The sequence below is a fragment of the Sinosporangium album genome, from assembly GCF_900100605.1.
Lineage (GTDB): Bacteria > Actinomycetota > Actinomycetes > Streptosporangiales > Streptosporangiaceae > Sinosporangium > Sinosporangium album.
The window spans coordinates 57,672-115,342 of record NZ_FNCN01000016.1; the positions used below are offsets into that span (position 1 = coordinate 57,672).

Consider the following 57,671-nt stretch of genomic DNA (forward strand, 5'->3'; position numbering starts at 1 on the left):
GCAGGACGATTCCGGCGTTCCCATCGGCATGATCGCGCTGTGGCTGGTCGTCGCCGTCGGCGCCACCGGGGTGATCGCCTTCATCGCCCGCCGCGCGCACTGAGCCCGGCCGTTCGCCCGGCCGTTCGCCCGGCCGCTCGTTCCGCCGTTCGGCCGGCCGTCCGGCCGTTCGGCCGTTCGTTCCGGCCCGGTCCGTGCCTTGCCGGCCTCTGGGTTCGGCCTCGCCGGACTTGATGGGGCATTGACTGCGAGTGAAGTGTGTCGGTCATGCGCGGTGGGCTCTTCCGGGATGCTGGGAGTGGCGCTAATTTTCGGAGATGCGTCTGTTGATGACCTGTGCGTCCGGTTTGGTGGACTCGCACATGGTCTCGGCGTGGCGCGCCGATCGCTATGTACCAGTACTCCAGGCTGAGGGGGCATCGTCAGCGATTGTCTACCCTGAGGGAGTTGTGGAACCGGGGCAGCCTACGCTCGTTGCACTGAATGAGGGCTTCTGTACCGGTGTCAGCCTGGGCTGGCCTATCGCGAAAGGCGGTGTCGGATTGATGGGCGTGCGCGATCTGGCGACCGTTCCAGGGGAACGTGCGGAATCGGGGCGAGGAGCGCCGGGCTCCCCGCCGCGCGGTAGCCGTTCCCGTCGGACCGTGGGAATCCGCAGGTCGGCGCGGGGGTACGTGCGGTGAGCTCAGAACGCATCGGGGTGGTCGGGGCCGGAATCCTCGGCCTTGCCATCGCGCGTGAACTCGCACGCGAGCGGGGCGCGACGGTGACCGTACTGGACAAGGAAGACCGGATCGCCGCCCACCAGACCGGCCACAACAGCGGCGTCGTCCACGCCGGCATCTACTACACGCCCGGCTCGCTCAAGGCGAAGCTGTGCCGTGAGGGCATGGCGATGATGCGCGCCTACTGCGCGGAGCACTCCCTTCCCTATGACGAGGTGGGCAAGCTCGTCATCGCGACCACACCGGCCGAGCGGGCGGGGCTGCGGCGCATCGCGGAGCGGGCACGTGCCAACGGCGTGGCCGACGTCGCCGTGCTGGACGGCCTGGGGCTGCGCGAGATCGAGCCGAACGCGGTCGGGGTCGGCGCGGTGCATTCGCCGCGTACGGCGATCACCGACTTCGCCGCCGTCGCCCGCCGGTTCGCCGCCGATGTCGAGGAACTCGGCGGTGGCCTGCGGCTGTCGCACCCGGTCCAGGCGATCCGCGAGACGTCGAGCGGGGTGCAGGTGCGGGCCGCCGGACAGGACTTCACCTTCGACAAGCTCGTCGTGTGCGCCGGACTCGGCACGGACGCGGTCGCGAAAATGGTGGGTCGCTCCGGGGAAATGCGCATTGTGCCGTTCCGCGGAGAGTTTCAGAAACTTACCGGATCGGCGAAAGACCTGGTGAAGGGCCTGATCTATCCGGTCCCAGATCCCCGATATCCATTCCTAGGGGTGCATCTCACCCGTAGGGTGGACGGAGACGTGCTGGTCGGGCCGAACGCGGTCATGGCGCTCGCCTACGAAGGCTACTCCTGGGGACGTATCGTGCCCTCGGAGCTGCGAGACATCCTGGCCTGGGAGGGCACCCGGCGCATGGCGCTCAAGCATTGGCGCACAGGACTGTCCGAGGTCTACGGCTCGCTCATCAAGGAAGCGTTCCTCGCGGGGGCGCGAAGATTCGTGCCCGCCCTCTCGGTCTCCGACCTCGCTCCCGCGACCGGGGGCGTGCGGGCGCAGGCCGTGGCGAGGGACGGCGGCCTGCTCGACGACTTCGCCATTGATGTGCACGGCCCCGTCGTGCTCGTGCGCAACGCGCCCTCCCCGGCGGCCACCTCAAGCCTGGCGATCGCCAAGCACGTGGCCGCAGTCGTCCCCCCGGCGGGGCGCGGAGGGCCGCAGGGGGCGCAAGGGGCGCCGGAACCGCGAGAACCGAGGGAACCGCGAGAACCGCGAGAGCACGGTAAGAACCATTGACCACCGGCATTCTCCCACTAGGGGGTGAAGACAGGGACGTGACCGACTCCCCGGAAGCACGACTCCTGATCGTCGAGGACGAACCCAACATCCTCGAACTCTTAGCGGCAAGTCTGAGATTCGCCGGATTTGAGGTTAAAACCGCTGGGACCGGCTTGGAGGCGGTCTCCGCCGTACAACGGCACCGGCCAGATCTCGTCGTACTCGACGTGATGTTGCCGGACATGGATGGTTTCGATGTGGTGCGCAGGTTGAGGGGCGGCGGCACGCACACACCGGTCGTCTTCCTCACGGCGCGAGACGGCACCGAGGACAAGATCCGCGGGCTGACGCTGGGCGGCGACGACTACGTGACCAAGCCGTTCAGCCTGGAAGAGGTGATCGCGCGCATCCGCGCCGTGCTTCGCCGTACGTCGGGAGGCCCGTTCACCCCGCCGCCGCGGCTCACCTTCGCCGACGTCGAGCTGGACGAGGAGAGCCACGAGGCGTGGCGAGGCGGCAAGGCGATCGCCCTGTCGCCGACTGAGTTCAAGCTCCTGCGCTACTTCATGGCGAACGCCGGACGCGTGCTGTCGAAGGCTCAGATCTTGGACCACGTGTGGGACTACGACTTCCGGGGAGACGCCGGAATCGTCGAGTCCTACGTGTCGGTGCTGCGCCGCAAGATAGACAACCGTGACCCCCGGCTCATCCACACCCTGCGGGGCGTGGGCTATGTGCTGCGGCTGCCGCCGGGAACGTGATGATCAACCGCGTCAGGCGGCTGTCGGCCCGCACCCCCCTCCGGGTCAAACTGGTCGCCGCGGTGATCGCGCTGACGGTGACCGGGCTGCTCGCGGTGGGGACGGGCAACGTCTCGCTGCTGCGGAACTATCTGGTCGAACGGGTCGACACCCGCATCGACGAGGTGGCCGACCGGGTCATCTGGCGCGTTATCCGCAAGCCGAAGGAGGACAAGCGGGTCTGGGTGCCCGACGACGCGATGGTGCGCATCACCAACGCGTCGGGCATGGAGGAGTACTTCGAGAGCGGCATCGACGTGCAGGGGCTTCCCGAGCCCCGGCTCACCGGGGTGCCGCTGCACGAACCGCACACCGTGCGGGCCGTGTCGGGGACGCTCCTCTGGCGGGTGAAGATCCAGCCCGCCGAGGGCAACCGTACGCTGGTCGTGGCCATGACCATGTCCGAGGTCAACCAGACGACCAGCACCTTGGCGGGGTTCGAGCTGCTCGGCGGCGTTGTCGTCATAGTCCTGCTCGCCGGCATCGGGGCGGTGATGGTCCGCCGGAGCCTGCGCCCGCTGACCGAGATCGAGCGTACGGCGGGAGCCATCGCTGCCGGGGAGCTCAGCCGACGGGTCCCCGAGGCCGCGGGCGACACCGAGGTGGGCCGGCTCGCCCGCGCGCTCAACGGCATGCTCTCCCAGATCGAGAGCGCCTTCACGGCGCGTTCCCAGTCGGAGCGGGCCGCTCGCCGCTCCGAGGAGCGCATGCGCCAGTTCGTCGCCGACGCCTCGCACGAACTGCGCACCCCGCTCACCTCCATCCGGGGCTTCGCCGAGTACTACCGCCAGAACCCCGACGCCGACACAGACGAGCTGATGCGCCGCGTCGAGTCGCAGGCGGCCCGCATGGGCGTCTTGGTGGACGACCTCCTGCTTCTTGCCCGACTCGACCAGAAGCGGCCCCTGGACACCCACCCGGTGGACCTTCTCGCCGTCGCCGCCGACTCCATGCACGACGCACGCCTGCTCGCGCCGGAACGCGCCATCTCCCTGGAGGTTGTGGGGGACGAGGCGATGATCGTCAACGCGGACGAGACGCGGCTGCGCCAAGTGGTCGGCAACCTCATGTCCAACGCGCTCATGTACACGCCGGAGCCCGGCGCCATCACGATCAGGGTGGGCGTGGAGCAGGAGGAGGCGTTCATCGAGGTCGCCGACGAGGGCCCCGGGCTCTCCCCGCAGCAGGCGGAACGCGTCTTCGAGCGCTTCTACCGGGCAGACTCCTCCCGCGCCAGGCGGGGCGTGGAGGACGGGGGCAGCGGGCTTGGGCTCGCCATCGTCGCGGCGATCGTCGAGGCCCACGGTGGCTCGGTCGCGCTCAAGACCACGCCGGGCTCCGGATCCACCTTCCGCGTCACCCTGCCCCTCGCCCTCGACTAGCCGCACCGGCACCCGGCTTGTACCGGCACCCGGCTTGTACCGGCACCCGGCCGCCGGCCGCCGACACGCTTCTGACGTGCGTCATTATCGCCTCAAATAAAGATCACATCGGGTGAAGCCTCGACAAGGGCGGGTCGGCGGCCGGCGTCGCTCGGAGAGCATCGGCCCCATGAACAGCTCACTTCCGGTGTGCGAGGCCGACGTGCCCGCCACCGGGCGGTGCCGCGAGGGGAACACCTATGACATCGCCCCCGCCGCTCTCCCTGAGCCCGCCCCCGATCCCGTACCCGCTCACGCGGCGACGCGGCTGCTGACGCGGCTGCGGACATCCACCGGACGGCAGAACCCCTACCCCGTCTATGCGGCATTAAGAAACCTCGGCCCGCTGCTCCCCACCACGTGGGGCGGCCTGCTGGCCACCGACTACGACACCTGCGCCCGTGTGCTGCGCGAACCGGGGTGGCTCGTGCCGAGCACCCTGTGGAAAGACCGCAACGTTCCCGGGTGGCGGAGCAGGGTGTCCCTAGCCGAGGCGGCGCGGTCCATGATGCAGTTGGACGGCTCCGCTCACGCCAGGCAGCGGACGGCGCTCGCGGGGCGGCTGTCCGCCCGTGCGGTCGCCGAACTCGGGGGTGTGATCGAGCGGGCCGTCGGCGAGCGCCTCGACGCCCTCGACGACGAGCTGCGGCGCACCGGCTGCGCCGACTACGTCCGCATCGTGTCCGACCCGCTGCCCATGACCGTGCTGTGCCTGGTGCTGGGCCTCCCCACGGCCGACGCCGGATATCTGGTGGAGGCCGCCCGGAACTACTCCTACGCCTTCGAACTGTCGCCGACGGCCGAGGAACTCGACGCCGCCGACACCGCCGCCGTGGCCATCTACGACTATGTGCGGGACGAGGCCGAGCGGCGCCGTGCCGTACCCCGCGGCGACCTGTTGAGCGACCTGGTGGAGATGGAGGACCGGGAGGGGCCGGTGGACCTCTCCTACCTCGTCGGGGGCACGCTGGTCGTCACCGGGTGGGAGACCACGGCCGCGCTGCTGAACGGCATGGTGGTGGGCCTCGGCCGCCATCCGGAGCAGGCGGCGTGGCTGCGGGCCAACCCCGGTGAGCTCGAACGGGCGTGCCGGGAGGTGCTGCGGTGGGACCCGCCCGCGCAACTCGCCAGCAGGGTCGCCGAGCACGACACCGTGCTGGCGGGGCGTCCGGTGGCCGCCGGCCAGATCGTGCACGCCCTGCTGGGATCGGCGCAGCACGACCCGGCCAATGTGGCGCGTCCGGAACAGCTCGACTTCAGCCGCGATCCCGCCCCGTCGCTGGCCTTCGGCCTCGGCCCGCACTACTGCGCCGGCTCCCGGCTCGCGCTGCTGGAAGGCGGACTGGTGCTGTCCGCCCTGCTCGAACGCTTCTCCAGGCTCACGGTCGTCGGTCAACCCGAACGGCCGCGCGGAATCGCCTTCCGGGACATCACCTCACTCATGGTGGCGTACGCATGACCATCATCCGGCCGCCCACGGTCACCCTCCGCAGGCAGGGCCCCGTCGCGTATCTCACCTTGGATCTGCCGCGAACCGGCAACGCCCTCAACATCCTGCTTCTGCGCGAACTCACCGCAGCCGTTCACGAACTGAACCGCGACGACGACATACGCGTGATCGTGCTGGCGGGCGCGGGCGACTGCTTCAGCGTCGGCGGCGACGTACGTGAACTGCTGGACCTGGCGGACTCCGATCCCGGCGGGCGCGCCGTACGGGAGGCCGTGGAGCGCGGGCGTGAGGCATGCCAGGCGCTGTCGGGGGCCCGCCCGATCACGCTGGCCCGGCTCCACGGCAAGGTGTTCGGGGCGGGGCTCGCCCTGGCCGTCCACTGCGACCTGCGCGTCGCGGCGGACGACGCGCTGTTCCGCCTGCCCGAGCTCTCGCTCGGCATGCCTCCCCTGTGGGGAGGCGCGGGCTTTCGCCTGATCTCCGAGATCGGCGCCAGCCGAACTCGGGAACTGGTCTACCTGTGCGACACCATCGACGGACGCACCGCGCTGACCTACGGTCTGGTCCACGGCCTCGCCACCCCGCGCGACCTCGACCAGACGGCCGACCGGTGGGCCCGCAGGCTCAGCCGCCGCCGCGATACCGCCGTGCGCCTCACCAAGACCGCGCTGCGCGCGGCCGAGGCGGCATATCGGCAGGGTGACCTGACACTCGCCGATGGCGACCTATTCCACTATGGACTCAGGTCCATGGTGACTCACGTGAACCTACAGGAAACGCTCAGCAACACCTGAGCTTGGCTCAAGCGCGCTCGGGGATCGTTAACGATCGTGAACCTGATGACCAGTACTGGAGGGACAACCCCCCGTCCTCCATCACAGGTCCGGTGGGCGGCCGACCGCATCAGGGCGCGCTCATGAGGGCCGCCGAGGCGCGCCTGCTCGTTGTGGATGACGAACCCAACATCAGAGAACTCCTCTCCGCGAGCCTGCGCTATTCCGGATTCGACGTGATCACAGCCTGCGACGGCAGGGAGGCGGTGCGGCTGGTCGACCGCATGCAGCCGGACCTGATCGTCCTCGACGTCATGCTGCCGGACCTCGACGGATTCACCGTCGCCACCCGGCTGCGTTCCGCCGGCCACAAGATGCCCGTCCTCTATCTGACCGCGCGGGACGCCACCGAGGACAAGGTGGCGGGCCTGGCGCTGGGCGACGACTACGTGACCAAGCCTTTCAGCCTGGAAGAGGTCCTGGCGCGCATCCGCGCCGTGCTCCGCCGTACGCGCGGCGACCTGGAGATGCCCGCGCGGCTCCAGATCGCCGACCTGGAGATGGACGAGGAATCACACCAGGTGTGGAAGGCGGGCAGGCCGGTACGGCTGTCGCCCACCGAATTCAAACTGCTGCACTATTTCATGGTCAACGCAGGTCGTGTGCTTTCTAAAGCGCAGATACTTGACCACGTGTGGAACTACGACTTCGGCGGTGATGGAGGGGTTGTGGAATCCTATGTCTCCTATCTGCGACGGAAGATCGACAGGACCGAACCGAGGTTGATCCACACGCTGCGCGGCGTCGGCTATGTGCTGAGACCCCCACGCCAGTGACGGCTGACCGGTGGCCGTTGGGCGGAGTGCGACGGTTGTTCCTTCGCACTCCGCTGTGGGTGCGCCTGGTCGTCGGCACCTCCCTGCTGGTCACACTGGCCATCGCCCTCACCGGGGTCTTCGCCGTACAGCTTCTGCGCAGCTACATGCTGGAACGCATCGACGCCCAGCTCTCCGTCGCGGCCAAGCCTTCCCGGGCGCCACCTCCACCTCCCCCGCAGACGTCCCCGCACGACCACGTACCGGCCCCGGCCGATGTGGGGGTGCCCCCCGCGCCGGACGGGCCGAAGGCACTTCTCAGGCCGCTGCGGATGTTTGGAATGTTCTACCTGGTCCTGCTCGGACCGGACGGTCGGCAGATCCGCATGGTCAGCGAGCCGACCGAGCACAGGAGACCCAAACTGCCGTCCCTCACCGCCACCCAGGTCGTGATGCGGGAGAGTATGCCGTTCACCGTGCCGTCGGTGGGCGGGAACGGCCCCCGGTGGAGGGTGCTGGCCGCGCCGCTCAACAACGGGAACAGCCGCGTCGTCGCCGCGAGCCTGCGCGACGTCGACAGTACGGTGGCCAGGCTCGTACGCATCGTGATCGGTGTCGGCGGGGCCATCCTCGTCGTCATGGCGGCGGCCTGCCACTGGCTTGTACGGCGCAGCCTGCGGCCCCTCGCCGAAATCGAACGGACCGCGGGGGCCATCGCCGCGGGAGACCTGTCGCGCCGCGTGCCCGTGGAACACGCCGGCACCGAGACAGGCCGCCTGGGCAAGGCCATCAACGGGATGCTCACGCAGGTCGAGCGGGCCTTCACCGACAGGAAGGCGTCCGAGACCGCCGCACGCCGGGCCGCCAGAGCCGCCGACGAGTCCGCGCGGGCCGCCCAGGAGTCGGCGCTCGCGGCCAGGGACTCCGAGGACCGGATGCGAAGGTTCGTGGCGGACGCCTCCCACGAGCTGCGCACGCCGCTCACCTCGATCCGCGGCTTCGCCGAGCTCTACCGTCATCAGGACAGCGAGGGCGACACGGAGGCCAAGCGGCTGCTGCGGCGCATTGAGGATGAGGCCAAGCGCATGGGCCTCCTGGTGGACGATCTGCTGTTGCTCGCCAGGCTCGACCGGCAGCGGCCCATCGACAGCACTCCCGTCGACCTGCTCAGTCTGGCGGCGGGAGCCGTACTGGACGCGCGGCTGCTGGCACCCGACCGGAAGATCGAGCTCGTGCGGCTCGACGGCGGGGAGGGGGCGCTGACGGTGCCGGGGGACGAGGCCCGGCTCAGACAGGTGGTCGGCAACCTTGTCGACAACGCACTCAGGCACACACCGCCCGGCACGGCGTTCACGGTGAGCGTGGGGGTGGTCGGGGACGGGATGGTCCTGGAGGTCTGCGATCAGGGGCGGGGGTTCGGAACGATGGACCCCGAGTGGGTTTTCGAGCGTTTCTACCGGGCCGATCCCTCGCGGACCCGCGGTATGGGGGGCGGAAGCGGGCTCGGGCTTTCCATTGTGGCGGCCTTGGTCCAGGCCCACAGGGGAACGGTCACGGCGGAGCACGGGCCGCAGGGAGGGGCGCTGTTCCGGGTGGTGCTGCCTCGGAGGCGGATCGCGCCCGAGGCCGGGCGGGAATTGTGGAGCGGCTGAAATCCGCCCCATGTTCGCAGGCCGGCCCATGGGTGTAGTTTTCAGGTGACCTTCAGCTTGGCCGGATCTGGCGTTGAGCTTGGTGAGCTGCAATGGGTCTTGAGATGCTCCCCTTGGGTGAGGATCCCGGCATTCGAGCTCCCGCTGCGGGGGAGCCGCCTGGAGACTTCACCCGTTCCCCGTGGGAGATGCCGCCCGGCCGGGCATGCCCCCGTGGCCCGGCCGGGCGGCCTTTTTTCGGCCTTTCCCGGCCCTCCCGCCTTTCCTTTCTTGGCCTCTGTCCAACGACTTCCCGCTCAGGCGCCTCAGTGCGGTCGCTCGGAGTGCTCGTGGTGCTCCTGCGCGTCCCGCAGGTCGGCCAGCGGGTCCGGGCCGGTGGCGCCGGCGCCGAGCTCGCGCGGGCCGCTCGCCGAGACGTCGGACGCGTCGGCGACGGCTTCGGCGGCGGCCTCGGCGGCCTGCGCCGCCTCCTCGGCCGCGGCACTGGTCACGGTCGCGTCGGACTCACCGGCTTCGCGGGTGGCGGCGGACTTGGGCAGGGCTTCGGTGAAGGCCCGGGAGACGCCCTGGAGCGCGGAGGTCACCTCGCTGGGAATCACCCAGAACGTATTGCCCTGGCCCTGCGCGAGTTGCGGAAGAACCTGCAGGTACTGGTAGGCCAGCAGCTTCGGGTCGGGGTCGTTGCGGTGAACCGCCTGGAAGACCTGGTCGATGGCCCTCGACTGGCCTTCGGCCTTGAGGATCGCGGCCGTGCGCTCACCTTCCGCCCGCAGGATGTTGCTCTGCTTCTCGCCTTCCGCGGTGAGGATCTGCGACTGGCGGTGGCCCTCGGCGGTGAGGATGGCCGCACGCTTGTCCCGTTCGGCCCGCATCTGCTTCTCCATCGCCTCCTTGATGGTCTTGGGCGGGTCGATGGCCTTGATCTCCACGCGGTTGACGCGGATGCCCCACTTGCCGGTCGCGTCGTCCAGGACGCCGCGGAGCTGGCTGTTGATGGTGTCGCGCGAGGTCAGCGTCTTCTCCAGGTCCATGCCGCCGATGACGTTACGCAGCGTGGTCACGGTGAGCTGTTCGATGGCCTGGATGTAGTTCGCGATCTCGTAGGCCGCCGCCCTGGGGTCCGTGACCTGGAAGTAGAGCACGGTATCGATCTCGACGACGAGGTTGTCCTCGGTGATCACGGGCTGGGGGCGGAAGGACACGACCTGCTCACGCAGGTCGATCATGGGGTATACCCGGTCGATATAGGGAATGACGAAGTTCAGTCCCGGTTGGAGTGTGCGGTTGTAGCGGCCTAGCCGCTCCACGTTGCGGGCCCTGGCCTGCGGCACGATGCGAACGGCGCGCAGGACCGTGAACACCGCGAACAGCACGACCAGCAGTCCGGCGATCAGCACTGCTTCCATGCTTTACTCCCTGCTTTTCCGCGTCTCGGGGGTTTTCTAGTCGGATTTCCCCGGGGAGTCCGCTTCACTCACGCATGCTCGCGCGGGTAGACGAGGGCGGTGGCCCCTTCGATCTGGATCACGTCCACCGTGGCCCCCTCCGGGATGACGAGGGTCTCGTCGTAGGCTCGGGCGGTCCACTCCTCGCCGCCGATGCGGATACGGCCGCCACGCCCGGTGACCTCGTGAGTCACATAAGCCGACCTGCCCACCAGGGCTTGGACACCGAAACGTTGGGAGGGCAGGTTCGACTGCTTCATATGGCGGGCGGCGACCGGCCGCACCAGCACGATCCCGGCGGCCGAGGCGATGGCGAAGACCAGCAGTTGAAGGGGCAGGGGGAGCCCGACGGCGGCCACGCCCGCGGTGAGGAGGGCGGAGGCGCCAAGGAGCGCGAGCGCGGTGGTGAGGGTGAAGATCTCCGCGACCCCCAGGGCCACCGCGAGAATGAGCCAGACAACCCACGCTTCCATGTCGGTCCTCCCGACAACGTGAACGGCTAACAGTGCCTGCGCGTTCTAAGCCCTTACCTCTAACTTAGCTCGGACCATGGGGATAAAGACCGTATCAAATGCTTCGGTGACCCACTTGTGCTCAAGTCGCGACCCCCAGCGCTGAAATGCGCTGGGGGTCGGAAGCCGGGGGTCGGAAGCCGGGGGTCGGAAAAGGTGCGTGTCAGCGGGCCGGGTGGATCGTCCCCATGACCTCCCCGAGCGCCACGCCGCCGGCCGTGGCGGAGATCGCGACCGTGTCCCCGTCCTCAAGGAAAGTACGGCTTCCGCCGTCCAGCAGCTTGATCGGCTCGCTGCCGTTCCAGGTCAACTCGATGAACGAGCCCCGCTCGCCGGGCTCGGTGCCCGACACCGTGCCGCTGGCGAACAGATCGCCCGTGCGGAGGCTCGCGCCGTTGACCGTCATGTGGGCGAGCATCTGGTCGGGTGTCCAGTACATCCCCCGGTAGGGCGGCCGGGAGACCACCTCGCCGTTGAGCCGGACCTCCATCGCCAGATCCAGCCCCCAGTCCTCCCGCCGGCGCAGATAGTCGAGCGGCTTCGGATCCTGGACGCGGCCCGGCACCCGCACGTGCTCAAGCGCCTCAAGCGGGGTGATCCACGGAGAGACGGACGTGGCGAAGGACTTCCCGAGGAACGGGCCGAGCGGGACGTACTCCCACGCCTGGATGTCTCTCGCGCTCCAGTCGTTGACCAGCGTCACACCGAACACGTGGTCGGCGAAGTCCCCGGCCCGCTCGCCGAGCCGCGTCGGCGTGCCGATCACGAACCCCAGCTCGGCCTCGATGTCCAGCCTCGCCGACGGTTCGAACACCGTGTTGGGCACCGTGCCCGGCGCCCGCTGCCCCCACGGCCGCACCACCGGCGTGCCCGACACCACGACCGTGCCCGCGCGCCCGTGGTAGCCGACTGGCAGGTGGCGCCAGTTCGGCTTCAACGGCTCCTCATCCGGGCGGAACATCCGCCCGAGGTTCGAGGCGTGCTCCAGCGAACAGTAGAAGTCGACGTAGTCGGCGACCTCGAACGGCATGTGGAGCCGCGCCTCGCCGAGCGGCACCAGGTGCGGCTCGGCCACGGCCCGGTGCCCCTCGCCTGTGAGCACGTCGCGCACGCGGCTGCGCGTCTCGCGCCATGCCGTACGGCCGCGGGCCAGGAAGGCGTTGAGCGACCCCGTGGCGAACACCTCGTCGGACAGGACCGGGGTGAGGTCGAGGACGTGATCGCCGATCCGGACCCCGGCCCTGCGCCACTCGTCCGGCTCGTTCACCCGGGTGAAAACGCCGTACGGCAGGTTGTCCACATCCCACGCAGAGCCGGCGGCACCCGGCACCCAACTCGGCATCAGCCGTTCTCCTCCTCGATCAGGCCCAACGCCCGAAGATCCTCGATCGGCGTGCTCGTGCTGCACGACCCGTAGCTCACCAGCAGCCGCCGCGCCCGCGAGGCCGTCTCCTCCGGTACGGCTCGCGCCAGCCGTACCAGCTCGTCGGCCTCGGCCGACTCCAGCACCGCGACCGGGTCCCCTCCCTCGACCGCGACGCACGTGGCGAGCAGCAGGTTCAGAAAACCATGCCGGTAGACGTCGAGGACGGGGTCGTAGCGGCGTACGGCGTGGTGCAGCCCGGCCGTGGCCTTGAACGGCAGGTCGCCTTCCACGCAGATGGCGATGAACGCCCCAAGCTCCGCCGGGGTCGGGAACAGCTCCGCCGTCACCCCGCCGCACCTGACCTTGGCCGACAGGCCAGGAGTGAGCGGGAGTCGCGCCACCGCCTCCAGCCAGCCGGGCGCCGACCGCGTCGGCTCCACGTAGACCGGCAGGCCCGTCGCCAGGCAGGCGCCCACCACCGGCTCGGTGCCCTCGCCGGGGATGTCGATCGACACGACCCCGAGACCGGCGAGATCCGGGAGGGCGCCCTTGTCGACGATCAGGCCGATGCTCTTCGGCGGAGCACCGCCGAGCTCGCCGATCCTGCTCGCCGGGCACAGGAACACGTGCGTCAGCACCGGGCTGCCCGCGGCGAGGTCCCGCTCGTGCCGCGCGAGGGCCTCGCCCATCGGCAGCGCCGCCGGCGGGAACAGCCCCGCGTCGTCGACCAGGCCGTTGAAGAGCGTCGCCGCGCCTGCCGTCGCCGCGCCCGCCGTCACCGCGCCCACGTCCACGCGTAGGCGGGGTCCTCACAGGCCAGGGCGGCCTCACCGAGGTCCAGCGGGCGGAAGGTGTCGATCATCACGGCGAGTTCGCTGGTGACCGTGTGCCCCTGCCGTACGGCCTCGATCGACGCCTCCACCGCTCCCGGCTGGGGGCCGTGCGTGAAGCCCGCAGGGTGCAGGGAGATCGAGCCGACGTCGATGCCGGAGCCCTTGCGCGCGGTGTAGTCGCCGCCCACGTAGAACATGAACTCGTCGGAGTCCACATTGTGGTGGTTGTAGGGGATCGGGATGGCTTCCGGGTGGAAATCCAGCGGACGGGGGCAGAACGAGCAGATCACGAAGTTCGGCCCCTCGAAGGTCTGGTGGACCGGCGGCGGCGCATGCGTGCGCTTCACGATCGGCTCGAAGTCGGCGATGTTGAACGCGTACGGGTAGAGGTAGCCGTCCCAGCCGACCACGTCGAACGGGTGGTTGCGGTACACCAGCCGCGTCAGCCCGCCCCGCGTCCGGACCAGCACCGGCACCTCCTCCCCTTCCACGATCAGCGGCCCGCCCGGCGCGCGGAGATCGCGCTCGCAGTACGGCGCGTGCTCAAGGAACTGGCCGTATTTCGACAGGTAGCGCTTCGGCGGCCTGATGTGTCCCGCCGCCTCGATCGCCAGCGCCGACACCGTCTCGGTGAGCGGCACCCAGCGGTGGATCGTGCCTGTCGGGACCACCACGTAGTCCCCCTCGCCGACGTCGATCGCGCCGTACGTCGACTCGAAGCGCGCCCGGCCGGCCTGGATGTAGACGCATTCGTCGCCCATCGAATTGCGGTACAGCTCGCTCGCCGTATCCGCCGACGCGTACGAAATGCGGACATCACCGTTCCCCGTGAGCAGCCGCCGCCCCGCGACGAGGTCGCCGCCCCGTGTCAGGTCCTGCGTGCGGAAGTGCCGGGGGGAGAGCGGCAGATTGGGTGCCAGCGAGGCGTTCGCGGGGGGATCGACGGTCTCCGCCTTGATGATCGCGGTCGGCAGGTAGCGGTGGTACAGGAGGGACGAGTCCGAGGAGAAGCCCTCCTCGCCCATCAGCTCCTCCGCGTACAGCCCACCGTCGGGCCGCTTGAACTGCACATGCCGCTTCCTCGGCACCTCACCCACGACCCGGTAGTACGGCATACGCCTTCTCCCGCCTTGTCCGTTTATCGGACGGTTATGTCCTCTATACGAACGACGATGGGACATGCGGGCATGGATGTCAAACCTCCGGCGCGGGTTTCACCGGCGCGCTCCGCACCGGTGCGCCCGTGCGCGGCCTCTCGCGCGGAGCGTCCTTTGAATGATCAGGCGATCCGGCGCATCGCGACGATCGTGTCGGTCACTTCGGCGCTCCGTCCGGACGGGCCCGTCGTGACGCGTGTCGAAGACTCAAGGACTTCCGCGCGCCAGGCCGCCCCGAGGGCGAGCGCGTCGGCGGTCTCCGCGGGCGTCGGGAAACTCTGATACGAGGCGGAGTTCCACGACCACGGGGCGCAGGAACCGTGGTCGACGACGAGGAGGGCTCCTCCCCGCGGCACGGATTCGGCCGTCCGGCGCAGCACCTTCTCCCGATCCGCGACATGCAGGAAACTCGCCGTCACAAGGTCGAAGGGGCCGTCGGGCAACCGCAGCGCGGTGACGTCGCAGCGCCGCGTGCTCAGCCGGTCCGTGAGCCCCAAGACGGCCGCTCTGGCGTCCACCCGGTCCAGCGCGGTCTGCGAGACGTCGACGGCCGTGACCGACCAGCCGCGGAAGGCGAGCCAGGTCGCGTCCCCACCGTGCCCGGCGCCGAGGTCGAGCGCCCGGCCCGGCCTGTCGAACAGCTTGGGCACCAAGACCTCGACGGCCGCATTGGGGCGTGTGCTCCAGGAGTGATCGAGCAGCCGGTAATGCCGCTCCCAGAAGTCGGCGTCGTAGGCGTTCACTTTTTCTCCACCTCGCTGTCGGTATGCCCCCGGGTCGGCGGGACCTCCGGCCGTATTTCCGGCTCGGACCTCCTCGACGATGAGCCCTGACCCGGTCTCGACGCGATTAGAGTTGCCGTCGCCGCAAAAGGTTCATTCGCCGGCGGTGAAGCTCCCGCGACGAAGGGCTGCGGCGAGGTGCCGCGACGAAGGGCCGCGACGAAGGGCTGCGGCGAGGGCTGTGGCGACGCTCCGCGACGGCGACCTAGTGGCGCAGGGCCTCGGCCAGCTCCCCGGCGGCCTCGACGACACGGCGGCCGACGTCCTCGGTGTCCAGGGCCCCGAAGGTGACGACGCCCACCGACGCCTCCAACCCGGGCAGGCCGACAACGGGGGCCGCGACGCCTCGGGCGCCCTCCTGCAGGTGGCCCTCCGTCGCGCGGTAGCCGGTCCGGCCCTCCCGCGCAGCCAAGATCGCGAGCCCGGCGGCGCCCCGGTCGAGCGGATGGCGCGACCCCTCCCGGTAGGCGACGTGCAGGTCTGTCCACGACGGCTCGACCACGGCCACGGCCAAGCCGTCGTCGCCCTCCGCCACCGTCAGATGGGCCGTCGCCCCGACGCGTTCCGCCAGACGCCGCAGCGTCGGCACGGCCGCGGCGCGCAGCAGCGGCTGTACGGCCTGCGCCAGTGCGAGCACGCCGAACCCCAGGTGGACCCGGCCGTCGCGGTCACGCCGTACGAACCCCTCGTTCTGCAGGGTGGTGACGAGGCGGTAGACGGCGGGGCGGCTCAACGAGAGCTCGGCGGCGAGCTCGGTGGGGGTGCTCGGGCCGTGGTCGCCCGCGAGCAGACGCAGCAGGCGCAGTCCCCGCTCCAGGGTCTGGGAGGACTCTGCGGCCATCACGCACACCACCGCGTATTACGCATGTGACCGATTATCCGGCGCTGCTCGTGACGCCTGTACGGCGGGCCTGCCTGAAGATCGTCACGCTCTGTGCTCACATGGGTATTCGTTGAACCGGCGTCGGGTAGAACCGCCACGTTCTCACCTCGCGGTCACTCCGAGCCCGGCATGCCGGGCACGTGAGTCGAGGGTGTCCGCGGTATGGCCACGGCCCTGCCGTGCACCCGGCCAGGGCACACCTTTAGCGAACAACGGGGGATCGATGTTCAACCACCACGGTGGCCTACGACCACGACAGCTCAGGCCCTGGTCAGGGGCCTTGCTCACCGCCACCCTCGCCACCACCGCCGGCCTCACCGCCGGCCTCACCGCGGCGCCGGCCCGCGCCGCGCAGGCGCCCGGCCCGCGTACGGCACCGCCGTACACGGCCTCGGAACCCGCCCGGGGCGGCCCCGGCGAGGAGGGCGGCGTGCGGCTGAACACGATCCTCGCCGGTTCGACCAGCAGGTATGTCGCGTGCGCGCACCCCATCGGCAGAAGCGCTGTGCTGTCGCGCTGGTCGGGCACCGCGGTGGGACCCGGCGGGCGGAGGTATTCGGTCGCGCTGGCCACCACGGTGGCCGACCGCGGGGACGGCAGGCCGATGCCGCCGCCGCTGCGCGACAGGCCCGCGGTCGAGGTGAACATCGGCGAGTTGCGCGACCACGCCCCGGCGCCGCGCCACGCCGCGGTCGGCTCGTGGAAGAGCGTGGAGGCCGCCGCGCCGGCGGTGCGTCACACCGTACGGCAGAGCCCCGAAGACGACGGTTCGAACGACGATGGCGGCCCCCCGCCCGTGCCTGCGCCCCCGCTGGAGCCGGAGGGGAACGTCGACGACCTCAGGCTGAGTGTCCCCGGCCCCGAAGGCGCATCGCACACAGGGGCGAAGAAGGACAAGGGCGCGGCTCAATCGGGGAAGAAAGGCGCCGGGCACGACACCGCGGGCGACTCCGGCAACTCTGGTGATTCGGGCGACTTGGGTGATTCACGTGACTCAGGTGACTCGGGTGACTCAGGTGACTCGGGTGATTCCAAGGTCTCCGGGGCCGGTGACTCCGGGGGTTCCAAGGACGGCGTGAAGGGTGCGGACGGCGGTTCCGGCTCGGAGAAAGCGCCGGAGAAGCCATCGGAGAAGTCAGCGGACAAGCCAACTGAGAAGTCAGCAGGGCAGGAGGCGGGGCAGGAGGCCGGGCAGCCCGCCGTGAAACCCCCGTCCCCCCAGGCGGCCCCACCGGTGACGCCCCCGTCGCCGCCACAGGCGAAGCCCATCTCCGCCCTGCCCCGCGCGGCCGTGAACCCCGCGCCGAGGGGCGCGTCCATCCCCGTGCCGCCGCGGGCGCTGTCCAACCTGGAGCCGCCTTCGCGGGCCGTCTCCGACCCCGAGTCGCAGGCCGGGGACGGCGGCACGGCCGCTGACGCCGTGTCCACCGCGGACGGGCAGTCGGGCAAGGAGCAGTCCCAGGTGGCGGGCGAGACGGAGACGCGCGGCGAGCAGTCGGCCGAGAAGCCGGTCGTCGTCGCCCCCGTGGAGTTCAAGGGGCAGGTCGGATCCCCCTTCATGGGCCTGATCGGCGTCACCGGCGGCACGAAAGGCGTGCTGTCCACCGTGACCGTGAGCGATCTCGACGCCCTGCCCGAGGGCATCGTGGTGGGTCCGGACGGGAGGCTGAGCGGCACCCCGACCCGGGCGGGCACCTTCGAAGTGCCGGTCAAGGCGTGTGTCGCGGGCCAATGCCGCTATGTCATCCTCCTCCTGGAGATCGCGCCGGGCACTCCGCCGACCGCACCGACCACCGTGCCCGAACCCCGCGACATCATCCCGGTCGGCCCCGTCGACCCCGACCAGCCCACGCCGCCCATCGTGGCCGCCGACCCCGACCAGCCCGACGAGCCACCCGCTCCGGCCCAGCCCGCCAAACCGACCGGCTACGTCGGCTCCCTCATGGACCTCGCGCTCGGCCTCGCCTCCACCGGCCCCGCCATCGCACAGGCCCACCTGAAGGGACTTGAGCAGGCCCTCAAGAAGTGGATTGCCGAAGGCAAACCCAAAACGCTCATCCTCGGCCCCGGCCAAATCCTCGTCGCCACGGATCGCGGCGACGGCACCTACAGCATCCGGGTGTCCGATGGGAAGGGTGGCTTCGCCGTACTGAACGTCAGCCTCAACGCCAAACCCGCCACTGAGGGTCAGTTCTTCACCTGGCCGCGCACTAAGCAACCGCAGTAATCCGGCCTCCGAACGCCGGGACAGGCGAGTCCGCCTGTCCCGGCGTTCGCCTTTTCACGGACCGGTCGGCCCGCCGACAATAGTCTTGTCGGCACCGGTTTCACCGCGATGGGCACTCGGAGGTCGAGGCGGCATGGGCAACGATCCGTCGGCGTCGGACAGCGGTAGCCCGGCAGGGCAGTTCAGCGGTATCGACAAGGTCATGATGCAGCGGTTCATCGCAGATATGGAACGTGCTGCGCAAATCATCGCCGAGGAAACCGAGGGGATACGGCGCGAACTGCTCGCGGCCGACCTGCCGACCGCAAGTCTTCACCCTCTCGGGGAAATCGGGGGATGGGTCCAGGAGCAGATCCCGCAACTCCGGCAGCGCCTCCAGGCCATCAGCACCCCGGTCGCATCATGGGATCCACAGTTGCCGCCCCTGTTTCAGGGCGGCAGAATGCAGCCCTACCGTGAAGACGGCGAACAAGCGCCGTTTTTGTCCCCTGCGGAGGCCCAACGCCGCGGCACCGACCTCGGCAAGCGATTCGCCGCCGTAGACCCCGACGACCTGGGGATAATCGGGCCGAGCGCCAAAGAGCAGATGACCGCGCTCATGAACGAGTTGAATCCGCACCGCTTCGACGCCCACTTCACCGCCGCCTTCTTCGCCGCGTTAGGACAGGACGGGGTCCACTCACTCGACGACAAGCTCAGCCGGGCCGCAGCCGACCCGTTGATCGGCGTGGCCGGGGCCGCGTTCGGCACCGCCGTCACCGGCGGCGGCAAAAACCCCACATTCGCCTCGATCCGTGCTCGCATCGACGGCCACAAAGTCGCCCCCCTCCTGGCCTCGGGCAGCTACCCGCCCGACTGGCTGGCAAGGATCGCCGCCCCCATGCTCGCCCCCAAAGGAATGAACCACCGCAAACCATCCTGGGAGCAGGCCGCCCGAGGAAAGGCGCTGCGGTCCATCCTCACCGCCCTCGGAAACAACCCCGCCGCCGCCCGCCTCACCATGGGAGAACTCACCGACCTCGGCGGAAAACAGCGCACACCCTTCAGCCTCATGGCCCCCTTCGGCACCCTTCCCGCCGACGTCAAGGCGTGGAAGGACATGCCCAAACTGGCCGACTACCTGAAGAAACTCAACGGCTGGGCCAACTTCAACGAGCATCCCAACAGCCAGATCCCCCAAGGCGCCCCCGGCACGACCGCCGCCTTCAGCCGCATGCTCGCCGCCGCCTCCGGCGCCCTCGACGAGCAGCAGGGGCAGCACGGGAAAGAGTCATCCTTCTTCGCCTACACCGTCATCACGACGGCCGACGAGTTCCACCTGACGGACGACGCCCGGCCCTACTTCTCCCTGATCGCGGCCTCCTACGCCCCGGAGATCGTCCTCGGCGCCGACATGGGCGACGCCGACGCGGCGCAGCCGTCCACCTACGCCAAAGGCGACGGCAAACCCGTCACCGGCCGCATCCCCGGCCTCCACGGGGCATTCCAGCTCAGCCCCGAAGACACCTTCAGGTTCATGACGACCTACGCCGGCACCCCCGAAGGCCGAGCCCCTTTCGAATCCGGCATGGCGAAACTCATCGGCGACCACTTGCCCAAGGCGGTCGAAGAGGCCAGGAAGAAGGACAGCTCCGATCCGCTGGTCAACCTTTTCGAGGTGCTCGGATATACGCGAGGCTTTGAGATCGGGGCTGTGTCAAGGGTTCTCAACCCCAACCCTGAGGAGGCGAAGGACGCTCACGATGTGGAGAGCCTTGTCATGGGCGGAACTCTTGGCGTGATGGGACTGGCCCTTCCACCCACCTGGGTTGCGGGACTTGCGTGGACAGGCGTTGGAATCGGCGTGAGTTACTGGGACGCGTTTGTGCGTGAGGAGCCCGGCGACGATGAGGAGGAGTTCCTGAAGGGAGAGGTGGATCAGAGTCGGGGCCGTCAATATGGGATGGCTCAGATTCTCGCCACGCAAGGTGTGCTGCCCACGGTGCCGCCCGCGTCGACCTCGAACGGCATGGGGGCGGAGATCGTGGATGGGGACGGTCACCTTCTGCCTTTTGCTGATATCGCCAAGAAGGGACCAAAAGCCATAAACTCCTTGGAGCAGTGGTTTGCGGACAATGGCCAGGGCGGCGGTGATGAGCTATCGGCTGGTGCCCTGTCGGAGAAGCTGGCCACCGCCTATGAGGGCACCAAGGGTGTTGGATTCAACCACGTCCCCATTTACAAATCTCCTCTCACGACCGACTGAGGCATGCTGTTTCGCCCTGCGCCGAATAGACTCCGGCGGTCGATGAGTTGAACGTGAGAAATGTTTTGGTCACCTCGACGGACACGGTGGAAATCGCATTCGGGTTCTGGGCGGCCTTCGGTGGCAGCATTGTGTGCTTTGCGACGCTAGGCATGGTTCCGAGCAGCAAGGCGTTGAGTGATCCCGGTGCAAGAGTCGAGGACTCGTCCCGGCCGGTTGCGGCGTAGGTGCGTTTGAAGCGGTCGTCCCCGCAGGGGATGTCCTTTCCGCCGGGGTCGGTGACCTGGATATCCCGCGCGGAGCGCTTCTCCAGCAGCTTCAGGATCTGTCCCTCCAGGGACTTGGCCGCCTGGGAGACCGTGGGTTCGTCGTTGCTGCAGGCCGTGAGCAGCAGCCCCATGGCCAGGATGGGTGCGGTGAGCCGTACGGAAACCTTGCGGGGCATCGCTAGTCCTTCGGAACGGCAACGCAGACGATCACTATCGTCCCCGAGGGCGTGGCGGGCGTTCAAGTCGGCCGGGGTCGGCAGGGGGCCACTCCGGCGGGGAGTGGCTTGGCAGGTTTACCAATTCACAACGATTGCGGGGTGTGGCACGATTCGGGCAAATGGCTTAAGGGCAGGGTGATCGGCATGAAGTCTGCTGTAGTGGTTGGTGCGGGGATCTGGGGCACTTCGCTGGCGTTGCGGCTGGCAGAGGCGGGATGGCGGGTCACGGTGGTGGAGCAGCACCAGCCGGGACATGTACGGCAGGCCAGCGCGGGCGAGACGCGGCTGATCCGCTCGGCGCACGGGCGGGACGAGTGGTATACCCGCATGGCGTGGCAGGCGAGGGATGCGTGGCGGGCGCTGGAGGAGCGCTCGGGGGAGACGCTGTTCGTCGAGGCGGGGCTGCTGTGGTTCGCCCGGGATCCGGATGGGTGGGAGGCGGACAGCGCGAGGGTGTTGAAGGAGGTGGGGGTGCCGCATGAGATCTGGGAACCGGAGAGGATAGGCCGGGTCTTCCCGGATTTCGTGGGGGACGACCTGGCCTTCGCCCTGTGGGAGCCGAAAGCGGGTGTGCTGCGGGCTCGCCGGTCCGTGCAGGTGATCGCGAAGCTGGCGCGGGCGGCGGGGGTGGAGTTCGTGCGGGGACGGGCTCTGCCGTACGACGGGACGGGGGTCGTGCTGGGCGGCGAGGTGCTGCGTGCCGACCGGGTGGTGTGGGCGTGCGGGGCGTGGCTGCCCGAGCTGTTCCCCGAGGTGGCGGGTCTTGAGGTCACCAAGCAGGACACGTTCCACTTCGGTGTTCCCGCCGAGTGGAGCGCTCCACGGGTGCCCGCGTGGGTGGATTACGGGGTGTCGGTGTACGGCCACGGCGATGTGGATGGGGTGGGCATGAAGGCGACCTCGGACGCCGAAGGCGAGCCGTACGACCCGGAGAACGGCACCCGCATGGTCTCGCCGGCGAGCGAGGAGATGGCCCGGGCCTACCTGCGCAAGCGGTTCCCCGCGCTCGCAGAGCTGCCGGTGGTCTTCAGCCAGGTCTGCCAGTACATCTCCACGCCGGACGGCCACTGGCTGATCGCCGAGGTGGCGGACGGGGTGTGGCTGATGGGCGGGGACTCGGGCCACGGGTTCAAGCACGCGCCGACGCTGGCGGACTACATGGTGGAGCTTCTCGACGGCGATCGGGAGCCGGAGCCGTGGTTCGGCCTGGGTGACCGTACGGCGGCGCGCGGTCTGCGCACCAGCGGCCTCACGGAGTGACGCGGGCGGGTCGAGAGCGCCGTGGGGCTGCCGATAGCGCACGGACAGAAATAGACCCGGGGAGAATGGTGAGGTGTTTGTGCCCCTATTCGTAGCTAGATCGGCTGGATAAGGTCAGACTGATCGTTTTGCTCCGACGATGGGGTTGAGGCTAATGCGGTTGGGTCTGCGGAGGATGGTCACCGTGCTCGCCGGAGTGGCGGTGCTCGGCGTGGGGCTGCCGGGGGCGAGCGCGCTCGCCGAGGAGGACCCGCGGAGCTGCAACGACCTGCTCGGCGCGGACCGGCCGGCCTACGTGGTCTGTCGCTGGATGGCGACGCCCGAGGAAGCGCGTGACACCGCGCTCTTCTGGCTGAGCGGAGACGCGATGGAGAGCGCCCTCCCCTCCGAGGGCGCCTACTGCGATCCGCAGGACGGCGACTGCCTCAAGGAGGTCACGGGCGAACCGATCGAGGGCGGCGAGGGCGATCCCCTGCCGGAGGATTACGTCGACGACGGCGCCAAGCCCGAATGCGACCCGCCGGGGTCGGCGTGTTACGTCGACCCCGACGAGGTGAAGGCCGATGAGGCCGCCGCGGCGGCGGCCAAGGAGAGCGACACGGGCCGGGCCGTGTCCGCCGCGGTCGAGTCGCGGCTGCGGGTGTGGGTGAACACCGAGCTGGCCGACGACTGGAAGGCGGGTGACGAGGCGTACACCGCCGCCTTGAAGCGCGTGGTGGCCGTCGCGGCGCAGCCGGGTGTGGTCGGGGTGCGGTTCACCTCGCAGCTCGGCTACAACGGCACCTTCACCGACCTGGACGAGATCAACAGGTTCGTCACCGCGACCTCGAAGTCGCTGCGCGAGGCCCTGCCCGGCAAGAAACTGGCCCTGCACACCGTCGTGCCGGAGCTGGCGTGCGGCGCGGTGGAGGAGTGCAAGGCCGAGATGCGCGAGAAGTACCCGCTGCTGGTCCCCGAGCAGGTCGAGACGTATGTGCGCGGCGGGGCCGTCGACCAGCTCGCCGTGGACGGCGTACTGCTCGGCCAGGCGTACTCCCGTTGGAAGATCGACGCCGAGCAGGCGCAGCGCAACCAGTGGGTGCAGATCAAGGCCCGTGCGTGGGACGCGTTCGCGCAGGTGGCGGCGGAGGACGCGAGCCTGGCCGCCCCCGGCGGCTCCCGGCTCACCGCGGCGCAGGCGGAGAAGATCGTGGCGGCGCGCGTGGCGATGCCGCTGCTGGACGACGCGGCCGAGACGGTGAACGTGTGGACCCGGTGGACCGACGCGAAGGGCGAGGTGCACCGCGTGTACGGCGAGGGCCTCGCGGCCACCCCCACTTGGGACCGGCTGAAGGCGCTCGACGAGGTACGGCAGCGCCTGGCGACCTTCTATGACCCGGCCGCGCCCGAGGTCGACGTGAAGAGCGACCTGGCCAAGCTCGCCGAGGCGTTCGGCACGGTCTACCTCACCGGCACCTGAACCCCTCCGTGTGGACCCCCGCCTGACCGCCCCGCCTGGACCCCCTGCCTGAACGCTCCTGACTACCCCGACGATCCGAGTCCAGAACGCCCTGAGAAGCGGCGAAAATCCAGAATTTCGCATGCTGATCAGCCTGACCGCCTGCGGTCGTAGCCTGGACTCGGAAGGAGGGGTTTTATGGCACGCGGGCGGTTGCGCGTCTATTTGGGTGCGGCCCCCGGCGTCGGCAAGACGTACGCGATGTTGGGCGAGGGACAGCGTCGTCAGGGGCGGGGCACCGACGTCGTGGTGGGCCTGGTGGAGACGCACGGGCGCAAGGTCACGGCCACGCTGGTCGAGGGCCTTGAAATCGTGCCCAGGAAGTCGATGGAGCACCGCGGGGCGGTCTTCACCGAGATGGACGTGGACGCGGTCATCGCCAGGAAGCCCAAGGTGGCGCTGGTGGACGAGCTGGCGCACACCAACGTGCCGGGCTCGCGCAACGTCAAGCGCTGGCAGGACATCGAGGAGATCCTCGACGCGGGCATCGACGTGATCTCCACGGTCAACATCCAGCATCTGGAGTCGGTGAACGACGTCGTCCAGCAGATCACGGGGGTGCCGCAGCGGGAGACGGTGCCCGACGAGGTGGTGCGCCGGGCCGACCAGGTCGAACTCGTCGACATCGACCCGGAGGCGCTGCGCAGGCGTATGGCGCACGGCAATGTCTATCCGCCCGAGAAGATCGACGCCTCCCTGGCGAACTACTTCCGCGAGGGCAACCTGACCGCCCTGCGTGAGCTGGCGCTGCTCTGGGTGGCGGGCAAGGTGGACGAACAGCTCGACCGCTATCGCGCGGGCCACCACATCGAGGACCTGTGGGAGACGAGAGAGCGGGTCGTGGTGGCCCTGACCGGCGGCCCTGAGGGCGACACGCTCGTACGGCGGGCCGCGCGCATCGCGGCCCGCACGAAGGGCGCCGACCTGCTCGCCGTCCACATCACCAGGTCCGACGGCCTGACGGGTGCGGATCCGGCCAACCTCGCCCGGCAGCGTACGCTCGTCGAAAGCCTCGGCGGGACCTACCACCAGGTGGTGGGGTACGACGTGCCCCGGGCGCTGATCGACTTCGCGGAGGGCGTCAACGCGACCCAGCTCGTGCTCGGCGCGTCGCGCCGGGGCAGGTTCGCCCAGCTCCTCTCGCGCGGGGTGGGGGTGACCGCCACGGCCCTGTCGGGGCCGATCGACGTCCATCTGGTCACCCACGCCGAGGTCGCCTCGGGAAGCAGGCGCCCCCGGGCGCAGCGCGCGGTCCTGTCGCGGTCCCGCCGGGCCACCGGATGGGCGATGGCCCTGCTCGGCATGCCGGCGGTGGCGTGGCTGCTGACGCCGTTCCGCGGGTGGCTGACCCTGTCGAGCGAGATCGTGCTGTTCCTCCTCATGGTCGTCTGCGTGGCCCTGGTCGGCGGGATGAGACCCGGGATCACCGCGGCCTTCGTGGGTTTCGCCCTGCTCGACTGGTTCTTCACGCCGCCCTTCCAGTCGATGACCGTCTCGGGGCTCGACAACATCCTCGCCCTGTCGATCTACGTGCTGGTCGCCGCGATGGTGAGCGCGGTGGTCGATCTGGCGGCCCGCCGTACCCGTGAGGCGGCTCGGGCGCGGGCCGACGCGGAGGTGCTGTCGACCCTCGCCGGCAGTGTGCTGCGCGGTGAGCACGCGCTCAACGCGCTGCTCGCGCGGCTGCGCGAGACGTTCGGCCTGGGGGCGGTGACGCTGCTGGAGCGGCGGGAGGCGCCGAGCCCCGGCGACACCTCCGACCCGGAGGCGTGGCGGATCGTGGCGACCTCCGGGGGAGCGCCCTGCACGACTCCGGCGGCGGCCGACACGGACGTGACCATCGACGACGAATTGGTGCTGACGGCGAGAGGGCGGCTTCTCGACGCCTCCGACCGCCGCGTGCTGGAGGCGTTCGCCGCCGAGGCCGCCGTGGCGCTGCGCCAGGAGCGGCTGCGCCGGGAGGCCGAGCAGGCGCGTCCGCTCGCCGAGGCCGACAAGATGCGTACGGCACTGCTCGCGGCCGTCAGCCACGACCTGCGCACGCCGCTCGCGTCGGCGAAGGCGGCGGTGGAGAGCCTGCGCGCGACCGATGTCGAGTGGAGCGAGCACGACGAGAGGGAGCTGCTGGCCACCGCCGAGGAGTCGCTGGCCAAGCTCGACCGGTTGGTGACCAACTTGCTCGACATGAGCAGGCTCCAGGCGGGGGTGCTGGGGTTGTCGCTGCAGGCCGTGGCCTTGGACGAGGTGTTTCCCCGGGCACTCGACGATCTCGGCGGGCAGGCGGCCCGGCTGAATTGGAGCCTTCCCGAATGTGTCCCCGCAATTTCCGCGGATCCGGCACTTCTGGAACGGGTGCTGGTGAACGTGATGTCCAATGCTGTCCGGTACAGTCCACCGCAGGAACGGGTGCTGGTCACGGCCGGCGTCCACGGGCAGATCATGGAGATCAGAGTGATCGACCGAGGCCCCGGGGTGCCGGCAGCCGACCGCGAACGGATCTTCCTACCGTTCCAACGGCTCGGTGATCGGGACGTTCACACGGGGGTGGGCCTGGGACTGGCGCTCGCGCGCGGTCTGGCCGAGGCCATGGGCGGCTCGCTGCGGCCCGAGGAGACCCCGGGGGGCGGCCTGACGATGGTCCTCACCCTTCCCCTGGTGGAGAGCACATGACCCGCATCCTGGTCGTCGACGACGAACCCCAGTTGCTGCGCGCCCTGAGGGTCAACCTGGCGGCCCGCCACTACGAGGTCGCGGTCGCCTCCGACGGCGGCAGCGCGCTGCGCCAGGCCGCGGACTGGCACCCCGACCTCGTGGTGCTCGACCTCGGACTTCCCGACATGGACGGCGTCGAGGTCATCCACGGGCTGCGCGGCTGGACCGCCATCCCGATCATCGTGCTGTCGGGCCGCGCCGACAGCCACGACAAGGTCGACGCCCTGGACGCCGGCGCGGACGACTACGTGACCAAACCGTTCGGCATCGACGAACTGATGGCCCGCATCCGCGCCATCACCCGCCGCACCGCCGTGACCGACGGCGGCTCACCCCGCGTCCAGGTCGGGACCTTCGAGGTGGACCTCGCCGCCAAGACGATCTCCGGCGGTGTACGGCTGACGCCCACCGAATGGCACCTCCTCGAACTGCTCATCCGCAATCCCGGCAAACTCATCAGCCAGCGTCAGCTCCTGACGGAGGTGTGGGGACCCGCCTACGTCAAGGAGAGCCACTACCTCCGCCAGTACATGGCGCAGCTGCGCCGCAAACTGGAGGCCGACCCCGGCCGGCCGGCGCATCTGCTGACCGAGCCGGGGATGGGCTACCGCTTCCAGCCGTAAGGCCGACGCGGACGCCGTGGTGCAGGCAGTGCGGGCAGCCGCCTACACCACCGCGCCCGAGCCCTCGCGCGGACGCGACACCCGCTTGACCTTCGGGCGCGGCGGCGGGGCCGAGCTGAAACGCTCGAACTTGATCGCCAGCGGTGCGGCGACGAACGCCGAGGAGAGCGTTCCGGTCACGATGCCGATCAGCAGCGCGATCGCGAAGTCGGTGAGCGAGTCCCCGCCGAGCGCGGCGAGGGCGGCCAGGATGAACATCGCGCCCAGACCGGTGCTGATCGTGCGTGGCACGGTCTGGAGGATGGCGGAGTTGGCGATCCCGGCCAGCGACCCCTTCGGCTGCGCGCCCCACAGCTCCCGCACCCGGTCGAAAACCACGACCTTGTCGTTGACCGAGTAGCCGATGACGGTCAGCATCGCCGCCAGGAACACCCCGTCGATCGGCTTGCCGAGCCAGGCGAACACGCCGACGACGGCGGCCACGTCGACGGCCAGCGCGGCCACGGCGGCGGTCCCGAACGACCACCGGAACCGGAAGGCGAGGTACAGGAGCTGAGCGGCGAGCGCCACGCCCAGTGCGATCAGGGCGTTGCGCCGGAGCTCCTCGCCGAGACTCGGGCCGATGAGCTCGTCACGCTGCTTGACGGCGTCCCCGCCGACCCCCGCCAGCGCCTCCTGGATCTTCACGACGTCGTCGTTGCTGATCTGGCCGGTGCGGACGGAGATGTCGTCGCCGCTGCTCTGCACGACGGCGGTGGGGAAACCGGCGTCCGCGACGGCCTGCCGGGCCGTGTCGGCCCCGACCGCCTGGGTGGTGGCGAACTCGACCACGCGCCCGCCGGTGAACTCGACTCCGAAGTTCAGGCCGCGCACGAACAGGCCGGCGAGGGCCAGGACGGTGATGGCGGCAGCCGTACCGAGCCAGAGCGCGCGGCGCTTCATGAGGTCGGGGTTGCGGCGGGTGAGCCAGGCGCGGACACGCCCGGTGTCGGCGATGCCGGAGATCTTCGGCCGTTTGAGGACGAAGCCCCGGTCGACCGCCCAGCGGGCCAGGACTCGGGTGATGACCATGGCCGACACCAGCGAGGCGATGACGCCGATGGACAGGGTCACGCCGAAGCCGCGCACCGGTCCGGACGCCAGCACGAACAGCAGGCCCGCCGCCAGCAGCGTGGTGATGTTGGAGTCGGCGACGGCGCTCCACGCGTTGCGGAAGCCTTTCTCCAGTGCGCCGCGCAGGCCGCCGGACGGCGCCGCGCCGAATTCCTCGCGGGCCCGTTCGAAGACCAGCACGTTCGCGTCGACCGCCATGCCGATGGCGAGGACGAATCCCGCGAGCCCCGGCAGGGTAAGCGTCGCGCCGAAGGCCACGAGCGCGGCATAGGAGATGAGCGCGTAGCAGGCCAGCGCCACCGTGGCGAGCAGGCCCACCAGCCGGTAGATCACGGTGATGAACAGCGCGGTGAGCAGCGCGCCGATGACGGCGGCCTGGGCGCTGGCGGTGATCGCGGCGGCGCCGAGGGTGGGGCCCACCGTGCGCTGCTCGACGATCTCGACGGGGACGGGGAGCGCGCCGCCCTTGATGAGCACCGCGAGGTCCTCGGCCTCCTCGGCGGTGAAGGAGCCGGTGATCTGCCGTGAACCCCCGGTGCCCGCGTTGCAGGCGACGCTCTCGTTGATCTGCGGCGAAGAAATGATCTTGTTGTCGAGGACGATGGCGACGCGCCGCTTCGGGTCGCCGTACGGCGAGCACGCCGCCGTCCCCTCCAGCTTGGCCCAGTCGCGCTCGCCTTCGGAGCGGAAGTCCATGCTGACGAACCAGCCGCCGCCCGACTGCGGGTCGATGCCGGGGGCGGCGTCGGAGATGCCGTCTCCGGTGAGCCCGGCCGCGGCGAGACGGAGCTTCTGCCCGGACTCGTCGGGCAGGACCAGCTCGCCTTGACCGGGCTTGGTGGTGTCGTCGGCGGTGCCGAGCACCTGGTGGAACGTGAGCTGCGCGGTCCGGCCGATCACCTCGGCCGCCTTGCGCGGGTCGAGCACGCCGGGCAGCTCCACAATGATCCGCTGTTCACCGGAGCGGACCATGACGGGGTCGACCACGCCGAGCCCGTCGGCTCGGCGGCGCAGCACCTCGGCCGTGCGGTCGGTCGCCTCCGCGTCGGCCTTGACGGTCGGGGAGTCGCGCGTCTCGAAGACGAGCTGGGTGCCGCCGCGCAGGTCGAGCCCGAGGCGCGGCGACATGGTCAAGGTGACGGCCAGTGCGGCCGCCATCACGGCGAGCGCCGCCAGCGCACGCCAAAGATAGGGACGTGGACGTGACAAAGGAAGCCTCCACAGGCCAAGTGGGGAAAGCGGAAAGATCTACGGAAACTCAGACCTGTGGAGAGGGAGGCGCCCGGCCGGGCGCGACGCCCGCGTCCGCGAGCGGATGCACCCGCGTGTCGCGGGGTGCGGGCCGGGGGCGGGGCGCGACAGCCACGCCGGCGGTGCTGTACGCCGCGGGCCGGACGGCCGACGCGCCGCCCGCGGGGGCCGCGCCCGAGAAGCCGCCCGCGACCGCGAGAACCGGCCACTCCGGTGCGGCCGGCTGGGAGGTCGGGGTGTTGTCGACGGTCCGCACCGGCCCGGCCTGGACCGGGGGCGGGGTGGAGAACGAGTGCCAGGTCGCGGTGGCGAGCCCGCTCTGGCCCGTCGCCAGCAGCACGGTGATGAGCAGCGCGAGCAGAGCGCTCGGCGGCCTGCGCCGGCGCACCAGCCTTGCTTCTCCGACGGCCACCGTGAACCTCGCGGGTTGTGATCTGCCGCCCACCGTACCCGCTGCGCCTACGAAGGTGGGCATTACACGGGGAACGCCGCCGGGCGTGGATACCCGGCGGCGTTCCTTATGGGATTGATGGGCCTTGTGGGCCCTTGGGTGCTATGAGGGAGGAGTTACCTCTTCGCGGCGAACGGGCTCACGCTCAGCGCGCCCGCGCAGTTGCAGACCTCGAACGTGGTCTGCCAGGTCTCGGACGCGCCACCGGGGGTCGCGACCTCGATCTGCACGGCGAACTTGCCGATGGCCTTCGCCGTACCGATGACCCGGCCGTCGCTCGTGATGGAGATGCCCGGCGGCAGGTTGGCCGGGGTCAGCACGGTGAAGATCTGGCCGGGCCGACCGGGCAGCTTCGCCGTACTGGGACGGCCGGCAGTGATCTTGATGGTGGCGGTGACCTTGACGGTCTGCGTGACGGGCCGCTGCGGCAGGATCGTCATCGTCAGTGAGGCGGTGCCGCACGCGGTGCCGACACACATCCGCACCGGGAAGGTGTAGGTGCCCGCCACGGTGGCCGTGCCGACCAGCGTGCCGTCGGTCCGCACGGTCACGCCCGGCGGAAGCTTGGACGGGTCCGTCACGGTGAACGACACACCGCTCTCGACGCCCTCCATGATGAAGCGGCCGGTCACCGGGCCGACCGAGCCGCTGAAGTTCACCAGCGTGATGTTGCGCACCGAGGAGCTGACCGTGCTGATGTTCAGGGTGATGGTGAAGTCGACGCAGGCCGTGCCCATGCACAGGCGCATCGGCACGACATAGCTGCCACCCGTGGTGGCCGTGCCGGTGATCTTGCCGTCGGCGGTGATGGTGATGCCCGGCGGGAGCTTGCCCGGGTCGGTGACCGTGAAGGTCGGCGTGCCGCCCGCCGGCAGGCCCGTCACGGTGAGCGTGCCCGTGGCGGGACGCCCGGCCACACCGTTGAACCCGTCCACGCTGATCGACAGCGTGGACGACACCGCCGTCGTGATCGTCAGAGTGACGACGATGTTCCCGCACACCGTGCCCGCGCACACCTTGATCGGTACGGCATAGCTGCCGCTCGCGGTGGCCGTACCGGTGATCTTGCCGTCGGCGGTGATGGTGATGCCGGGCGGGAGCTTGGAGGGGTCGGTGACGGTGTAGGTCACACCGGCGCCGGGCGGGGTGCCGGTGACCGTGATAGAACCGCTCGCCGGCCGGCCGGCGACGCCGGTGTAGGTGATGGAGATCTTCCAGTTGGAGGTCGCCGGAGCGCCCACTGTGATCGTGACGTTGAGCGTCGTGCAGAGCGCGCCCGCGCACACCTTCACGGGGAAGGTGTAAGTGCCGGGAGTGGTGGCCGTACCGGTGATCTTGCCGTCGGCGGTGATGGTGATGCCGGGCGGGAGCTTGGAGGGGTCGGTGACGGTGTAGGTCACACCGGCGCCGGGCGGGGTGCCGGTGACCGTGATGGAACCGCTGCCCGCCTGGCCGACGACCCCGGTGTAGGTGATGGAGATCTTCCAGTTGACCGTGGTCGGCGCCGGGTTGACGACGATCGTGAGCGACGCGGTCTGGCAGACGCCCCCGGCGCACATGCGCACGGGCACCTCGTAGGTGCCCGCCTTGGTGGGCGTGCCGGTGATCTTGCCGTCGGCGCTGAAGGTCAGACCGGGAGGCAGCGCGGCCGTGTCGGTGACCGTGACGGTGACGGCGGAGCCGATGGAGGAGGTGAAGGTGAACGCGCCCGAGTAGGCGACACCCACGGTGGCGGCGGCGCTACTGGCCGAGACGGTGAACTCGACGGTCTGCTGGGCGGCGATGGTGAAGGTGACCGTGCCGTTGGTGCAGGTGCCGAGGTTCGTGCACACCTTGACGGGCACGCGGTAGGTCCCCGCCTCGCGCGGCGTGCCGCTGATCGCGCCCGAGGCGCTGATGGTGATGCCCGCGGGGAGCTTCGCGGCGTCGACCACCGAATATGTGACGGTCACCCCGTAGAGCTTCTGGACACTGAGCTGTCCGGCGATCGCGGTGCCGACGGTGCCGGTGAGGTTGAGGGACGTGGTGACGAAGACCGGGGCCGGATCCGGGTCCGGGGAGTCTTCGGGGTGCGGCGCGGGGTACGGGTCCTTCTTGACGGGCTGCGCCGCCGCCCGGCTGTCCATGGTTTCCACTGCGGCCTGGAGAGGCGTTGAGGAGGAGGCGTGGGCCGGCATGCCGATGAGGGCCATGCTTCCCACCGCGGTGGCGAGCACCGCTGATATCAGAGTCCGGTGGCCTAGGGGCACGCCGGATCGGACTACGGTCATTCAGTTTCCCCCGAATGTGTGCATGTCTGCGCCACATACGTAACGAAGTAGCTACAGACGGTAACCATCGCTACATACCCGCGCGGTGCTCATTTGGGGCAATGCGGGAGTCAAGGGGAAACATGGTGACGGCCCGGGATGTGTCTCCCGGGCCGTGGGGGAGTCAGCTCGCCGGAACGCCCTCGGGACGCGGTCGCTTTCCCCGGGTGCGCATGGCGTGCTGCACGAGGTTGATGAGCACCTCCTTGCCGGAGTTGCGCTTACGTGCGTCGCATAGCACGACGGGGACGCTCGAATCGAGCCCGAGGGCCAGCCGCACCTCGTCGAGCGCGTAGATACGCGCGCCGTCGAAACAGTTGACCGCGACGACGAACGGCGTGCCGCGCCGTTCGAAGAAGTCGACCGAAGGGAAGCAGTCGGCGAGCTTGCGGGTGTCGGCCAGCACCACGGCGCCGAGCGCGCCGAGCGCCAGCTCGTCCCACACGAACCAGAAGCGCTCCTGACCCGGTGTGCCGAACAGGTAGAGCACGTACTGGTCTTTGATGGTGATCCGGCCGAAGTCCATCGCGACCGTCGTCGTGTGCTTGGCCTCCACGCCGGAGATGTCGTCGACGCCGACACTCCGATCCGTGAGGGTTTCCTCGGTGCGGAGTGGCGCCGTCTCCGAGACCGCGCCGACCATGGTGGTCTTGCCGGCTCCGAATCCTCCGGCGATCAGAATCTTGATCGCGGAAGGTGCCTTCTTGCGCGCCGCGCTCCGGTCAGAGCGACCGAAGTCCATCGATCACCGCCTGGTAGAAGCAGTCGTCGTCCATGTCCGTCTCCGGGTGGGGCTCGGAGACCTCAATGAAGTCTCTGTCGAGCAGGTCGCCGAGCAGCACCCGTATGGTGCCCGCGGGTAGGTCCATGCGGGCGGCGATCTCGGCCACCGACAGGAATTCTTCACATAGCCGCAGAATGGTGAGGTGTTCCGGGCCTAGCCCGACCTCAAGCGCCGCCGTCGGCCGGGTGGCCACCACAAGGGAGATGAGATCGAACTTGCCGCGGGTCGGTTCGGTACGGCCGCGTGTCATCACGTACGGTCTTACGATCGGCCCTGCCTCGTCGTCGAGCCAGCGATCCTCGGTGGGTCCCTCGGCCGGTGTCATCGTGACGCTTCGCTCCCCGCGCGAACCTCAGGCGTGCGTGCCGGAGACGTCAGATACTGACCGACCCGCACGACGAGCATCGCCATCTCGTAGGCCACGAGGCCGATGTCGGCCTCCTCCCGGCACAGCACCGCCAGACAGGCCCCCTCCCCGGCCACCGTCACCACCAGGAACGCCGACCTCATCTCGATGATCGTCTGCCGTACGGCACCGCCGCCGAACCTCTCGCTGACCCCGCGGGCCAGACTCTGCACTCCCGCGGCCACCGCGGACAGGTGTTCGGCGTCCTCGCTGTCGAGCCCGTGCGACGACGCCATCAACAACCCGTCCGTGGAGAGGAGAATCCCGTGCTCCGCCTCCTTCACCCGCCCCACCAGGTCGTCCAGCAACCATGTCAGGTCGGCCGAAGAACCTGTCTTCTGCACCACTTAGTTGTCCTCCTTCTGCCGGCCGAGACCGCCGCTCGCCGACCTACGGCTGTTCAGGCTGTCCGGCACACACGCGATCGTGACCGATGCCGGGTCAGGGCACCGATCCGCCATCTGACGGGGGCGGAGTCGAGCCGCCTTCCCGAGGGGGTTCGGAGGCGTCCGGCCACTGCTGTGGAGGCGGCGTGGACGCCTGATCGGCGTCGCCTCTCAGCAGCATCGCCGCGTCGGATCTCCCGCGTAGCGTGCCGGTCTGGAACGCCCCCATGAGTTTGCGGATCTCGTCGGGCGACCGATCGGCATCGTCGGCGTTGCCGTCGTGGTCGTCTACCAGAGGTCCATCGGTCCGAAGGCGTGGGGCGAGGCTTGCCTGCGGTACCCGGAAGGGCAATCCGGAGGGAGTGAAGTCGGTCGTCTGCGGAGGGGGCTCCTCCTGCCGGGCCGGCTGCGGTGGAAGGGGCGGGGGAGGAGTGCTGTCCTGCAGGGGCCGCTCGACGGGCCGGTCCCGGAGAAGCTCCTCAAGCCTGTCGCGGTCCTGCAGTTCGGGCACCGCCGTCAGCGCCGGCCTGCGTCCCGCGTCGGGCAGCGTGGAGGTGCCGTTGACGGAGGCGATCCTGACCGGCGGGTGCGAGCCGCCGGTGCCGGGAGCGGCCTCAAGGCGGGGCACGGCGACCGGAGAGTCGGAGGCGTCCTCCTCGCCCGCGTCCTCGCCCTCCTCCAGCACGATCTCCCGGGGGAGCAGGATGACGGCCGTGGTGCCGCCGTAGGGCGAATCCTTGAGCGACACCCTGATGTGGTGCCGCTCGGCGAGGCGGCTGACCACGTACAGCCCGAGCCGTGCCGTACTCGACAGGTTGAACTCGGGCGGGTCGGCGATCCGCTCGTTGGTGGCGGCGAGGTCCTCGCTGCTCATGCCGAGGCCGCGGTCCTCGACCTCGATGGCGTAGCCGTTCGAGACCATCTGACCGCTGACCTGCACCATCGTGTAGGGAGGCGAGAAGGCGACCGCGTTCTCCACCAGTTCGGCGAGCAGGTGGATGACGTCGCCCACGGCCCGCCCGACGAGCTTGGTCTCGCCCATCGGCATCACCGTGACGCGCGTATAGTCCTCGACCTCGGCCAGCGCGCCGCGCACCACGTCGACCATCGGCACCGGGCGCCGCCAGGCGCGGCCGGGCGACGAGCCGGAGAGCACGATGAGGTTCTCGGCGTTGCGTCGCATGCGGGTGGCGAGGTGGTCGACGCGGAAGAGGTCTCTGAGCTCGTTCGGGTCGCCCTCCCTGCGCTCCATCGCGTCCAGCAGGGTGAGCTGCCGGTGGACGAGCGACTGGGTACGGCGGGCCAGGCTGAGCAGGATGTCGCGGATGCTGCGCCGCAGCTCGGCCTGCTCGACCGCGACCTCGATGGCGGTGCGCTGTACGGCGTTGAACGCCTCGCCGACCTGGCCGATCTCGTCGGTGCCGAACGCCAGGGGCGGCGCCTCCGCGGCCACGTCGACCTCTTCGCCGTGGCCGAGGCGGCTGACGACGCCCGGCAGGCGCTCGTTGGCGAGTTCCCAGGCGGAGACGCGCAGCTTGGCGAGTTGGGCGACCAGCGCGCGGGCGGTGGTGACGGAGAGGATGACGGAGGCGATGACCGCGATGAGTCCGAGGCCGCCGGCGAGCACCAGGCGCACGATGACTCCGGCCACCACGGGCGTGGTGCGCTCTACCAGACGGTCACCGGCGGACAGGACGACGCGGTCCAATTCGTTGACCGCGGCGGTGGCCGCGGTGGTCCACTGGTCCAGGGTCACCGGGGCGGAGAGGCCCGTCGCCGTGCCCTGGAGGAGGGAATCCTCAAGGGCCCGAAAACGCGAATAAACGCTACCCTGAATAAATTTCGCATACTGCGCGTGGTCGAATTCCGGCAGGTCCGACGCCGCATCAGACACGTGATGGCGCTGGGCTCCCACGATCTGGGCGTAGGTGATCCGCTCCCGATCGCCGAATCGGCCGCTGGACAGAAAACCAGCGACAAGGGCGTCCTGTTGAGAGAGGAGCTCCATGCCGAGGCTCATTTCAATCAGGACGGAGATGTCCTTGGCGACCTCCACGTCGTCCAGGGCGCCGAGCGACTGGTAGATGCGATAGAACGCCCTGATCGTGTCGGTGTAGTCGCGGTGCGCCTGCTCGCCGGCGGTCGCTCCGCGGTCGACGGCCTTGCGTCCCGCGGGCAGGTCGTCCAGGCGTCCCAGCGTCTCCTGGATGCGCGTCCGCAGCGCGGGCGTGGCCGCGAAGTCCACGTCGGAGCCGGTCACGAGCTCGCGGAAGTTCGCCATGGCGGCGTCCGTCTGCCTGCGCTGCGACGCGAGAGCCGTACGGCTCTGCGTCGACGGCGCGCCGAGGCGGACGACCGTGAGCCTGCGCTCACGCTGGAGCTCGGTGACCAGCCGCTCACTGGGCTCGGAGACCCCCTGGTTGAGGGTGCTGACCCACAGGACGTTCATGCCCTCGCGCAGGGTCACCCAGGCGGCGAACGCCCACAGTGCGGCCAGTGACACCAGCATGGCTGTGACCTTGGTTCGCACACGCGAGTTGCGAAATCGCATTAGACCAGTCCCGGCGAATAATTTTCAGAGCGGTTCTGGACACCTAGCAAGCTTCTTTACAGTTATCCGCTGCTGGATGTCACCGGGCGCGATGCGTCGCCTACGACGTTCGGGCGCCTCGGGCACTTTAGCAATCAGCACAATTTCACTCAAGGCGACATTGTCTGTAAGTGCTAATGTGTCCGGGTTGGGGTGATGCGTGGGGCTATGGTTATATTGCCCTCCGTTGTGCGGCAAGAGGGGCGCTGACCTGCGCAAGGTGCATCGCGGTCAGTACGGCGGAGCGCACGATCGCCCCCGGCAGGTAGAGATCCTTGTCCACCCAGAGCGGCGGCTCGCCTGACAGGTCCTCAGCGTTGGCGACGCGCTCCGCCAGGAAGTCCAGCCCGCGTTCCACGGCCAGGTCCACCGCCCCTCGCCAGCGGTGGTCGGACACGGACCGGGTCATCAGCAGCGTGTGCATCGCGTAGGCCGTCTCCTCGGCCGTGCCGTTCCAACGGCCCCACGAGCCGTCCGACTGCTGCGTGTCGAGCGTCCACCGGACCGCCGCCCGCACCGAGGCCCCTGCCCCCGACGTCTCGGTGCCGAAGTGGTCCAGCGCGACCGCGCAACCGGCCGTGGCGTAGTAGGGGGAGGTGTGCCAGCGGTCCGACCAGCTCCCGTCGGGATCCTGACGTTCGCGCAGCCATCGCGACAGCTTGTCCCGGGTGGCGGTGTGATCGGAGCCGGGGTGGGAGGCCCCGTAGTGCCCGAAGACGTCCAGCACGTGCGCGTTCACCGTGACGGACTGCCCGTCCTCCCCCGGCCACGTGCAGAAGTGGTCGTCCAGCTCGAATCCCCGCAGAACCTCTGGGTCGATCTCCAGCCCCAGCAGCTCCAGGGCGTAGAGCACGACCGAGGTCGTGTCGGCGTCCACAGGCAGCCCGCTGCCGGTGGCGGTGCCGTCCGGCCCGAGCGCCCCACGCAATTCCTCTGCCATTCCCGCAGGTAAGGAGTACGGCACGCCCGCCCGCGACAACCCGCTCAGCACCCAGGACCGCTCGAACAGCGTGATCGGATAGGCGCACGGCGCGAGACCGCTGTGAGCGGCGAGGGTGTCCGTCAGGTACGACATGGCGGAACGCTCCATATCGCCCGTGCCCTCCCCGCCCAGCCACGCCGCGGTGGCCGCGGGGGAGGCCCCCACGCTTCCCGTGTCCGAAGGGCGGATCGTCGGGGCCCGGCGGGCGCTGTCGCCGGCGACCTCCAGCATGTGCAGGAACTTCTTCGGCACCCCGGTCCCCGACGCCACCCGCGCTCGCACGGCCGGCAGCATCCCGGGATCCACCCCGGGCGGTGGGGGGATCCGCGCCTCGCCCCGCCACTGGTCGAGCCCGGAGACTCCGCTGTCGGGAAGGGCGGCGAGGTATTCGTTCACCTGCTCGATCAGCGACAGCAGGATCAGCTCGACCCCGGGGGTGTCGGGCAGCGGGGCCGGACGGTCGCTCAGGCGGCGGTAGGCCGCGGCCAGCCCCTGGTCGACGGCGTCGGCCAGGGCGGCCGTGCTGCCCGCCGTGCTGCCCGCCGTGCCGCCCGCCGTGCCCCCGCCTCCCGAGGTCAGAAGCCGGAGCAGCGCCTCGGTGGCGCTGAGGGTGGGCACCAGCCCGAACTCTGCGGGTGCCCACCAGCTCCCATCCGCGCGTTGGGAACGAACCAGATACTCGACCCGTTGATCGTGTCCCGTCAACCAGGGCGCCAGCGACACCAGCCGCCCCGTCTCATAGACCGACGGTGTGACCTCCCCTAACGGTCGGGCGGTCAAGTCGGCCATCAGATCGTCGGCTCTCAAAGCTCTCCCCAGAAGTCTGTGACTCTGTAGAAACCCGCACAGAAGTCCATTTGCCGTTCCATGAAGTCCGCGAGATCGGGCTGATCCACCCGCAGCGCCGCGAGCAGCTCGCGTGCCCGCCGGGTGTGGCGGGCCAGTGCCTCGTTCACCGCTTCGTGCGTGTCGAGCATCAGCGCGTTGAGGTCGCCCCAGACGGTGTCCCGTCGGTAGGTCCCCTGGTCGTTCAGCAGCCGGATGACGCGCTGCACTTCACTCGCCGCGGCGAGGACGCCGTGGATGCCGTGGACGCCGTGGACGTCATCCGGCGCCGGCGATTCGCAGATCGTGACCCAGTGGGAGACCAGGACGAACGTGAAGCCGAGGTTGTCGGCGTTGGCGAGGTATCGGCGGAGGTCGGGGACGTCCGTCCGCCCCTCCGCACGGGCCGCCTTCCACTCCCACTCGGTCCGCATGCCCGCGAGCATCCTGCCCAGCTCGTCGCGCCACACCCCGCGCAGCGCGGGAAAGGCGGGCGCGGCGGATAACTCGTCGCGGAGGTCGGCCAGGAAACGCGCCAGGTCGTCGTCGTCGGCCGGTCGGCCGCCGTCGGCCACGGCCAGGCAGCGCCGTACGACATCGTCCACGTCGTCCTGCGAGTCGGCCGCGTAGTCCACGAGCCAGTCGAGGCCGAAAGCCCAGAAGGAGGCCTTGCCTGCCATCATCAGGCGGTCGGCGTCGAGCCAGGGCGCGCTGTGCGCCAAGGCGTCGGCGAGGGTGCTCTGCAGGGCCGGGTCGAACGCCTCGGCGCGGTAGAGGCCGGGGTAGGTGGCCGCGCACCTGCCCAGGGCCCGTTGGATCTTTCCCGCGGCGGCGGAGATCCGGCCCGCCTCGGCGGCAGGCCATAGCGTGCGGATGCTGTTGTTCATGAAAAGCGTTTCCTCCGGAGCGCTACCTGGGGATCAGCGCGAGGTTCACGCGTTCGCGCATGCGAAGCGCCGCGCCCGGTGCGGGCGTGAAGGTCGTCGCACCCACCAGCACGGGGCGGTACCTGCTCAAAATGGTCGCGGCGACGAGCGTCGCGGAGACCAGGAACATGTGGTTGCCGACACAGGTGTGGGGACCGCCGCCGAAAGGGAAGTAGGCGTAGCGGTGGTGCCTGGTCGAGCCCTTGGTGAGGAAGCGCTCGGGTTTGAAGGCGAGAGGGTCATCCCAGACCCCCTCCATCCGCTGGGTCACATAGGGGCTGATCAGCACATTTCCCCCGGGAGCGATACGCACCCCGCCGATCGTGTCCTCCCGCAGGGCCATACGGGGGAACAACCACCCCGACGGGTATACCCGGAGCACCTCCTGCAGGACCGCCTTCACGTACTGCAACTGGGGCAGATGCTCGGGGGTGACCGGCCCGGCCCCGACGACCCGGTCGATCTCCTCCTGTACGGCGGACGCCACCTCGGGGTTCTGATGCAGCACCGGCCACAGCCAGACCATCGCCTGCGCCGAGGTCTCCAGGGACGCACCGATCATGTTGACCGCGTCGTCGCGGACCCCCCGCCTGGCCGCCTCGTCCCACGAGTCGCCCTGCGCCCGGCACAGGACCGAGATCACGTCATCGCCGTCCGGCTGCCGCCTAGTGCGCTCCACAAGCGAGTACACGACGTCGTCGATGTCGCGGGTCGCGCGCCGGAAGGCGCGGTCGCCGGGAAGGGGGAACCGGTCGGGCACGAACGGCAGGAGCAGCCGGGCCACGACCGAGGCGGACGCCCGGTCGTAGGCGGGGACCAGCCGTGCGACCTCGGCGGGCGTCAGCCGGTCACCGAAGAAGATCCGGATCGAGGCCGCACTCAGAATTCTATTCATCTCCGTCAGCGCGTCCAGCGTTCTGCCGGATGCCGCCGCCTCATCGAGGCGGTCGACCTGCCGGCCGACGGCCTGAATTATGACGTCGGCGTGGGCATGAATGCTCCTGGAGGTGAAGAAAGGCTGAATAACCTTTCTGCTGTGCTCCCAAGAACGGCCTTCGCCGATAAGAATTCCGTTGCCGAGAAGGCGTCTCAACGGACGCCAGAACATTCCCTCGCGAATGTAGTTCTCGTGGTTGCCCTTCAGCACGTGCTGCACATGGTCGGGGTGGGTCACAAGGTAGCCGGTGAACCATCCGAGTCTGACCTCGGCCACGTCGCCGCCGGCCTGGCGGCCGAGGTCCTCTAATGCTCCAAGCGGGTCGCGGAGCAGTCGTGCGAACAACCGGTGATGGCTGACAAGGCGTTTGGGGCGCGCGTTGCTCACAGCCGCCGACATGGGTTCGATCCTTTCTGATGACCGGAACGATGGTCCCCCGTGTCGAAAGAGTGAGCTTTCAGCACTTTGCTTATCCGGTGCCGCTGAAGTATCACACGAGCAACTCACAGTGATCAACCGTTTACGGCTGTTAGTTTTCCAAGCATATACACGCGTTAATTCGTGCCCGCGTCCGGGTAGAGAGACGTACCCATCCCGTGGCCGCCGACGTAACGCAGTGAATAAAGGACGGGTTTTTGGGCCCTCCCCGTCGACCGGGTTTCGGTCCGGGTTCGTGCGGTGTTTCGGACATGGAGACCGAGCGGGGTGCCGACCGCCACCCCGGGAGCCGCCGCCGGCGTGCGACCTGCGAGTGTGGAGTGATGAGCGTACGTATGTGGGAGCTCACGACGACCGAAGTGGGTGAGCGGATCGCGGCGGGATGCACGACTGCCGTCGTCGTCGTGGGCTCAACCGAGCAGCACGGTCCGCATCTGCCCACATTCACCGACACCTACCAGGCGTACGCCGTCGGCGAGCTGTTCGCCCACCGAATCGGGGCCCTGCTGGCCGCGCCGATCCCGGTCGGCTGCGCCGACCACCACCTCTCCTTCCCCGGCACGATCTCGCTGCCCGAGGCCGTACTGATCGATGTGGTGGAGGCCTATGCGGCGAGCCTGTTCCAGAGCGGGTTCACCAGGATCGTGGTGTGCTCCACGCATGGAGGCAACTACGGGCCGCTCGCGCGCGGCGCCGACCGCCTGCGCGAGAGGCTGGAGACTCCGGGGCGCCGGGTGGTGGTGCTTTCCGATCTCGCGGCCTACGCCCGGGCCTACATCGCGGCGCTGAGAAACGCCGCCCTGCCCATGGTGAAGCTGCCGCACGCCGAGGCCTCCGAGACGTCGGTCATCCTGGCCATCCGGCCAGACCTTGTGAAGATGGAGCTGGCGGAGCCGGGCTTCATGGGTGACGTGCCGCGCGACAGGCTCATCGAGGAGGGGCTCGCCGCCGTGGCGCCGACCGGAGTGCTCGGTGATCCGCGAGGGGCGACCGCCGCCCTGGGCAGGGACTGCATGGCCAATGTCGTTGATGTCCTTGAAGCAATGCTTCGTGAGGCTCAATAGCCTAATTGGGGCGCATTCAACCAGAGAGACGGTTTAGTCCGTAATCCAGCACGGAGAGTGAACTGCCGGATTTCGGTCATTGTGATGTGGATCGTTCCGGCCGTCCGCGTCACGGCCCTTCCCCCGGCCACTGATCAGGAAGGAGCGATCGTTCGAACTCCCTGCGGCGCTGCCGGTCCGCCAGGGCGTGCGCCGCCACCGCGTCGCCCTCCACCGCGGCCTTGCGCAGCACCTCCTCGGCCTCTCTGGACCTGCCCTGAGCGCTCAGCAGGTCGGCGAGGCCGAGGATGGCCAGGCTGTCCCCGGCACTCGCCGCGCGATGCAGCGCCGACTCGGCCCGCAGAATCGAGATGGGCTTGCGCTCCAGCCGGGAGAGGGCCTCCTGGGCGATGTCGACGCCCGCGTCCGCGGCCCGGTGCCAGGTCTCGATGGCCTCGTCGATGAATCCCGCCTGCTCCAGCAGCACCGCGAGCTCACGCAGGGCCGACGCGCCGCCCGCGTCGGCCGCCCGCCGCCAGGTCTCGATGGCCTCCTCGACCCGGCCGTCCTGCTCCAGTAGTACGGCGAGCTCGCGCATGGCGGAGATGTCGCCCGCGTCGGCCGCCCTGCGGAGATGGGCGCATGCCTGCTCGACCTGCCCCGCCCTGGCCAGCCTGCTAGCCAGGGTCTTGAGCGCGGTGCGGTTGCCCCCGGCGGCGGCCTGCCGCCACATGCTCGTCGCCTCCTCCGCCCGGCCCGCCCGATCGAGCACCGCGGCCAGCTCCATGATGGCCTGGATGCCCCCGCCCGCAGCGGCCTGCTGCCACAGCTGCACGGCCTCGTTGATCCTTCCGGTCTTCTCCAGCAGCCGGGTCAGCTCCCGCTTGGCCTCGGTGCCCGGGGTCTGCCGCCACATCTGGATGGCCTCGCCGGCCCGGTCCGTCTTCTCCAGCAGCCGGGTCAGCTCCCGCTTGGCCTCGCCGTCGCCCGCCTCGGCCGCCCGGCGCAGCCACGCCTCGGCCTCGGCGGTGTCGCCGCCGCGTTCGAGGAGGTCGGCCATCACCGACATGGCGTAGGTGTTGCCGAGGGCCGCCGCCGTACGCCACACCCCGGCGGCCTGGTCGGCCTTGCCGGCGCGCTCAAGCTGGTCGGCGAGTTTCCACAGGGCGAAGGTGTCGCCGGTCCGGGCCGCGAGATCGGTGAAACTGTCGGGATCTTCGGGCTCGGGCTGCCGGGCCTCGATCCACAGCTCCCTGGCAGCGTCGGCGCCCCCTCCCAGCGTGCGCACCAGGCGGGCGGTGAAGTCCCAGCTCGGCAGGGGGGCGCGGCCGTCGAGAACGGTGGCGATGTGGGTGTGGCTGTATCCCACCTGCGCGGCGATGTCCCTCAGCGTCGGCATCCCCGCCCGCTCCCGCAGCCGCACCAGATGCTTGAGATATTCCGCGTACTGCGGGCTGATCGGCTCCATCCGCGCCACTCTGAGCCGGTGCCGGGCCCGGCCCAGCCGCCCGTGCACCGCCACCGGGGTCAGCTGGACGAGCTCGGCGATGTCCTTCACCGGGAACCCCGCCGCGCGCAGGTAGACCACCTGTGCCGTCCGCGTGTCGAGCTGCTTCAGCAGATCGCCCACCGCGAACCGCTCCACCACGTCGTCGGCCAGGTCGGGGACGGTGAGGACGGCCGGATTCTCCGGCTCGTCCGCCTCCGGCAGCGGGTCGGCCGGGAGCGCCCGCATGTGCTGGGCGCGCCGCGCCACCTGCTGGGTGACCCAGCGTCTCAGGTCGGGGGTGGTGCTCACCACGTCGTGCCAGCGCTGGTGCGCGGTGAGCATGGTCTCCTGGGCGATGTCCTCGTCGTCGGCCGAGCTCAGGCCGACGCGGGCGAGTGCGTCGAGCGCCCACCGCATGCCGAGGGGGTAGAAGTCGGGGAACCTGACGGGGATGCGCACGCCGTACCGGATGCTCTGCTCGGCGAGGTTGCGGCGCATGGCCCACTCGGAGAGATCCCCGCCGCAGGCCCAGACGATGGCCTCAAGCAGGCGTTCGGACGGCAGGCCGCGGCCGGAGAACGCCTCGGACAGCGCGGCCGGACTGTAGTAGGTGCGTACGGCGAGCTGCCGGAGCGACGGGTTGCCCGCCTGGGCGCGCAGTGCGCGGAGTTCGCCGGTGAACTCCGCGACGACGAGGTCGGAGGAGACCGGTCCGCCGGGTTCGCGGGCGGGGTTCTGAACGGGTGGGGTGGAGGCCGCCGCCGCGGGGCGGTCGCGGTCGCGCTTGCGCAGCGCGATCGTCACATGCTCCTGCCCCTGACTGGTCAGGCGGTAATAGCGACGCCTCGGCCCTTTTCCTCGGTGACCTGCGGATTCCCACGTTCCTTCGAGCCAGCCGACCTTTTCCAGTCTGGTCAGAAGGGGATAGACGGTCCCCGTGGGGCGCTTGGTGAGGGTGGCGATTTGAAGCCCGTAAACGGGTTCTCCGGCGGCGGAGGCGAAGACGTCGAGGACATCGAGGGTTGCATTTGTAAGACGGACGGCACTTGGCATTATCAGAACCATCTACGTATATAGAGATAGAGCCAGGTGTTCAGTCCTCGCGATGTAATGGTCGAGGAGCTGAATGACGGCGAAGGGTTCCGCGCCAGGTCGCACTGCTCACGGAACCCCTGCCTCGTGTGGAACCGCCGGTCTGGCCTGAGCCCCTACAGCTCGGGCCAGACCTCGCGGACAGCCAGATAGAGCTGGATCAGCACGGTGGTTCCCGTGCCGACCCGCACAAGCCACCCGAGCCAGCGGCGATAGCGGTTATCCTCTCCAGGTCTTGAGGAGGAGCACTCGTCGCACTCCTCCTCTCCGCCCTTCGGCTCATCGCCGCCCAGCGGAATTGCCATACGTGTCCTCTCCATTGGTGCTGAGGGAACCTTGACCGGTCCCGCGGGAACCTGCCACATGCGTTCCCAAAGAGCACCTCAAGAGAGGGTGAGGCATAGCGTAGCGGGATATGTCACCTTCGCGGTGGCAGCACCCGAGGTAACCGTTTCTTATCGCCCGCACTGTTCCGCGCATCGCCTATTGTCTGAATTAATGATGTTATTTGGACGATGGATGTGTGTCCGTAGTCGCGTTCCGGCGATTGCGCAGACCGAGCAGAACATCGACCGCCAAGAAGACCAGCAGCGACACCCCGAGCAGCGGCAACGCGTAGCCGACGGCGATCGCCGCCACGGCGAGCACCGCCAGAATCGGCCACGGCACGGCACGCCACCCGCCGCGCGGATACGGACGCCCGAACGACCACGTACGGCCACGCGTCGGACGCCGCAACCACCACATTCGGTAGCCCAGCACGATCAGCCACATGAGCCCCACGGCCAGCAGCCCGAGCACGACCTGATTTACCAGACCAAACATGATCCCCATATGGGTGTCGATGGTCCACTGGACGAGCTTGGCCATCAGCGGGTAATCATCGAACTTCAGCTCGGCCACCACCTGTCCGTGCGCGTCGACCGTTATCTGGTCCAGGCGCGTCGGCCATACCTTGTCGATCTGCTTGACCAGGGAGGGTGTGTCCGCGTCCGGCGGCACAACGATCTCCAGCGGCCCGGACATCCCCCGCGCCGCGGCGACCCCCGCGACCCGCTCGACCGTTCCGGCGTCGTCGGCCGGAGCACTGTGATGATCGTGCCCGCCGTGGGAGTCGCCGTGGCCACCGTGATCGGAGCTCGCCGCCGAGATCGAGGGGGTCTGCCAGCCGAACGCGGCCCGTACGGCATCGACGTTCACACCCGCGTACTTCGACCAGGTCAGCCCGGTCGCCGACAGGAACAGCAGGCCGAGCAGCGCCCACACTCCCACCGAACCGTGCCACGACAGCGTCCGGCGCCTGCCCGTGACCCCGCGCTCGGGCAGCAGCAGCGACCGCGCCCTGCGGTTGGCCCGGCGGTCGGCCCCGCGGCGGGCCCGGCGGCGGCTCAGCCACAGCAGCAGCCCTCCAAGCGCGACCACCCACAGCCAACTGGCCGCCAGCTCGCTGTAGATCCGGCCGGGTTCGCCGAGGTGGAGATGGCGGTGGAGCGAGGAGATCCACGCGCGCAGCGGCAGCGCGCCCGAACTGCCGTAACTTTCCAGGGTGCCGCGCACCTCGCCGTTGTGCGGGTCGACGAAGACGGCGAGGCTGGTGCCGGAGTCCCCGTCCGGCAGCGCGAACAGGACCCGGGTCGTGGTGCCGGGCTCGGGCGCGGGCCGTACGGCGATGACCCGCTCGCCCGGACGGCTCCGCTGAGCCGCCGCCACCTGCTCGGACAGCGGCACCGTGGTCTTCTGGGCCGGCACCGACAACTCGTGGCTGTGGACGATCTTCTCTAGCTGGAACGACGCCGCGTACAGCAGGCCGGTCAGCGCGGCCACCATCAGGAAGGGCGCCACCAGCAGCCCGGCGTAGAAGTGCAGGCGCAGCAGCAGCGGACGCAGGGCCGCCCAGGCCGAGCCCTTCTCGGGCGGCGCGGGGGAGGGGGAGCCGGTCTGCGGCTCTGTGTTGACGGGGTCTGTGTTGACGGGGTCCGCGTTGACGGGGTCTGCGTTGACAGGGTCTGCGTTGACGGGGTCCGCGTTGACAGGGGATGACATGCGAGGTCTCTCCGTTCTCGGAACTTCGAGGCACGGGTCGGCAAGGACGTGTCACCTCGAACCGGGAAAACTTCCGTGGGCCGGTGGGATGGCGGTCGCCACGGATCGGCCGCTCGCCCTCGGCGCGAACGCGCGCGGGCAAGGCGGAAAAGTCGGGTCGCCGTGGTTAGGGGAGGCGCACCCGATCAGAGGACGGAGAAAGACAGCGGAGGTCCGCGCCGCGTCACCGAGGCCGCGAGCAGCGTGGTGACCGGGGGCTCGGACAGGTCCGCGACAGCGGGGGCGGCGGTCCGCTCGTACGGCACGAGCAGGACCAGGAGCCGGGGAAGCAACCTCGCGAGCGAGGTCGAGGCGAGGAACGTCACCAGCTCAAGCAGTGACGCCAAGGACGATTCGCCACGCGAGAGCCACAAGCAGGAGGCCAGAGCCGCCGCAGCGTGTACGAAGAACATCCCAAAGCCCGTGGAATGTTCGGAGTGCATCGCATGGGTGATGGATTCGGCGTTTCCCCAGCTGAAAAGGTGGTGCAGGCCGTACTGCGAGGTAAAACCCGCGCCGAGAATCACGCCGAGGCCCCGCGGGCGCCCGCCGAGCGCATAAGCGCCCGCGGCCAGCAACGCCATGGCGGCGACCAGCAGGGAAAGGCGTACGGCACCGCCACCCGCAAGCATGTGCAGAGCCCCCGACACCGCCACGCATACGACCGCGAAGATCACGGCACGTGCGGCGCGGAAAGGGGGCTGGCCTACATGCACACCGTCATAGTGCCAGAAGATACGTCGATGTCCGGTAGTTCCTCGTTTTCCGAACCTTCCTATTGTTGACCTTGGGCAAGCCGCTCTCCAGTGAACCGGTTGAGGCGGGTCAGGCACCTGAAAGGGTGGTGTGCCGCCTCGCCGGTTTCAGACCGTCCGGCATGCCGTCCCGCTCCTCGTCGCCGTGCAGCGTGACGGGCTCCTGGAGCTCCATCACCCACTGGTCCGGCGCGTCGTCCGGGCAGTGCAGGTAGACCTCCCGGCCGTGGCCGGCCGAGCGGTAGCCGTGCTCGTCCATCCAGCGGGCCAGCCACTGGAACTTCGTGTCGAGCTCGCTGACCGGCCCCCTGTGCACCGTTGTCGCGGCGGTGAAGCCCGGGAGGTCCACGACCTCGAAGGGGTCCTTGGAGCACACCGTGGACTGTACGGGGAGAGCCGCGTGGATGATGACGCCGTCGAGGCAGTTCTCGTAGTAGGCGAAGGCAGGGCCCGCCGGGGACACACCCGCCTCGGCGGTGTGGCGGTAGAGGGACGAGAAAAGGGGCTCGATCGCGGCGTTGATGTGCTCGTGGGCGTAGCTCGGTGCGAGCGCGGTCATCTCGGCGGCCCTGACCGGGGCGATGCGTTTGAGCAGGACGTCTCCCGGTGCGACGCCGTCCTCCCGCTCGATCAGGCGCAGCCGCCCCTCCACCCGGTGCAGCCGCTCGATATCGGCCGTGATCCGCTCGCGCAGCTCGACCCTGCGCGCGAGCAGCATGTCGGAGAGACCCTCGCCGTCCCTCCGTTCGTCGAGGACCGAGTTCACCTGCTCCAGGGTGAAACCGAGGTCTTTCAACGCGATGATCCGGTTGAGCACGGGTAGCTGGGAGGCGGTGTAGTAACGGTATCCGTTCGCCGGATCCACGTAGGCGGGCTGGAGAAGGCCGATGGTGTCGTAGTGGCGCAGCATTCGCACGGATACCCGGCCCAGCCTGGCAAAATCTCCGATTGTGATCATTAGAACGTCCCAACGGGAGGAAACAATGAATTTATGCGATATGTAGGTTATTGTAGGTCGGGAAAGAAAAACAAGAATTTTATGCGCTCTGGGGAGAGGGTCTTGACGTGCCCGCGCATGAAATTCACCTCCGATGTCCCTCCAACGCGTGGGGGGCCTCTTTGGTGCCGCGCTCCCGGGCGGCGGCCGAGGCCGCCCAAGTGCCGCGCGATCCGCGCCGGCGACTTGAGACGCGCGGAGGTGGTGATTGGTCGCATGAACGATCCCGGTGTGCGCTTTTTCGAAAGCCGATGCTATCGAGATCGCCCCTCGGGCCCACAGCCGCGTTCCCGGTCGTGTACGGCAGAGCCCGGCGGCGGCCGGGCCGGCACGGGGAAAACGCTCTCCGGCGCGGGTCGCCGAGGCGGTCGGCAGGCGTCGACTCTCCTTTGTGGCCGAACGCTTCTTTGCGCATCCGGATGACCCGCCATCCAAACGGCGCGTCCTTGTCGAGGCCCTGGCGCTGTTCGCCCCCGCGGGGCTCGGCCACACGACCGTGCGCGACATCGCCAAGGCCCGCGGAAATAGCCGATGGCCATATCCCGGAGTTAACTCAATGCAGCGGACCGGAAGGGTGCGAGTCGCGATCCGGGCAAGCTGCCAAGCCGTTCGTCACGTGCTGATCAACATCCCCGCAGCGCGACTTAAATAAGGCATTCCCGCGCCGAAGAAGCCCGACGGCTTGGACATAATTCATGGCGGCACATAGTCGCTCGGACATGGGGCAGCCGTGTCCGAGAACTCTTTGGGGGAAACACAATGATCCGTCGCATCCTCACCGGTTCGGCCATCGTCGGTCTCGCGCTCTTCGGCCCCGCCGCCGTCGCGACCGCCAACGCCGACACCATCGGTTCGACCTGCAGCAGCAACAACCTGATCGGTATCGCCAACTGCGTGAACCTCGGCATCCTCGGGTCGCCGATCCAGTCCGTGTACGGCGGCCACCACCACCACCTCGGCGGTCACCTCGGGGGCCTGCACGGCCTCTGGTAGATGCCGAACCGGATGACAGACCGGCACACCACGTTGCTTGCCTGCGCTTCCCTGGTCTCGATCGTGGCGGGTCGCGGCTCGTCGATCCACACCTTCTCGGGCAGCGCGGGCGGGACGGGCTCGCGGCGAACCGCTCCGGGTGGGCTTCGTCCTTCTCGGCTGTCGCGGCGGGCCCGGGGGGATTGTCGGTGGCTGGTCGTAGCATCCGCGCCATGGCTGAAGCGGTGCAAGCGTATTCCTACACGCGTTCCTCCGAGCTCGACCTCGGAGCGGGCCACCTGGGGCTTTCGACCTCCGGCGGCATGACGACCAAGGGCCTCGTCGCCCACCCGAAGTTCTTCAGCGGGCTGCTCACCCAGGCGGGCCCCTCGGCCGCCGCGCTGATCGGTGTGGCCGACGTCGCCCGCGCGCGCTACTACGACGCGAGGGCCGCGGCGGCGGGCATCATGCGCGACCCGGTGGTCACGTGCAACGGCGACCGGCTCCGATTCGAGTCGTTCTCGGCGTGCGGCGGCGTCTACGCCCGGCTGGACGTGCTCCAGCAGGCCCTCGACGGCGAGGTGGTGGAGCTCGGCACGACCAACGTCGACGTCAACAACCCGCTGCGCCAGGCCCTCGCGAGGGTCGGCGGCAACGACCCGCTGCACCTCGCCGTCGGCGTCGACGGGCTGGTGGCCACCACGCTCGACGGCGCGGTTGTCGAAAAGAAGGTGCCGCTCCCGGAGCGGTGGGTGCGGGGGTTCGCCGAGGTGCAGGTCATCGCCTCCGGCTTCGACCTGCGGGCGGAGCTGTCCGCGCCGGACACGCTCCGCTTCCTGCGCTCCCTGCCGCGCAAGGGCGTGCACTGGGCCGTCCCGGTGGGCCGCTCCCTGCGGCTGTCCGCCCGGCCCGCTCCCGGAGCGGTCTGCCTGCCGAGCGCCGAACGGCTCGGCACCATGCTGCCCCTGCTCCGCTTCGCCACAGGCCTGCGGGCATACGGCCCCGCCGCCTCCGCGACCTCCCTCCCCACGGCGAGCACCTGGGAGCTTGAGCTGCCCGGCATGCGCTACGTGCTCACCCTGTCCCCGGATTCCCGGCGCGGCTTCTCCGGAGAGGGCGCCGTGCTGGACGACCTGGCGACCGACCACGCGGCGGCCGACGCCGACCTCGTCGGCGTCCTGCTGGCCTTCGAGCCGCGCCTCGACGCCGACCTCCTCGCCGAGCAGTCCGGCCTCACCCGCGACCGCGTCCGCGCCGCCCTCACCCAACTGGGCACCGCGGGTCGCGTCGGCTACGACACGGCCGAAGCCGCCCACTTCCACCGCGAGCTGCCTTACGACGCCGAGCGCGTGCTGAAGATGAACCCCCGCCTCAAAGCCGCGAACGACCTGGTCGCCGGTGGCCTGGTCCGCTTCACCGGCCCCGACACCGCCGTCGTCAACGAGCGCCACGTCCACCTCGCCGCGACCGGGCCCACCTGCTCCTGCCCCTGGTGGGTCGACTACCGCGGCACCCGGGGCCCGTGCAAGCACGTCCTCGCCGCCCAGCGCGTCCGCACCCGTCTCGCCACCGCCCCCGCCACCGTCTGAGCGGCCCTTGGCCTGGGCCGGTCGGCGCGTTCGAACCCGCGCCTCCGGCAGGGGGCGCAGGGTGTCCGGCGGGCGTGTTCGGTGGTCGAGGAATTGTCGGTGGCGGCTGCGATGATGCGAGGGTCCTGATCGCCGGAGAAAGGTTCTCGTCATGGCTGCCTTGGTGCCCCCGATCGCTGATGAGCGTGAAGGTCTGCTGCGGTTTCTCGCCCAGCAGCGTCATGTGGCGCGTGTCGCGGCCCATGGGCTGACCGAGGAGCAGTTGCGTGCCACCCCGACGGCGGGGGCGCTGAGCGTCGGCGGGCTGATCAAGCACCTCGCTCACACCGAGCAGGGGTGGCTGGACAGGGTCGCCGATCGGCAGCGGCCGGCAGAGTCCGACTATCACGACGAGTTCGTGCTCGGTCCCGACGAGAGTTTCGCCGACGTTCTCGACTTCTACGACCGGGTGGCCCAGGAGACAGAGGAGATCATCGCGGGCGTGGCCGACCTCGGGCGGGAGGTCCCCGTCCCGCAAGATGCCCCGTGGTTCCCGGCCGACATCAAGGCGTGGTCCGTGCGCTGGGTCCTGCTGCACCTCATCGAGGAGACCGCGCGCCACGCCGGCCACGCCGACATGGTGCGCGAAGCCATCGACGGCGCCACTGCCTACCCGCTGCTCGCCGCCGTCGAGGGCTGGCCCGCCACCGAGTGGCTCACCCCCTGGCAGCCCGCCGACTCTTAGGACACAGCTCTTAGGACACGGAGACCCGCGCCCGGGGCCGTGGAGGGGTCCCACCGCTCCGGGCGTGTCGGTGGTGTCGGTGGTGTCGGTTGTGCGGGGGGAGATGGGGCCGACCGGGAGGGAAAGGGGCGATACGGGCCGCGGCGGCGGATCGACGGGCTAGAGTGCTCCGCCATGACCGAACCGGATTTCCTGCTCGCCACGCGGGCGGGTTATGACGCCATCGCCGAGGAATACACGGACTTCGTTCGCGGTGATTTGGAGCGCAAGCCGTGGGACCGGGCGATGCTCGCCGTGTTCGCCGAGCTTGTGGGGGCGGGCAGTGCGGGGCCGGTGGCCGATGTGGGGTGTGGCACCGGCCGGGTGACGGCGCACCTGCACGGGCTCGGGGTCGACGCGTTCGGCGTGGACCTGTCGCCCGGCATGATCGACGTGGCCAGGCGGACGTATCCCGGGCTGCGGTTCGACGTGGGGTCGATGCTGGCCTTGGATCTGCCCGACGGCGGGCTCGGTGGTCTCCTGGCCTGGTATTCGACTATTCACGTTCCCGACGACCGGCTGCCGGAGGTGTTCGCGGAGTTCCACCGCGTCCTCGCCCCCGGCGGCCATGTGCTGCTCGCGTTCCAGGTCGGTGACGAGGCGTTGCATCTGACCGAGGGGCTTGGCCAGGTGTTCTCGTTGATCTTCCAGCGCCGACGGCCTGAGGACGTCTCCGCCCTGCTCGTCCGAGCCGGTTTCGCCGTGTGCGCCCAGACGGTGCGTGAATCCGACGGCACCGAGAGGACTCCCCAGGCTTACCTCGTGGCCCGCAAACCGCCCGCAAGTCCTGAGGGCTGATCCAAGGCGCGGGCGCCATCGATAGGCGGGCTCTCGCCGTACGGCATGAGCCCCGGTGGCGTCCGCGCATGCCGTGAGGTGCGCTCCCAGGGTGCGACGATCCCAGATCTACGCCTGTGAACAGCAAAAACGTCCCCGTAACCCCGTAGCTTCTCGACATACTAGGACGTCCTACTATATTTTTGCGAGGCTAGTTCCACCCGTGCTAGCTCCACCTGGACTGGCTCCACCCGCGCTAGTCCACCCGCGCTAGTCCACCCGCGCTAGTTCAACCTGGATGAAAGCAGGTTCACCTATGGCCGCTGAGCTGACACATTTCATCCACGGCAGGCGCGTCCCCGGCGCCTCGGGCGTGTATGGCGATGTCTTCGACCCCAACACCGGCACCGTGCAGGCCAGGGTCCCCCTGGCCGGGAAGGCGGAGGTCGAGGCAGCCATCGCCGACGCCGAGCAGGCCCAGCTCGCGTGGGCTGCCTGGAACCCCCAGCGGCGGGCCAGGGTGCTGCTGCGGTTCCTCGACCTGGTGCAGGGCGAGATGGATTCGCTGGCCAGACTGCTCGCCTCCGAGCACGGCAAGACGATCCCCGACGCCAAGGGCGACATCCAGCGCGGCCTTGAGGTCGTCGAGTTCGCCGCGGGCGTGCCGCACCTGCTGAAAGGCGAGTTCACCGACGCCGCGGGCACCGGCATCGACGTCTACTCGATGCGTCAGCCGCTCGGCGTCGTCGCGGGGATCACGCCGTTCAACTTCCCGGCCATGATTCCGCTGTGGAAGGCCGCGCCCGCGCTGGCCTGCGGCAACGCGTTCATCCTGAAGCCGTCCGAGCGTGACCCCTCGGTGCCGCTGCGCCTGGCCGAGTTGTTCGTGGAGGCGGGCCTGCCCGCGGGCGTGCTGAACGTCGTCAACGGCGGCAAGGAGGCGGTGGACACGCTGCTCACCGACCCGAGGATCGCCGCTGTCGGGTTCGTCGGCTCCACGCCGATCGCGGAGTACATCTACGCCACCGCCGCCGCCCACGGGAAGCGCGCCCAGTGCTTCGGCGGCGCGAAGAACCACATGATCATCATGCCGGACGCCGACCTCGACCAGGTCGCCGACGCCCTCATCGGCGCCGGGTACGGCTCCGCCGGCGAACGCTGCATGGCGATCTCAGTCGCGGTCCCCGTCGGCGAGGACACCGCCGAGGCCCTGGTGGAGAAGCTCATGCCGAGGGTCGCCGCCCTGCGCATCGGCCACTCCCACGACGAGACGGCCGACTTCGGCCCGCTGGTGACACGGGAGGCGGTGGACCGGGTCCGCGACTACATCCAGTCGGGTGTGGACGAGGGCGCCAAGCTGCTCGTCGACGGCCGTGACTTCACCCTGGAAGGCTATGAGAACGGCTTCTTCATCGGCGGCTCCCTGTTCGACCATGTACGGCCGGACATGCGCATCCACCGTGAGGAGATCTTCGGCCCGGTGCTGTCGATCGTGCGCGCCGCGGACTACGAGGAGGCGCTGCGCCTGCCGAGCGAGCACGAGTTCGGCAACGGTGTCGCCATCTTCACCCGCGACGGCGACACCGCGCGTGATTTCTCCCGCCGCGTGAACACCGGCATGGTCGGCGTCAACGTGCCGATCCCGGTGCCCATCGCCTACCACACCTTCGGCGGCTGGAAGCGGTCCGGCTTCGGCGACCTCAACCAGCACGGCCCGGACTCGATCCGCTTCTACACCAAGACCAAGACCGTCACCTCGCGTTGGCCCTCCGGGGTCAAGGAAGGCGCGAGCTTCGTCATTCCGACGATGAGCTGACGCCGATGTTCACCCTGACCGATGACCAGCGGGCCATCGCCGAGGCGGCGCGGGAGTTCGCCGACGAGCACCTCGCCCCGCACGCGGTGACCTGGGACCAGACCAAGCATTTCCCCGTCGACGTGCTGCGCAAGGCGGCCGAGCTCGGCATGGGCGGCATCTACATCCGCGAGGACGTGGGAGGCTCGGAGCTGTCCCGGTTCGAGGCAGCCCTGATTTTCGAGGCGCTCGCCACGGGATGCCCATCGATCGCGGCCTACATCTCCATCCACAACATGACCGCGTGGATGATCGACGTCTTCGGGGACGAGGCCCAGCGGTCCCGCTGGCTGCCCCGGATGTGCACGATGGAGGACCTCGGCAGCTACTGCCTGACCGAACCGGAGGCCGGTTCCGACGCCGCGGCCCTGCGCACGCGCGCCGACCGCGACGGCGACGACTACGTGCTGAACGGCGTCAAGCAGTTCATCTCCGGCGCGGGCGCGTCGCAGATCTACATCGTGATGGCCCGCACCGGCGAGCCGGGGCCGCGGGGCATCAGCGCGTTCGTCGTCGAAGGCGGCACGGACGGCATGTCATTCGGCCCGAACGAAGTGAAAATGGGGTGGAACGCCCAGCCGACGCGGCAGGTCATCCTGGAGAATGTGTGCGTTCCGGCGGCCAACCTGCTCGGCGGCGAGGGCGACGGTTTCCGCATCGCGATGCGCGGACTCAACGGCGGCCGACTCAACATCGGCGCCTGCTCGCTCGGCGGAGCGCAGTTCGCGCTGGACCGCACGGTCACCTACCTGGGCGAGCGCGAAGCCTTCGGGGCCAAACTGCTCAAGTCGCAGGCGCTCCAGTTCAAGCTGGCCGACATGGTCACCGAGCTGGAGGCCGCGCGCACCCTGCTGTGGCGGGCGGCCATGGCGCTGGACGCCGGCGCCGCCGACACGGTCGAGCTCTGCGCGATGGCCAAGCGGTTCGCCACCGACGCTGGGTTCGAGGTGGCCAACAGTGCTTTGCAGCTTCACGGGGGATATGGGTATCTCGCGGAGTACGGCATTGAGAAGGTCGTCCGTGATCTGCGTGTCCATCAGATCCTTGAAGGCACGAACGAGATCATGCGTCTGATCATCTCGCGTGGACTGACGGGAGCCGCTTGATGAGCACGTCCGATGTGCTGCTGGACAAAGAGAACGGCCTCGGCCGTATCACCCTTAACCGCCCCAAAGCCCTCAACGCGCTGACGCATGAGATGGTCCTCGCCATCCAGGACGCGCTCACCGCCTGGGAACACGACGACGACGTGCACGCCGTCGTCATCGCCGGCGCCGGCGAACGCGGCCTGTGCGCGGGCGGCGACATCCGCGCGATCTACGAAGACGCCCGGACGGGTGACGGCCGTGCGTCGGCGGCCTTCTGGCGGGACGAATACCGGCTGAACGCCCACATCAACCGGTACGGCAAGCCGTACGTCGCCCTTATGGACGGCATCGTCATGGGCGGCGGGGTGGGAGTGTCGGCCCACGGCAGCGTACGGGTCGTCACCGAACGCTCCGTGATCGGCATGCCCGAGGTCGGCATCGGGTTCATCCCCGACGTCGGCGGCACCTACCTGCTGTCGCGCACCCCCGGCGAGCTCGGCACCCACGCCGCGCTCACCACGGCCCGGCTCGGCCCTGGCGACGCCATCGCCTGCGGCCTCGCCGACCACTTCGTGCCGTCGGCCGACCTCGCCGCCTTCGTCGAGGCGCTCGCCGCCGAAGGCCCCGCAGCCGCCGTCGCCTCCTTCGCCACTACGCCGCCGCCGTCCGAGCTCGCCGCCCAGCGCGGCTGGATCGACCCGTGCTACTCCGCCGACACGATCGAGGAGATCATCGCGCGCCTGCGCGACAGCGGCGACCAGGCCGCCAAGGAGGCCGCCGAGCAGATCAGTGCCAAATCCCCCACCTCGCTCAAAGTCAGCCTCCGCGCGCTGCGCGAGGCGCGGAACCTCGACACGCTGGAACAGGCGCTGGAGCGCGAACTTCACATCGCCCGGCTCATCCTCGCCGCGCCCGACATGGCCGAAGGAATCCGGGCACAGGTCGTCGACAAGGACCGCAACCCGGCGTGGTCGCCCGCCACGCTGCACGAGGTCACGCCCGAGCGGGTCGAGCACTTCTTCACCGGCATCGACCGGGCCGAGCCCTTCCTGACCGGGGAAGGGGCCGGCGACGGGCACGAAGGCCACAGGGGCGCGAGCCGTACGGCACCGGCCGCGCCGCCGGCACCTGCGGCACCTGACGCACCAGCGGTATCTGACGCATTGGACGTATCGGACGCATCGGACGCGTCGGAGGGGGAGACCAGGTGAGCACCTCGATCGCATTCCTCGGCCTCGGCAACATGGGCGGCCCGATGGCGGCCAACCTCGTCAAGGCCGGACACAAGGTCACCGGGTTCGACCTCATGCCCGACTCGCTGACCCGCGCCGCCGAGCAGGGGGTCACGGTCGCGGGCAGCGCGGTCGAGGCCGTCAAAGGCGCCGACGTCGTCATCACGATGCTGCCGAGCGGGCGGCACGTGCTCGACCTCTACGCCGACCTGCTGCCCGCCGCCACCCAGGGCACGCTGTTCGTCGACTGCTCCACCATCGACGTCGCCGACGCCAAGGCCGCACACCAGGCGGCGGTCGACGCCGGGCACCGGGCGGTCGACGCCCCGGTCTCCGGCGGCGTCATGGGCGCCGCGGCCGGGACACTGACCTTCATGGTCGGCGGCTCGGAGTCCGACTTCGCCCAGATCGAGCCGGTGCTGCAGGCCATGGGCAAGCGGATCGTCCACTGCGGGCAGGACGGCGCCGGCCAGGCCGCCAAGATCTGCAACAACATGATCCTCGGCATCTCGATGATCGCGGTCAGCGAGGCGTTCGTGCTCGGGGAGAAACTCGGCCTCACCAACCAGGCCCTGTTCGACGTGGCGTCCGCCGCGTCCGGGCAGTGCTGGGCACTCACCACCAACTGCCCGGTGCCCGGGCCGGTGCCGACAAGCCCCGCCAACAACGACTACCGCCCCGGGTTCGCCTCCGCGCTCATGTCGAAGGACCTGAACCTCGCGGCGAACGCCGTACGGGACAACGGCGTCGCGGCCGACCTCGGCCTGCGCGCGGCCGAACTCTACACTCGATTCGCCGAAGGTGACGGAGGCGGGCAGGATTTCTCCGCCATCGTGAACGCCATCAGGGCCACATCAGGCGCACCTGTCGAGAGAGACGATCAATGACGGAATACCAGACGATCCTCACCGACCAGAAGAACCGGGTCGGGATCATCACCCTCAACCGGCCGGAGGCGCTCAACGCGCTCAACCTCCAGGTCATGCGGGAGGTGATCGAGGCCGCCCAGGCGTTCGACCGCGACCCGGAGATCGGCTGCATCGTCATCACCGGGTCGGCCAAGGCGTTCGCCGCCGGAGCCGACATCAAGGAGATGCAGCCCAACACCTACATGGACGTCTACCTCCAGGACTGGTTCTCCGCCTGGGACAGGCTCGCCGAGGTGCGCACCCCGACCGTCGCCGCCGTCTCCGGCTACGCGCTCGGCGGCGGCTGCGAACTCGCCATGATCTGCGACGTCCTGCTCGCCGGCGACAACGCCAAGTTCGGGCAGCCTGAGATCAAACTCGGCGTCATCCCCGGCATCGGCGGCTCGCAGCGCCTCACCCGCGCCGTCGGCAAGGCCAAGGCCATGGAGCTATGCCTCACCGGCCGCATGATGGACGCCGAGGAGGCGGAACGCGCCGGGTTGGTGTCCCGCATCGTCCCGGCCGCCGACCTGCTCGACGAGGCCATGTCCGTGGCCGACACCATCGCCGGGATGTCGCTGCCCATCGCCATGATGGCCAAGGAGGCCGTCAACCGGGCGTTCGAGACCACGCTCGCCGAAGGCGTGCGGTTCGAGCGGCGCGTCTTCCACGCCATCTTCGCCACGGCCGACCAGAAGGAGGGCATGGCGGCCTTCGTCGAGAAGCGCAAGCCGTCCTTCCAGCA

Annotated in this window: 47 protein-coding genes (2 of these 47 cut by a window edge); 24 read left to right on the forward strand and 23 right to left on the reverse strand. The window is 69.5% G+C overall.

Going from position 1 to position 57,671, the window contains the following annotated elements:
* The 8 genes from BLQ73_RS17900 to BLQ73_RS17935 form a co-directional block, all read left to right on the forward strand.
* Nucleotides 1-103, forward strand: partial view of a hypothetical protein gene (locus BLQ73_RS17900; RefSeq protein ID WP_176955524.1) — the end only. It extends 1,064 nt beyond the left edge of the window; only the last 103 of its 1,167 coding nucleotides appear in the window; its start codon lies off the left edge, out of view; it ends in the stop codon at nucleotides 101-103.
* A 576-nt stretch (nucleotides 104-679) separates the two neighbouring features.
* Entirely contained in the window at nucleotides 680-1,963 is a 1,284-nt protein-coding gene (gene lhgO, locus BLQ73_RS17905) for an L-2-hydroxyglutarate oxidase (RefSeq protein ID WP_093171613.1), read from the forward strand.
* 38 nt (nucleotides 1,964-2,001) lie between these two features.
* Nucleotides 2,002-2,706 (forward strand): response regulator transcription factor, encoded by a 705-nt coding sequence (locus BLQ73_RS17910; protein WP_093171614.1) that lies wholly within the window; start codon nucleotides 2,002-2,004, stop codon nucleotides 2,704-2,706.
* Complete coding sequence (locus BLQ73_RS17915) at nucleotides 2,706-4,127, forward strand: sensor histidine kinase (protein WP_093171615.1); 1,422 nt, start codon at nucleotides 2,706-2,708, stop codon at nucleotides 4,125-4,127. Before BLQ73_RS17910 ends, BLQ73_RS17915 begins: the two co-directional genes overlap by 1 nt.
* 169 nt (nucleotides 4,128-4,296) lie before the next feature.
* Nucleotides 4,297-5,625: a cytochrome P450 gene (locus tag BLQ73_RS17920; RefSeq protein ID WP_093171616.1), complete on the forward strand. Its 1,329-nt coding sequence runs from the start codon at nucleotides 4,297-4,299 to the stop codon at nucleotides 5,623-5,625.
* Nucleotides 5,622-6,410, forward strand: a complete 789-nt coding sequence (locus BLQ73_RS17925) for an enoyl-CoA hydratase/isomerase family protein (RefSeq protein WP_093171617.1) — start codon at nucleotides 5,622-5,624, stop codon at nucleotides 6,408-6,410. Before BLQ73_RS17920 ends, BLQ73_RS17925 begins: the two co-directional genes overlap by 4 nt.
* A gap of 122 nt (nucleotides 6,411-6,532) precedes the next feature.
* Nucleotides 6,533-7,225, forward strand: a complete 693-nt coding sequence (locus BLQ73_RS17930) for a response regulator transcription factor (RefSeq protein ID WP_093171668.1) — start codon at nucleotides 6,533-6,535, stop codon at nucleotides 7,223-7,225.
* A gap of 26 nt (nucleotides 7,226-7,251) precedes the next feature.
* Nucleotides 7,252-8,856 carry a sensor histidine kinase gene (locus BLQ73_RS17935; RefSeq protein WP_245691167.1) on the forward strand — a complete coding sequence of 535 codons (1,605 nt, stop codon included), beginning with the start codon at nucleotides 7,252-7,254 and terminating at the stop codon, nucleotides 8,854-8,856.
* A 305-nt stretch (nucleotides 8,857-9,161) separates the two neighbouring features.
* Here the strand turns inward: BLQ73_RS17935 and BLQ73_RS17940 are convergent, their stop codons facing one another.
* The 7 genes from BLQ73_RS17940 to BLQ73_RS17970 form a co-directional block, all read right to left on the reverse strand.
* Nucleotides 9,162-10,262, reverse strand: a complete 1,101-nt coding sequence (locus BLQ73_RS17940) for an SPFH domain-containing protein (protein WP_093171618.1) — start codon at nucleotides 10,260-10,262, stop codon at nucleotides 9,162-9,164.
* Nucleotides 10,263-10,330: 68 nt separating this feature from the next.
* On the reverse strand, nucleotides 10,331-10,774 hold the full coding sequence (locus BLQ73_RS17945) for an NfeD family protein (protein ID WP_093171619.1): 444 nt from the start codon (nucleotides 10,772-10,774) through the stop codon (nucleotides 10,331-10,333).
* A 202-nt stretch (nucleotides 10,775-10,976) separates the two neighbouring features.
* A complete protein-coding gene (gene fahA / locus BLQ73_RS17950; RefSeq protein WP_093171620.1) occupies nucleotides 10,977-12,155 on the reverse strand; it encodes a fumarylacetoacetase in 1,179 nt (392 codons plus the stop codon).
* A complete protein-coding gene (locus BLQ73_RS17955) occupies nucleotides 12,155-12,973 on the reverse strand; it encodes a hypothetical protein (protein ID WP_093171621.1) in 819 nt (272 codons plus the stop codon). The genes fahA and BLQ73_RS17955 overlap by 1 nt, the downstream gene beginning before the upstream one ends.
* A complete protein-coding gene (locus BLQ73_RS17960; RefSeq protein ID WP_093171622.1) occupies nucleotides 12,955-14,127 on the reverse strand; it encodes a homogentisate 1,2-dioxygenase in 1,173 nt (390 codons plus the stop codon). The genes BLQ73_RS17955 and BLQ73_RS17960 overlap by 19 nt, the downstream gene beginning before the upstream one ends.
* A 164-nt stretch (nucleotides 14,128-14,291) precedes the next feature.
* On the reverse strand, nucleotides 14,292-14,912 hold the full coding sequence (locus BLQ73_RS17965; RefSeq protein WP_093171623.1) for a class I SAM-dependent methyltransferase: 621 nt from the start codon (nucleotides 14,910-14,912) through the stop codon (nucleotides 14,292-14,294).
* Between the two features lie 244 nt (nucleotides 14,913-15,156).
* A complete protein-coding gene (locus tag BLQ73_RS17970) occupies nucleotides 15,157-15,792 on the reverse strand; it encodes an IclR family transcriptional regulator (RefSeq protein ID WP_093171670.1) in 636 nt (211 codons plus the stop codon).
* A 322-nt stretch (nucleotides 15,793-16,114) separates the two neighbouring features.
* On the opposite strand from BLQ73_RS17970, the gene BLQ73_RS17975 reads away from it, so the two are divergent.
* Together BLQ73_RS17975 and BLQ73_RS17980 are read left to right on the forward strand one after the other, a co-directional pair.
* The gene (locus tag BLQ73_RS17975; protein ID WP_093171624.1) at nucleotides 16,115-18,061 is read left to right on the forward strand and encodes an ICP22 family protein; all 1,947 of its coding nucleotides are present in this window, start codon (nucleotides 16,115-16,117) and stop codon (nucleotides 18,059-18,061) included.
* A gap of 133 nt (nucleotides 18,062-18,194) precedes the next feature.
* Complete coding sequence (locus tag BLQ73_RS17980) at nucleotides 18,195-20,306, forward strand: hypothetical protein (RefSeq protein ID WP_093171625.1); 2,112 nt, start codon at nucleotides 18,195-18,197, stop codon at nucleotides 20,304-20,306.
* Here the strand turns inward: BLQ73_RS17980 and BLQ73_RS17985 are convergent.
* Nucleotides 20,293-20,751: a hypothetical protein gene (locus BLQ73_RS17985; protein WP_093171626.1), complete on the reverse strand. Its 459-nt coding sequence runs from the start codon at nucleotides 20,749-20,751 to the stop codon at nucleotides 20,293-20,295. The genes BLQ73_RS17980 and BLQ73_RS17985 overlap by 14 nt on opposite strands.
* A gap of 186 nt (nucleotides 20,752-20,937) precedes the next feature.
* Between BLQ73_RS17985 and BLQ73_RS17990 the strand changes: the two genes are divergently transcribed.
* The 4 genes from BLQ73_RS17990 to BLQ73_RS18005 all read left to right on the forward strand — a co-directional run bounded on the left by BLQ73_RS17990 (nucleotide 20,938) and on the right by BLQ73_RS18005 (nucleotide 26,886).
* Complete coding sequence (locus tag BLQ73_RS17990) at nucleotides 20,938-22,053, forward strand: NAD(P)/FAD-dependent oxidoreductase (protein WP_143020317.1); 1,116 nt, start codon at nucleotides 20,938-20,940, stop codon at nucleotides 22,051-22,053.
* Nucleotides 22,054-22,213: 160 nt separating this feature from the next.
* The gene (locus BLQ73_RS17995) at nucleotides 22,214-23,512 is read left to right on the forward strand and encodes a hypothetical protein (protein WP_143020318.1); all 1,299 of its coding nucleotides are present in this window, start codon (nucleotides 22,214-22,216) and stop codon (nucleotides 23,510-23,512) included.
* Nucleotides 23,513-23,689: 177 nt separating this feature from the next.
* The gene (locus BLQ73_RS18000; protein WP_093171629.1) at nucleotides 23,690-26,221 is read left to right on the forward strand and encodes a DUF4118 domain-containing protein; all 2,532 of its coding nucleotides are present in this window, start codon (nucleotides 23,690-23,692) and stop codon (nucleotides 26,219-26,221) included.
* Entirely contained in the window at nucleotides 26,218-26,886 is a 669-nt protein-coding gene (locus BLQ73_RS18005; RefSeq protein ID WP_093171630.1) for a response regulator, read from the forward strand. The genes BLQ73_RS18000 and BLQ73_RS18005 overlap by 4 nt, the downstream gene beginning before the upstream one ends.
* Nucleotides 26,887-26,928: 42 nt before the next feature.
* Here the strand turns inward: BLQ73_RS18005 and secD are convergent, their stop codons facing one another.
* The 10 genes from secD to BLQ73_RS18055 form a co-directional block, all read right to left on the reverse strand.
* Nucleotides 26,929-29,208, reverse strand: coding sequence for a protein translocase subunit SecD (gene secD, locus BLQ73_RS18010; RefSeq protein ID WP_275936298.1), 2,280 nt, complete (start codon nucleotides 29,206-29,208; stop codon nucleotides 26,929-26,931).
* Between the two features lie 49 nt (nucleotides 29,209-29,257).
* The gene (locus BLQ73_RS18015) at nucleotides 29,258-29,662 is read right to left on the reverse strand and encodes a hypothetical protein (protein ID WP_143020319.1); all 405 of its coding nucleotides are present in this window, start codon (nucleotides 29,660-29,662) and stop codon (nucleotides 29,258-29,260) included.
* 155 nt (nucleotides 29,663-29,817) lie between these two features.
* Nucleotides 29,818-31,971 (reverse strand): putative Ig domain-containing protein, encoded by a 2,154-nt coding sequence (locus tag BLQ73_RS18020; protein WP_093171632.1) that lies wholly within the window; start codon nucleotides 31,969-31,971, stop codon nucleotides 29,818-29,820.
* Nucleotides 31,972-32,134: 163 nt separating this feature from the next.
* Entirely contained in the window at nucleotides 32,135-32,752 is a 618-nt protein-coding gene (locus tag BLQ73_RS18025; RefSeq protein WP_093171633.1) for a GTP-binding protein, read from the reverse strand.
* Nucleotides 32,733-33,119: a DUF742 domain-containing protein gene (locus BLQ73_RS18030; RefSeq protein WP_093171634.1), complete on the reverse strand. Its 387-nt coding sequence runs from the start codon at nucleotides 33,117-33,119 to the stop codon at nucleotides 32,733-32,735. Before BLQ73_RS18030 ends, BLQ73_RS18025 begins: the two co-directional genes overlap by 20 nt.
* Nucleotides 33,116-33,547 (reverse strand): roadblock/LC7 domain-containing protein, encoded by a 432-nt coding sequence (locus tag BLQ73_RS18035; RefSeq protein ID WP_093171635.1) that lies wholly within the window; start codon nucleotides 33,545-33,547, stop codon nucleotides 33,116-33,118. The genes BLQ73_RS18030 and BLQ73_RS18035 overlap by 4 nt, the downstream gene beginning before the upstream one ends.
* Before the next feature lie 94 nt (nucleotides 33,548-33,641).
* Nucleotides 33,642-36,095: a nitrate- and nitrite sensing domain-containing protein gene (locus BLQ73_RS18040; RefSeq protein ID WP_245691168.1), complete on the reverse strand. Its 2,454-nt coding sequence runs from the start codon at nucleotides 36,093-36,095 to the stop codon at nucleotides 33,642-33,644.
* 253 nt (nucleotides 36,096-36,348) lie between these two features.
* On the reverse strand, nucleotides 36,349-37,965 hold the full coding sequence (locus BLQ73_RS18045; RefSeq protein ID WP_245691169.1) for a prenyltransferase/squalene oxidase repeat-containing protein: 1,617 nt from the start codon (nucleotides 37,963-37,965) through the stop codon (nucleotides 36,349-36,351).
* Nucleotides 37,962-38,870 (reverse strand): terpene synthase family protein, encoded by a 909-nt coding sequence (locus tag BLQ73_RS18050; RefSeq protein ID WP_093171638.1) that lies wholly within the window; start codon nucleotides 38,868-38,870, stop codon nucleotides 37,962-37,964. Before BLQ73_RS18050 ends, BLQ73_RS18045 begins: the two co-directional genes overlap by 4 nt.
* A gap of 22 nt (nucleotides 38,871-38,892) precedes the next feature.
* Nucleotides 38,893-40,245 carry a cytochrome P450 gene (locus BLQ73_RS18055; RefSeq protein WP_093171639.1) on the reverse strand — a complete coding sequence of 451 codons (1,353 nt, stop codon included), beginning with the start codon at nucleotides 40,243-40,245 and terminating at the stop codon, nucleotides 38,893-38,895.
* 362 nt (nucleotides 40,246-40,607) lie between these two features.
* On the opposite strand from BLQ73_RS18055, the gene BLQ73_RS18060 reads away from it, so the two are divergent.
* Nucleotides 40,608-41,348, forward strand: coding sequence for a creatininase family protein (locus tag BLQ73_RS18060; protein ID WP_176955525.1), 741 nt, complete (start codon nucleotides 40,608-40,610; stop codon nucleotides 41,346-41,348).
* Between the two features lie 109 nt (nucleotides 41,349-41,457).
* On the opposite strand, the gene BLQ73_RS18065 is transcribed toward BLQ73_RS18060, so the two are convergent.
* From BLQ73_RS18065 to BLQ73_RS18085, 5 genes are all read right to left on the reverse strand, one after another.
* Entirely contained in the window at nucleotides 41,458-43,869 is a 2,412-nt protein-coding gene (locus tag BLQ73_RS18065) for a helix-turn-helix domain-containing protein (protein ID WP_176955526.1), read from the reverse strand.
* A 155-nt stretch (nucleotides 43,870-44,024) separates the two neighbouring features.
* A complete protein-coding gene (locus BLQ73_RS18070) occupies nucleotides 44,025-44,213 on the reverse strand; it encodes a hypothetical protein (RefSeq protein WP_093171642.1) in 189 nt (62 codons plus the stop codon).
* Between the two features lie 199 nt (nucleotides 44,214-44,412).
* Complete coding sequence (locus BLQ73_RS18075) at nucleotides 44,413-45,951, reverse strand: PepSY-associated TM helix domain-containing protein (RefSeq protein WP_093171643.1); 1,539 nt, start codon at nucleotides 45,949-45,951, stop codon at nucleotides 44,413-44,415.
* Between the two features lie 185 nt (nucleotides 45,952-46,136).
* Entirely contained in the window at nucleotides 46,137-46,706 is a 570-nt protein-coding gene (locus tag BLQ73_RS18080) for a hypothetical protein (protein WP_143020320.1), read from the reverse strand.
* 109 nt (nucleotides 46,707-46,815) lie between these two features.
* The gene (locus BLQ73_RS18085) at nucleotides 46,816-47,703 is read right to left on the reverse strand and encodes a MerR family transcriptional regulator (RefSeq protein ID WP_093171645.1); all 888 of its coding nucleotides are present in this window, start codon (nucleotides 47,701-47,703) and stop codon (nucleotides 46,816-46,818) included.
* Between the two features lie 798 nt (nucleotides 47,704-48,501).
* Between BLQ73_RS18085 and BLQ73_RS18090 the strand changes: the two genes are divergently transcribed.
* From BLQ73_RS18090 to BLQ73_RS18130, 9 genes are all read left to right on the forward strand, one after another.
* Nucleotides 48,502-48,735, forward strand: a complete 234-nt coding sequence (locus BLQ73_RS18090) for a hypothetical protein (RefSeq protein ID WP_093171646.1) — start codon at nucleotides 48,502-48,504, stop codon at nucleotides 48,733-48,735.
* Nucleotides 48,736-48,947: 212 nt separating this feature from the next.
* Entirely contained in the window at nucleotides 48,948-50,303 is a 1,356-nt protein-coding gene (locus BLQ73_RS18095; RefSeq protein ID WP_093171647.1) for an SWIM zinc finger family protein, read from the forward strand.
* Between the two features lie 151 nt (nucleotides 50,304-50,454).
* On the forward strand, nucleotides 50,455-51,027 hold the full coding sequence (locus tag BLQ73_RS18100) for a DinB family protein (RefSeq protein ID WP_093171648.1): 573 nt from the start codon (nucleotides 50,455-50,457) through the stop codon (nucleotides 51,025-51,027).
* A 174-nt stretch (nucleotides 51,028-51,201) separates the two neighbouring features.
* Nucleotides 51,202-51,864, forward strand: a complete 663-nt coding sequence (locus BLQ73_RS18105; RefSeq protein WP_093171649.1) for a class I SAM-dependent DNA methyltransferase — start codon at nucleotides 51,202-51,204, stop codon at nucleotides 51,862-51,864.
* Between the two features lie 295 nt (nucleotides 51,865-52,159).
* Nucleotides 52,160-53,659 carry a CoA-acylating methylmalonate-semialdehyde dehydrogenase gene (locus tag BLQ73_RS18110; RefSeq protein WP_093171650.1) on the forward strand — a complete coding sequence of 500 codons (1,500 nt, stop codon included), beginning with the start codon at nucleotides 52,160-52,162 and terminating at the stop codon, nucleotides 53,657-53,659.
* Nucleotides 53,660-53,664: 5 nt separating this feature from the next.
* The gene (locus BLQ73_RS18115) at nucleotides 53,665-54,804 is read left to right on the forward strand and encodes an acyl-CoA dehydrogenase family protein (protein ID WP_093171651.1); all 1,140 of its coding nucleotides are present in this window, start codon (nucleotides 53,665-53,667) and stop codon (nucleotides 54,802-54,804) included.
* Nucleotides 54,804-55,997, forward strand: a complete 1,194-nt coding sequence (locus tag BLQ73_RS18120; protein ID WP_093171652.1) for an enoyl-CoA hydratase/isomerase family protein — start codon at nucleotides 54,804-54,806, stop codon at nucleotides 55,995-55,997. The genes BLQ73_RS18115 and BLQ73_RS18120 overlap by 1 nt, the downstream gene beginning before the upstream one ends.
* Nucleotides 55,994-56,905 (forward strand): 3-hydroxyisobutyrate dehydrogenase, encoded by a 912-nt coding sequence (gene mmsB / locus BLQ73_RS18125; RefSeq protein WP_093171653.1) that lies wholly within the window; start codon nucleotides 55,994-55,996, stop codon nucleotides 56,903-56,905. Before BLQ73_RS18120 ends, mmsB begins: the two co-directional genes overlap by 4 nt.
* Nucleotides 56,902-57,671 carry the 5' portion of an enoyl-CoA hydratase gene (locus BLQ73_RS18130; protein ID WP_093171654.1) on the forward strand. 7 nt of this gene lie beyond the right edge of the window, so only the first 770 of its 777 coding nucleotides appear in the window; the start codon lies at nucleotides 56,902-56,904; its stop codon lies beyond the right edge, outside the window. Before mmsB ends, BLQ73_RS18130 begins: the two co-directional genes overlap by 4 nt.

What these genes read in the sequence shown, in the direction of transcription:
- BLQ73_RS17915 (WP_093171615.1), top strand. Translation starts at nt 2,706, where the DNA reads ATGATCAACCGCGTCAGGCGGCTGTCGGCCCGCACCCCCCTCCGGGTC.
- BLQ73_RS17920 (WP_093171616.1), top strand. Translation starts at nt 4,297, where the DNA reads ATGAACAGCTCACTTCCGGTGTGCGAGGCCGACGTGCCCGCCACCGGG.
- BLQ73_RS17925 (WP_093171617.1), top strand. Translation starts at nt 5,622, where the DNA reads ATGACCATCATCCGGCCGCCCACGGTCACCCTCCGCAGGCAGGGCCCC.
- BLQ73_RS17930 (WP_093171668.1), top strand. Translation starts at nt 6,533, where the DNA reads ATGAGGGCCGCCGAGGCGCGCCTGCTCGTTGTGGATGACGAACCCAAC.
- BLQ73_RS17940 (WP_093171618.1), bottom strand. Translation starts at nt 10,262, where the DNA reads ATGGAAGCAGTGCTGATCGCCGGACTGCTGGTCGTGCTGTTCGCGGTG.
- BLQ73_RS17945 (WP_093171619.1), bottom strand. Translation starts at nt 10,774, where the DNA reads ATGGAAGCGTGGGTTGTCTGGCTCATTCTCGCGGTGGCCCTGGGGGTC.
- fahA (WP_093171620.1), bottom strand. Translation starts at nt 12,155, where the DNA reads ATGCCGAGTTGGGTGCCGGGTGCCGCCGGCTCTGCGTGGGATGTGGAC.
- BLQ73_RS17960 (WP_093171622.1), bottom strand. Translation starts at nt 14,127, where the DNA reads ATGCCGTACTACCGGGTCGTGGGTGAGGTGCCGAGGAAGCGGCATGTG.
- BLQ73_RS17970 (WP_093171670.1), bottom strand. Translation starts at nt 15,792, where the DNA reads ATGGCCGCAGAGTCCTCCCAGACCCTGGAGCGGGGACTGCGCCTGCTG.
- BLQ73_RS17980 (WP_093171625.1), top strand. Translation starts at nt 18,195, where the DNA reads ATGGGCAACGATCCGTCGGCGTCGGACAGCGGTAGCCCGGCAGGGCAG.
- BLQ73_RS17985 (WP_093171626.1), bottom strand. Translation starts at nt 20,751, where the DNA reads ATGCCCCGCAAGGTTTCCGTACGGCTCACCGCACCCATCCTGGCCATG.
- BLQ73_RS17990 (WP_143020317.1), top strand. Translation starts at nt 20,938, where the DNA reads ATGAAGTCTGCTGTAGTGGTTGGTGCGGGGATCTGGGGCACTTCGCTG.
- BLQ73_RS18000 (WP_093171629.1), top strand. Translation starts at nt 23,690, where the DNA reads ATGGCACGCGGGCGGTTGCGCGTCTATTTGGGTGCGGCCCCCGGCGTC.
- BLQ73_RS18005 (WP_093171630.1), top strand. Translation starts at nt 26,218, where the DNA reads ATGACCCGCATCCTGGTCGTCGACGACGAACCCCAGTTGCTGCGCGCC.
- BLQ73_RS18020 (WP_093171632.1), bottom strand. Translation starts at nt 31,971, where the DNA reads ATGACCGTAGTCCGATCCGGCGTGCCCCTAGGCCACCGGACTCTGATA.
- BLQ73_RS18025 (WP_093171633.1), bottom strand. Translation starts at nt 32,752, where the DNA reads ATGGACTTCGGTCGCTCTGACCGGAGCGCGGCGCGCAAGAAGGCACCT.
- BLQ73_RS18030 (WP_093171634.1), bottom strand. Translation starts at nt 33,119, where the DNA reads ATGACACCGGCCGAGGGACCCACCGAGGATCGCTGGCTCGACGACGAG.
- BLQ73_RS18040 (WP_245691168.1), bottom strand. Translation starts at nt 36,095, where the DNA reads ATGCTGGTGTCACTGGCCGCACTGTGGGCGTTCGCCGCCTGGGTGACC.
- BLQ73_RS18050 (WP_093171638.1), bottom strand. Translation starts at nt 38,870, where the DNA reads ATGAACAACAGCATCCGCACGCTATGGCCTGCCGCCGAGGCGGGCCGG.
- BLQ73_RS18055 (WP_093171639.1), bottom strand. Translation starts at nt 40,245, where the DNA reads ATGTCGGCGGCTGTGAGCAACGCGCGCCCCAAACGCCTTGTCAGCCAT.
- BLQ73_RS18060 (WP_176955525.1), top strand. Translation starts at nt 40,608, where the DNA reads ATGAGCGTACGTATGTGGGAGCTCACGACGACCGAAGTGGGTGAGCGG.
- BLQ73_RS18065 (WP_176955526.1), bottom strand. Translation starts at nt 43,869, where the DNA reads ATGCCAAGTGCCGTCCGTCTTACAAATGCAACCCTCGATGTCCTCGAC.
- BLQ73_RS18070 (WP_093171642.1), bottom strand. Translation starts at nt 44,213, where the DNA reads ATGGCAATTCCGCTGGGCGGCGATGAGCCGAAGGGCGGAGAGGAGGAG.
- BLQ73_RS18075 (WP_093171643.1), bottom strand. Translation starts at nt 45,951, where the DNA reads ATGTCATCCCCTGTCAACGCGGACCCCGTCAACGCAGACCCTGTCAAC.
- BLQ73_RS18085 (WP_093171645.1), bottom strand. Translation starts at nt 47,703, where the DNA reads ATGATCACAATCGGAGATTTTGCCAGGCTGGGCCGGGTATCCGTGCGA.
- BLQ73_RS18090 (WP_093171646.1), top strand. Translation starts at nt 48,502, where the DNA reads ATGATCCGTCGCATCCTCACCGGTTCGGCCATCGTCGGTCTCGCGCTC.
- BLQ73_RS18095 (WP_093171647.1), top strand. Translation starts at nt 48,948, where the DNA reads ATGGCTGAAGCGGTGCAAGCGTATTCCTACACGCGTTCCTCCGAGCTC.
- BLQ73_RS18100 (WP_093171648.1), top strand. Translation starts at nt 50,455, where the DNA reads ATGGCTGCCTTGGTGCCCCCGATCGCTGATGAGCGTGAAGGTCTGCTG.
- BLQ73_RS18105 (WP_093171649.1), top strand. Translation starts at nt 51,202, where the DNA reads ATGACCGAACCGGATTTCCTGCTCGCCACGCGGGCGGGTTATGACGCC.
- BLQ73_RS18110 (WP_093171650.1), top strand. Translation starts at nt 52,160, where the DNA reads ATGGCCGCTGAGCTGACACATTTCATCCACGGCAGGCGCGTCCCCGGC.
- BLQ73_RS18115 (WP_093171651.1), top strand. Translation starts at nt 53,665, where the DNA reads ATGTTCACCCTGACCGATGACCAGCGGGCCATCGCCGAGGCGGCGCGG.
- BLQ73_RS18120 (WP_093171652.1), top strand. Translation starts at nt 54,804, where the DNA reads ATGAGCACGTCCGATGTGCTGCTGGACAAAGAGAACGGCCTCGGCCGT.